General features: G+C 56.8%; 51 protein-coding genes (2 of these 51 only partly in view). 20 read left to right on the top strand and 31 right to left on the bottom strand.

Annotated features, from left to right (window positions below):
• The 3 genes from QRN85_RS03200 to QRN85_RS03190 form a co-directional block, all read right to left on the bottom strand.
• A protein-coding gene (locus QRN85_RS03200; protein WP_284757199.1) for an ABC transporter permease crosses the window boundary here: on the bottom strand, positions 1-685 show its 5' portion. The gene continues 329 nt to the left of window position 1, outside the view; only the first 685 of its 1,014 coding nucleotides appear in the window; its start codon is at positions 683-685; its stop codon lies off the left edge, out of view.
• A complete protein-coding gene (locus tag QRN85_RS03195) occupies positions 678-2,171 on the bottom strand; it encodes a sugar ABC transporter ATP-binding protein (protein WP_284757198.1) in 1,494 nt (497 codons plus the stop codon). Before QRN85_RS03195 ends, QRN85_RS03200 begins: the two co-directional genes overlap by 8 nt.
• A 104-nt stretch (positions 2,172-2,275) precedes the next feature.
• A complete protein-coding gene (locus QRN85_RS03190) occupies positions 2,276-3,253 on the bottom strand; it encodes a substrate-binding domain-containing protein (RefSeq protein ID WP_284757197.1) in 978 nt (325 codons plus the stop codon).
• A gap of 226 nt (positions 3,254-3,479) precedes the next feature.
• Here QRN85_RS03190 and QRN85_RS03185 point away from each other — a divergent pair, with 226 nt between their 5' ends.
• Positions 3,480-4,541, top strand: coding sequence for a LacI family DNA-binding transcriptional regulator (locus QRN85_RS03185; protein ID WP_502870749.1), 1,062 nt, complete (start codon positions 3,480-3,482; stop codon positions 4,539-4,541).
• A 51-nt stretch (positions 4,542-4,592) separates the two neighbouring features.
• Here QRN85_RS03185 and QRN85_RS03180 read toward each other — a convergent pair whose 3' ends face one another.
• The 8 genes from QRN85_RS03180 to QRN85_RS03145 form a co-directional block, all read right to left on the bottom strand.
• On the bottom strand, positions 4,593-4,961 hold the full coding sequence (locus tag QRN85_RS03180) for a DUF4112 domain-containing protein (RefSeq protein ID WP_284757253.1): 369 nt from the start codon (positions 4,959-4,961) through the stop codon (positions 4,593-4,595).
• A 230-nt stretch (positions 4,962-5,191) separates the two neighbouring features.
• A complete protein-coding gene (locus tag QRN85_RS03175) occupies positions 5,192-5,914 on the bottom strand; it encodes an outer membrane protein (RefSeq protein ID WP_113091736.1) in 723 nt (240 codons plus the stop codon).
• Positions 5,915-6,087: 173 nt separating this feature from the next.
• Positions 6,088-8,079: an alpha-glucosidase gene (locus tag QRN85_RS03170; protein WP_284757195.1), complete on the bottom strand. Its 1,992-nt coding sequence runs from the start codon at positions 8,077-8,079 to the stop codon at positions 6,088-6,090.
• A gap of 52 nt (positions 8,080-8,131) precedes the next feature.
• A complete protein-coding gene (locus QRN85_RS03165; RefSeq protein WP_062587849.1) occupies positions 8,132-8,986 on the bottom strand; it encodes a carbohydrate ABC transporter permease in 855 nt (284 codons plus the stop codon).
• Positions 8,987-8,991: 5 nt separating this feature from the next.
• On the bottom strand, positions 8,992-9,924 hold the full coding sequence (locus QRN85_RS03160; protein ID WP_284757194.1) for a carbohydrate ABC transporter permease: 933 nt from the start codon (positions 9,922-9,924) through the stop codon (positions 8,992-8,994).
• 125 nt (positions 9,925-10,049) lie between these two features.
• Entirely contained in the window at positions 10,050-11,285 is a 1,236-nt protein-coding gene (locus QRN85_RS03155) for an ABC transporter substrate-binding protein (protein WP_284757193.1), read from the bottom strand.
• A gap of 60 nt (positions 11,286-11,345) precedes the next feature.
• On the bottom strand, positions 11,346-12,419 hold the full coding sequence (locus QRN85_RS03150; protein WP_284757192.1) for an ABC transporter ATP-binding protein: 1,074 nt from the start codon (positions 12,417-12,419) through the stop codon (positions 11,346-11,348).
• A 209-nt stretch (positions 12,420-12,628) separates the two neighbouring features.
• Entirely contained in the window at positions 12,629-13,333 is a 705-nt protein-coding gene (locus QRN85_RS03145; RefSeq protein WP_284757191.1) for a GntR family transcriptional regulator, read from the bottom strand.
• Positions 13,334-13,434: 101 nt separating this feature from the next.
• On the opposite strand from QRN85_RS03145, the gene QRN85_RS03140 reads away from it, so the two are divergent.
• The 3 genes from QRN85_RS03140 to QRN85_RS03130 are packed head-to-tail and all read left to right on the top strand — an operon-like array spanning position 13,435 to position 16,009.
• Positions 13,435-14,592, top strand: coding sequence for an LLM class flavin-dependent oxidoreductase (locus tag QRN85_RS03140; RefSeq protein ID WP_284757190.1), 1,158 nt, complete (start codon positions 13,435-13,437; stop codon positions 14,590-14,592).
• Entirely contained in the window at positions 14,592-15,482 is an 891-nt protein-coding gene (locus QRN85_RS03135) for an aldo/keto reductase (protein ID WP_284757189.1), read from the top strand. The genes QRN85_RS03140 and QRN85_RS03135 overlap by 1 nt, the downstream gene beginning before the upstream one ends.
• Positions 15,482-16,009: a flavin reductase family protein gene (locus QRN85_RS03130; RefSeq protein ID WP_112962316.1), complete on the top strand. Its 528-nt coding sequence runs from the start codon at positions 15,482-15,484 to the stop codon at positions 16,007-16,009. Before QRN85_RS03135 ends, QRN85_RS03130 begins: the two co-directional genes overlap by 1 nt.
• A 63-nt stretch (positions 16,010-16,072) precedes the next feature.
• Here QRN85_RS03130 and QRN85_RS03125 read toward each other — a convergent pair whose 3' ends face one another.
• Complete coding sequence (locus QRN85_RS03125) at positions 16,073-17,089, bottom strand: YeiH family protein (protein WP_112962315.1); 1,017 nt, start codon at positions 17,087-17,089, stop codon at positions 16,073-16,075.
• 105 nt (positions 17,090-17,194) lie between these two features.
• Here QRN85_RS03125 and QRN85_RS03120 point away from each other — a divergent pair, with 105 nt between their 5' ends.
• The gene (locus QRN85_RS03120) at positions 17,195-18,082 is read left to right on the top strand and encodes a LysR family transcriptional regulator (RefSeq protein WP_113091747.1); all 888 of its coding nucleotides are present in this window, start codon (positions 17,195-17,197) and stop codon (positions 18,080-18,082) included.
• 7 nt (positions 18,083-18,089) lie between these two features.
• Here the strand turns inward: QRN85_RS03120 and QRN85_RS03115 are convergent, their stop codons facing one another.
• The gene (locus tag QRN85_RS03115; protein WP_113091748.1) at positions 18,090-18,449 is read right to left on the bottom strand and encodes a hypothetical protein; all 360 of its coding nucleotides are present in this window, start codon (positions 18,447-18,449) and stop codon (positions 18,090-18,092) included.
• Between the two features lie 231 nt (positions 18,450-18,680).
• On the opposite strand from QRN85_RS03115, the gene QRN85_RS03110 reads away from it, so the two are divergent.
• Positions 18,681-19,085, top strand: a complete 405-nt coding sequence (locus QRN85_RS03110) for a host attachment family protein (RefSeq protein WP_062587869.1) — start codon at positions 18,681-18,683, stop codon at positions 19,083-19,085.
• A gap of 58 nt (positions 19,086-19,143) precedes the next feature.
• Here QRN85_RS03110 and QRN85_RS03105 read toward each other — a convergent pair whose 3' ends face one another.
• From QRN85_RS03105 to QRN85_RS03085, 5 genes are all read right to left on the bottom strand, one after another.
• Positions 19,144-20,880, bottom strand: coding sequence for a M14 family metallopeptidase (locus tag QRN85_RS03105; RefSeq protein ID WP_284757188.1), 1,737 nt, complete (start codon positions 20,878-20,880; stop codon positions 19,144-19,146).
• A gap of 6 nt (positions 20,881-20,886) precedes the next feature.
• Positions 20,887-21,735, bottom strand: a complete 849-nt coding sequence (locus tag QRN85_RS03100) for an ABC transporter permease (protein ID WP_062587872.1) — start codon at positions 21,733-21,735, stop codon at positions 20,887-20,889.
• Between the two features lie 5 nt (positions 21,736-21,740).
• Positions 21,741-22,664, bottom strand: a complete 924-nt coding sequence (locus QRN85_RS03095) for an ABC transporter permease (protein WP_062587874.1) — start codon at positions 22,662-22,664, stop codon at positions 21,741-21,743.
• Between the two features lie 62 nt (positions 22,665-22,726).
• Entirely contained in the window at positions 22,727-24,259 is a 1,533-nt protein-coding gene (locus QRN85_RS03090) for an ABC transporter substrate-binding protein (protein ID WP_284757252.1), read from the bottom strand.
• A gap of 34 nt (positions 24,260-24,293) precedes the next feature.
• Positions 24,294-26,120 (bottom strand): ABC transporter ATP-binding protein, encoded by a 1,827-nt coding sequence (locus tag QRN85_RS03085; RefSeq protein WP_284757187.1) that lies wholly within the window; start codon positions 26,118-26,120, stop codon positions 24,294-24,296.
• A 439-nt stretch (positions 26,121-26,559) separates the two neighbouring features.
• Here QRN85_RS03085 and QRN85_RS03080 point away from each other — a divergent pair, with 439 nt between their 5' ends.
• The 7 genes from QRN85_RS03080 to QRN85_RS03050 all read left to right on the top strand — a co-directional run bounded on the left by QRN85_RS03080 (position 26,560) and on the right by QRN85_RS03050 (position 34,440).
• Entirely contained in the window at positions 26,560-27,171 is a 612-nt protein-coding gene (locus QRN85_RS03080; protein WP_062587878.1) for a J domain-containing protein, read from the top strand.
• Positions 27,172-27,289: 118 nt separating this feature from the next.
• Entirely contained in the window at positions 27,290-27,520 is a 231-nt protein-coding gene (locus QRN85_RS03075) for a hypothetical protein (protein ID WP_112962401.1), read from the top strand.
• A 503-nt stretch (positions 27,521-28,023) separates the two neighbouring features.
• Positions 28,024-29,286: an ABC transporter substrate-binding protein gene (locus QRN85_RS03070; RefSeq protein WP_284757186.1), complete on the top strand. Its 1,263-nt coding sequence runs from the start codon at positions 28,024-28,026 to the stop codon at positions 29,284-29,286.
• 63 nt (positions 29,287-29,349) lie between these two features.
• Entirely contained in the window at positions 29,350-30,231 is an 882-nt protein-coding gene (locus tag QRN85_RS03065) for a carbohydrate ABC transporter permease (RefSeq protein ID WP_284757185.1), read from the top strand.
• 4 nt (positions 30,232-30,235) lie between these two features.
• On the top strand, positions 30,236-31,087 hold the full coding sequence (locus QRN85_RS03060) for a carbohydrate ABC transporter permease (RefSeq protein ID WP_284757184.1): 852 nt from the start codon (positions 30,236-30,238) through the stop codon (positions 31,085-31,087).
• Between the two features lie 56 nt (positions 31,088-31,143).
• Complete coding sequence (locus QRN85_RS03055) at positions 31,144-32,286, top strand: ABC transporter ATP-binding protein (RefSeq protein WP_284757183.1); 1,143 nt, start codon at positions 31,144-31,146, stop codon at positions 32,284-32,286.
• A gap of 15 nt (positions 32,287-32,301) precedes the next feature.
• Positions 32,302-34,440: a beta-galactosidase gene (locus tag QRN85_RS03050; RefSeq protein ID WP_284757182.1), complete on the top strand. Its 2,139-nt coding sequence runs from the start codon at positions 32,302-32,304 to the stop codon at positions 34,438-34,440.
• An 82-nt stretch (positions 34,441-34,522) separates the two neighbouring features.
• On the opposite strand, the gene QRN85_RS03045 is transcribed toward QRN85_RS03050, so the two are convergent.
• Positions 34,523-35,668, bottom strand: coding sequence for an ROK family transcriptional regulator (locus tag QRN85_RS03045; protein ID WP_284757181.1), 1,146 nt, complete (start codon positions 35,666-35,668; stop codon positions 34,523-34,525).
• A gap of 174 nt (positions 35,669-35,842) precedes the next feature.
• A complete protein-coding gene (locus tag QRN85_RS03040; protein ID WP_113091755.1) occupies positions 35,843-36,859 on the bottom strand; it encodes a LacI family DNA-binding transcriptional regulator in 1,017 nt (338 codons plus the stop codon).
• Positions 36,860-36,992: 133 nt separating this feature from the next.
• On the opposite strand from QRN85_RS03040, the gene QRN85_RS03035 reads away from it, so the two are divergent.
• The 6 genes from QRN85_RS03035 (at position 36,993) to QRN85_RS03010 (ending at position 43,169) form a co-directional block, all read left to right on the top strand.
• The gene (locus tag QRN85_RS03035; protein ID WP_284757180.1) at positions 36,993-38,027 is read left to right on the top strand and encodes a Gfo/Idh/MocA family protein; all 1,035 of its coding nucleotides are present in this window, start codon (positions 36,993-36,995) and stop codon (positions 38,025-38,027) included.
• 50 nt (positions 38,028-38,077) lie between these two features.
• Positions 38,078-38,944, top strand: a complete 867-nt coding sequence (locus QRN85_RS03030; protein ID WP_284757251.1) for a sugar phosphate isomerase/epimerase family protein — start codon at positions 38,078-38,080, stop codon at positions 38,942-38,944.
• A 79-nt stretch (positions 38,945-39,023) separates the two neighbouring features.
• Positions 39,024-40,259 (top strand): ABC transporter substrate-binding protein, encoded by a 1,236-nt coding sequence (locus QRN85_RS03025; RefSeq protein ID WP_284757179.1) that lies wholly within the window; start codon positions 39,024-39,026, stop codon positions 40,257-40,259.
• A gap of 116 nt (positions 40,260-40,375) precedes the next feature.
• Positions 40,376-41,278 carry a carbohydrate ABC transporter permease gene (locus QRN85_RS03020; RefSeq protein ID WP_112962301.1) on the top strand — a complete coding sequence of 301 codons (903 nt, stop codon included), beginning with the start codon at positions 40,376-40,378 and terminating at the stop codon, positions 41,276-41,278.
• On the top strand, positions 41,275-42,102 hold the full coding sequence (locus tag QRN85_RS03015; RefSeq protein WP_062587898.1) for a carbohydrate ABC transporter permease: 828 nt from the start codon (positions 41,275-41,277) through the stop codon (positions 42,100-42,102). The genes QRN85_RS03020 and QRN85_RS03015 overlap by 4 nt, the downstream gene beginning before the upstream one ends.
• Complete coding sequence (locus QRN85_RS03010; RefSeq protein ID WP_284757178.1) at positions 42,099-43,169, top strand: ABC transporter ATP-binding protein; 1,071 nt, start codon at positions 42,099-42,101, stop codon at positions 43,167-43,169. The genes QRN85_RS03015 and QRN85_RS03010 overlap by 4 nt, the downstream gene beginning before the upstream one ends.
• Before the next feature lie 31 nt (positions 43,170-43,200).
• Here QRN85_RS03010 and QRN85_RS03005 read toward each other — a convergent pair whose 3' ends face one another.
• Positions 43,201-45,045 carry an ABC transporter ATP-binding protein gene (locus QRN85_RS03005; protein WP_284757177.1) on the bottom strand — a complete coding sequence of 615 codons (1,845 nt, stop codon included), beginning with the start codon at positions 45,043-45,045 and terminating at the stop codon, positions 43,201-43,203.
• Positions 45,046-45,122: 77 nt separating this feature from the next.
• The gene (locus QRN85_RS03000; protein ID WP_284757176.1) at positions 45,123-46,319 is read right to left on the bottom strand and encodes an aminotransferase class V-fold PLP-dependent enzyme; all 1,197 of its coding nucleotides are present in this window, start codon (positions 46,317-46,319) and stop codon (positions 45,123-45,125) included.
• Positions 46,320-46,423: 104 nt separating this feature from the next.
• On the opposite strand from QRN85_RS03000, the gene QRN85_RS02995 reads away from it, so the two are divergent.
• Positions 46,424-47,251 carry an IclR family transcriptional regulator gene (locus QRN85_RS02995; RefSeq protein WP_502870748.1) on the top strand — a complete coding sequence of 276 codons (828 nt, stop codon included), beginning with the start codon at positions 46,424-46,426 and terminating at the stop codon, positions 47,249-47,251.
• A 14-nt stretch (positions 47,252-47,265) separates the two neighbouring features.
• Here QRN85_RS02995 and QRN85_RS02990 read toward each other — a convergent pair whose 3' ends face one another.
• From QRN85_RS02990 to QRN85_RS02950, 9 genes are all read right to left on the bottom strand, one after another.
• Positions 47,266-47,784 (bottom strand): RidA family protein, encoded by a 519-nt coding sequence (locus QRN85_RS02990; protein ID WP_062587908.1) that lies wholly within the window; start codon positions 47,782-47,784, stop codon positions 47,266-47,268.
• A 29-nt stretch (positions 47,785-47,813) separates the two neighbouring features.
• Complete coding sequence (locus QRN85_RS02985; RefSeq protein WP_284757174.1) at positions 47,814-49,019, bottom strand: amidohydrolase/deacetylase family metallohydrolase; 1,206 nt, start codon at positions 49,017-49,019, stop codon at positions 47,814-47,816.
• A gap of 1 nt (position 49,020) precedes the next feature.
• Entirely contained in the window at positions 49,021-49,899 is an 879-nt protein-coding gene (locus QRN85_RS02980) for an ABC transporter permease (RefSeq protein ID WP_113091764.1), read from the bottom strand.
• A 14-nt stretch (positions 49,900-49,913) separates the two neighbouring features.
• Entirely contained in the window at positions 49,914-50,855 is a 942-nt protein-coding gene (locus QRN85_RS02975) for an ABC transporter permease (protein WP_162734731.1), read from the bottom strand.
• A gap of 84 nt (positions 50,856-50,939) precedes the next feature.
• A complete protein-coding gene (locus QRN85_RS02970) occupies positions 50,940-52,469 on the bottom strand; it encodes an ABC transporter substrate-binding protein (RefSeq protein ID WP_284757173.1) in 1,530 nt (509 codons plus the stop codon).
• Between the two features lie 382 nt (positions 52,470-52,851).
• Positions 52,852-54,108 (bottom strand): MFS transporter, encoded by a 1,257-nt coding sequence (locus QRN85_RS02965; protein ID WP_284757172.1) that lies wholly within the window; start codon positions 54,106-54,108, stop codon positions 52,852-52,854.
• Complete coding sequence (locus QRN85_RS02960; protein WP_284757171.1) at positions 54,108-56,492, bottom strand: TonB-dependent siderophore receptor; 2,385 nt, start codon at positions 56,490-56,492, stop codon at positions 54,108-54,110. The genes QRN85_RS02965 and QRN85_RS02960 overlap by 1 nt, the downstream gene beginning before the upstream one ends.
• Positions 56,493-56,601: 109 nt before the next feature.
• Positions 56,602-57,549, bottom strand: coding sequence for a FecR family protein (locus tag QRN85_RS02955; protein WP_284757170.1), 948 nt, complete (start codon positions 57,547-57,549; stop codon positions 56,602-56,604).
• A 76-nt stretch (positions 57,550-57,625) separates the two neighbouring features.
• Positions 57,626-57,671, bottom strand: the 3' portion of a protein-coding gene (locus tag QRN85_RS02950) for a sigma-70 family RNA polymerase sigma factor (protein ID WP_502870756.1). 464 nt of this gene lie beyond the right edge of the window; the window shows 46 of its 510 coding nt (coding positions 465-510); the start codon falls outside the window, past its right edge; it ends in the stop codon at positions 57,626-57,628.

The following is a 57,671-nucleotide window of genomic DNA, read 5'->3' as shown; positions in this document are numbered from 1 at the left end:
CCATGAGGCCCAACCAACCGAAGGAAATGTAGTGCATGGCGCCGATATTGATGCCGAAGCGACGCGCACCCTCGGGATTATCGCCGAAGGCATAGAGCTGGCGGCCGATCGTGGTGCGGGAAATCATGAACCAGGTGGCGATGCAGCAAAGGATCATCACGACGACGGGTAGCGTCAGTTCCAGCCAGGAGCCATCTGCCATCTCGCGTTCGTAGAAGACGACGCGTGTCGTGAGCCAGTCCGGCAGATTGTAGATGGAAACACCCTTGGTGAAGAACATCAACAGGCCGAAGAAGATGTTGAAGGTGGAAATCGTCGCGACGATGGAGATGATCCGCAGCTTGTAGACGAGCAGCGCATTGATGAGGCCCAGGCCAATGCCGACCGCACCTGCGATGATGAAGCCTTCCGCCCAGTTGCCGCCACCCAGCGCGCCGATGGCAAGAGCCGTGACATATTGCACGACGGACGCAGCGACCGCGAAGGATATGTCGATCCCGCCAGAGATCAGCACGACGAGAAGGCCGACGGCGAAAATGATGTTGACGGATGAGACATTGAGAATGTCGAAAGCGTTGGAGATCGTGAAAAAGCGGTCCGTCGCCAGGGACAGGGCCGCGGACAAAACGATCATCACGGCCAGAAGCGTGAACTCTGTCGTATGGCCCAGCATCAACCTACGCATAGACTGCTCCTTCCAGATCCGTCAGCGACATCTTTCGCGGATCATATGTCGCCTTGATCCGGCGCTCGGCCATATGGATGATGCGATCGGTATTGAAATAGACTTCTGGCGGCTCATCCGAAATCACAATGATCGAAAGACCATCGGCGGCGAGCTTGCGGACGATATCGAAGATGCCTGCCCGTGCACCGACATCAACGCCGACTGTGGGAGCATCGAGGATGAGAAGTTTCGGGCCGATGGCCAACCACTTCGCAATCGCCACGCGCTGCTGGTTGCCGCCAGACAGGGTCCGGATCGGATCTTCCGGCTCGCCGATCTTGACGCCAAGCGCGGAAATCCAGTTAGAAACGACACTCCGCTTCTTCTGAGGCGAGATGAGCCCGGCAGACAGGATGCGATCCAGCGACGCCATAACCAGATTGTCGGCAATGGATTGCGGCTGGTTGAGGCCGAGCGATAGCCGGTCTTCAGAGAGATAGGCTACCCCCGCACGGATCGCGTCGCGATTGGAGCCAAAGCTTACCTTTTCGCCGTTCAGGATGATTTCGCCGGAATGCGGCTTGTGCATTCCAAACAGCGTCAGCGCAAGTTCCGTGCGTCCGGCACCTAAAAGGCCTGTCACGCCCAGCGTTTCGCCGCGTCGCAAGTCAAAGGAAATATCCTCGAATTCATTATTTCGGGAAAGATTGCGCACTGACAGAACGACGGGCTGGTCATCGTGATCAGCAGCCACCACGGCGTTGTCGAAATTCCGTCCGGTCATCAATTCCGTGACACGAGACTGCGTCATGCCTTCTACCGGAAACACGCCGACGAGTTCGCCATCGCGCAACACGGTCATCCGGTCGGAAATCTCAAGGACTTCCGCGAGGCGGTGCGACACGAAGACAACCGCGACGCCTGACGCCGAGAGGTTGCGCACGATGTCGATGAGGTAATCCGTCTCCGATTGCGTCAAGGATGCCGTCGGCTCATCCATGAAGACCAGCCGCGCTTCACCAACCAATGCGCGGGCAATGGCGACGATCTGGCGCTGGGCAATAGGAAGTTCTTTCAGAGGCAGGTGAAGATCGAGCGAAACGCCGAGCCGGGCCAATGCCTTCTCTGCGGCCGCTTCCATGGCGCGCTTGTTCACAAGACCGTATTTGCCGCTGACGGCATATTGGAAGCCGATATTTTCGGCGACCGTCATTTCACCAAACAGCGCCAGATCCTGCCAGATCACCTGAATTCCGAGTGACTGCGCCAGACTTGGCGTCATGGCGGTAATGGGCTGCCCGTCGAAGAAGAACTCCACACCCTCTTCCGGCTTGTAGACGCCGGTGATGATCTTGATGAGCGTGCTTTTGCCGCAACCATTTTCACCGGCAAGGCAGTGCACTTCACCTGGGTTGACTTCGAAGGCAACGCTTTTCAAAGCGCGAACACCACCGAATGTCATCTTGACGTTTTTGAGGGACAGGAGCGGTCCGGCGCTCGTCATGGCAAATCTCTTCGCTCAGCCGCCTTTAAGCGGATGCTGTTGATCAGATGTTGAAAGGGGGCCGCGCCAAACACAGTTGACGCGGCCCAGGCCTTCGGGAGGAACTAGAGGCCCATGGAAACCAGCTTGTCGATGCTTTCCTTGTCGATCTTCAACAGCTGATCGACCACGATGGTGTTGCCTTCAGGCGCAATCTTGCCAAGGCCCGGAATGTCGTCACCCGCCTTCGGCTCCTGGCCCTTGGCGATACGGTCCGCAAGCGTGATGAACACTTCACCGGCCTGCTTCGGGTTCCACATGAAGCCGCCCGTCAAAGCGCCCGATTTGATGAGCTTTGCGCCCTGCCCCGGCGAGAACGGACCGATGACGAAGACCTTGCCATCCTTGCGACGCTCTTCCACAGCGCGACCTGCGCCAATCGGGCCCTGCGATCCAAAGGCAAGGAAGCCCTTGAGATCGGCATTTGCCGCCATCAGATCAAGCGCCGTGGAACGGCTCTTGTCGACGTCTTCGGCCACGCCGTAACGGTCGCCGATCAGCTTCATGTCGGGATAGTTGGCCTTGATATAGGCAATGGCGCCATCGGCCCAGGCATTGTGAAGCGGCACGGTCAGCGAGCCAACGAACACCGCGTATGAACCCTTGCCGCCCATCTTTTCGGCCAGCAACTTGCCGTGCGCTTCACCGAAACCCTTGGCGGAAGCGAGTTCGAAATCCCAGTTCGCGCCAACCTGCTTTGGCGATTCATGGGTGATGACCTTGATACCGGCATCCTGAGCTTTCTTCAGGACAGGCTCCAGCACCTTCGCGTCATTCGGCACAACGCCGATAACATCAACCTTCTGCGCAATCAGGTCTTCGATAGCGCGGACCTGAAGTGCTGGATCAGCGCTCGTTGGGCCGACCATGAAACCCTGTACGCCGAGCTTGGCGCTCTGTTCCTTGATGCCCGCTTCCATGGCGTTGAACCAGGCAATGCCACCAATCTTGACGACGACACCGACCTTTGGCCCATCGGCCAATGCGGTGGACGCGAGTAATGCAAGCGAAAGGCCGACTGCGGCCGCAATTATCTTTTTCATGGATGCTCCTCCTCCAAAAACATTCCAGCGAGCAAGGATAGGCGCTCCAACGCCTTAACCTCCAGCCTCGAAACCCGAGACACTGCTCTGCCACTCCCATAGCAACAACCATCTGCGCAATCGGTATTGCAAAGTTGCACAATCGATGGTGCATTGAACATAACACGGTTATACCTTTCGTCAAGAGGACGAATATCCTAACAATCGGAATCATTCGGAGGATGTGATGAACCAGAGCTCCAAGAAAGCCACTATTTACGACCTGTCGGTTTTATCAGGCGCATCGGCATCCACCGTCAGCGCCGTTTTGAACGGATCGTGGCGCAAGCGGCGTATTTCACAGGAGACTGCGGAAAAGATTCTATCGCTTGCCAAGGCCGAGCGTTATACCGCCAATCTTCAGGCCCGCGGCTTGAGAAGCTCCAAATCAGGCCTCGTCGGTTTGCTGGTACCCGTCTATGACAACCGCTTCTTCTCATCCATGGCGCAAACCTTCGAAGCTCAGGCGCGGTCGCGTGGTCTGTCGGCGATGGTCGTGTCAGGTAGACGCGATCCAGATGAGGAGCGGCGGACTGTCGAAACACTCATCGCGTACTCCATCGACGCGCTGTTTATCGCTGGTGTCAAGGATCCGGATGGTGTCCACCAGATCTGCGCCAGCGCGAAGCTGCCGCATGTCAACATCGACCTTCCTGGCAAATTCGCCTATTCGGTGATTTCGGACAACCGCAATGGCGCAGAAGCGCTGACCGATGCAATCCTTCGCCACGCATCCCGAAACGGCGACTTCAGCGCGGAAGAAGTCGTGCTGTTTGGTGGCCATGACGACCACGCGAGCCGCGAGCGAATTGCAGGCTTCCATGCAGCAAAGCGAGCGTTTTTCGGCACCGAAGGCAGCGGCGACATTGAGGTAACGGGCTATTCGCCCCGCATGACCGAGCTCGCTTTCGAACGCTTCTTTTTGCGCGAAGGCCATCTGCCACGGTGTCTGTTCATCAACTCGTCCATCAATTTCGAAGGGCTTCTACGTTTTCTCGGACGGTACGATGTGGAGATGTTCAAAGACATCGTCGTCGGATGCTTCGACTACGACCCATTTGCATCTTTTCTCCCCTTCCCCGTCTATATGGCGAAACCGAACATTGCAGAGATGCTGGAGCGGGGGTTTGAATTGCTTGAGGCGGCGCCCGATCATCCGGAGATTACCGTGATCATGCCGCAACTGGTCTCACCAAGAACAGCACTGACCGGGCCGCTCGATGAGATTAAAGACCCAACGCAAATGTAAGCATTGGGACACGGCAAAGCGACGATTATCAGTAACGAACCGGACAGGCGATCAAGGCCGACGTATGTCTTCCTGCATCACACCAAAATGGTCGAGAATCATCTGTACGTTTCTGCGGTGAGATTTGAAATACAGATCGAAGACGTCTCCGAGCAGAGGGACGCTGCCTACACAGGCATCCAGCGCAATGTTTCCCACCATCCGCGAAAGCTTCTCCTTGGGAACACCAAGACGACGCGCTTCATTGACGATGTAAAGACCGATCATCGCACCTGCGCCGTCACCGATCACAGGCACGAGTCCGAACACCGAGTCGGCGCCAAGACGAAGTTTCGTTCCGGGGATGCCGATGGCTGTATCCATCAGTCTCGCTATCCGCGCGAGGCGGCGGATGCGTTGCAGGCGTTGTTCACCGCCCAATGCGGTGTACGCTGCACCCTTGTCAAAATCGCTTGCGCTCCATGAACCTGCCAATCGCATAGCCTCCAAATCGGGACATTTCCCGTCATAAAGGAATGGGGAGTGCGAGAATTCGTTTCAAGGGCTTCAGTGTGACTTTCGCCACCGAGCCACATAGCGGCACATAGTGCCCGCTCAGGTAAAATGACGCCTGAAAAGGAAAGGGCCGCAATTTGCGGCCCTTTGAACGATCAGAACTGACGGCGGAAGCCGACTGTCAGAGCGTGGCTGCTGAAGTCTGTGCTTGAGGTGGTGCCGTCGACGGCTGTGAAATCGAAATCATCGGCAGCAGTGTAGCGGTAACCGATATCGAATGTGGTGTTGGTGAACAGGCTCACATCACGGAAGAAGGAAATGGAGCTGAGCTCGATGCCAACGCCTGCGTCAAGGTGGTAAGCAAACTTCGTGTCGTCATCATCAAGTACGACGCCGGTAGCGGAAACGCCCTGGCGACGAAGCTCGAGGTTCATGGCACCAACGCCGCCGCCGAAGTAAGGCGTGAAGGCCGTGCCAGTCGGGACGTCCATGTAAGCATTGACATAGCCCTGGATCGCACGGGCCGAGCCGAAGGAATCATTGCCTGCGCCAAAGCCGCCCACGAAATGCTCATCAACATCTGCGCGGCCATAGCCGACTTCAAGTTCGATACGTGGAGACACGAAGCCGTAGGAGCCGAAGCTGTAACCTGCACGCAATGCGCTGTAGGTGCCCATGTCGTATTCGCTTCTGATATCAAAGCCTGAAGCGGAGAAATCGAGGTCGTCCATGAATGTCAGGCTGCTGACAGAGCCAAGATAGAACCCACCTGGGTTTGCCACTGTCGCTGCAGGTTCGGTCTGAACGGCGAGATCTGCGGCAGAAGCAGACGAGCCGAGCAATGCCAAAAGGCCCGCGCACTTCAAGAGATATCTCATTTGAAAACCTTTCTGAATCAGCCCCCGCCGATGCGGCCAGATTGGTTGTTCCCGCGGTTGCTGTCCACTTCGACTTTCATTTTCTAATGTTATTGAAAACTAAAATCAGAGGCGCGTTGCAGCTTGGCAACGCATTTCCCTTGAAAGCCGCAACAACGCCCCTAGTCCAAAGCTCAGATTTCCTTCAAAGCCGCAAACAGGCTTTGGTGCGCGGACCCGGCTTTATAGAAGACGGCGGGACGACCGAGAGGGGTAGAAACTGACACCTCGATGCCGCCCGAAAACTCTTCACCACTCCACACATGAACCCAGGTTTCACCGTTAGGGAGATAGAGCACACGGTTTTCCTCACCCGCTTTCCATACGGGCGCGACAAGCAGGTCGGCGCCGTAGAGATAGCTGTCCTGAATCGTGTAGGTCTCGCGGTCATGCTGATAATGCAGGAAGAGTGGTCTTTGCACCGGCAGTCCACGCGCGACGGCCTCCGCGGACAGAGTTTTGAGATAAGGCGCAAGATGGTGATAAAGCCGCGTCATGCGGGCAAAATGCGAGAGGACAACAGGATCCTGATCCAGCTGCATGTTTTCGCGCGGGCGGTTTCCTTCGTGACTGCGCATGACCGGCGTAAATGCTGCCATCTCGGCCCAGCGCATCAACAGCTCCGGCGTGCGAACATTGCCGAAAAGGCTGGTGTATCCGCCGATATCCGAATGGTGGTAGGCATTGCCGAGCAGGCCGGACGACAGCGCTCCGCACATGACGGTTACAAGACCGTCGTGTCGTGAAAAATCGACCGATTGATCGCCGCCCCACAGAAGCGGGCAATGTTTCTGAACGCCGGTGAATCCGGCGCGCATGAAGAACAATGCCTCTCCGGTCTTGCCACGCGAGGCAACCGCTTTTGCATTCACCTCTGCCCACAATGTTGGCCAGGCATTGTGCATGAGCTTGGCATCGATGCCATTCGAAAGGTGCACGTCGATGGGCAGGTATTCGCCAAAATCGGCCATCCAGCCGGAGAGGCCAAAATCCAGCATGTTCTTGCCAATGATGTCCTCTGCAAACCAGTCGGCGGCCGCCTTGTTGGTAAAATCCACGACACCACAATCGAATTCACCGAAATCGACACGGGCCGTATCGCCGTTTCCATCGGTGGCAAAGTAGCCCTTGTCCTCTGCGACCTTGAAGAGCGGCCCGTCAACACAGAGATATGGATTGACGTAGCCCAGGAAGCGAATGCCGCTATCGTGCAGCTCCGCGATCTTATCTTTCAAGCCGGGATAGCGAGTATCGTTTGCCTGCCAGTCCCAGAACAGCCTCGCGCCGAAGCTCGTTTGGCGCAATCCCACCCAGTCTTCGCACCAGAGAGCAGATACCTGGACGCCAGCATTGAGCATGGTATCCAGCCGCGCAAAGGAGTTTTCGCCATCCTTCAGGCCGATGATGGCGCCATTATAGACCCAATCCGGCAAGGGCGGCTGGCGTCCGAAGCGCAGAGACAAGGCCTCGACCATTTCCACGAAGGAAGGAGCTGCGAAAAACTCAAGCCGTTCGGGAATGGCCCAGACTTCTATTTCGTGGAAGCCCTTCTGCCGGAAATCGAATACGGAATAGGCCTTCGTTTCGACATGCAGTGCATAGAGCGCCGATGACACATATGTCGGCTGGGGATAGTTTGTGTTGTAGTAGTCACCACCAGCCTTGTCCTTGACGTTGGCCTTGAAGGTGATTTCACTTGTGGGGTCGCGACCAACGCCAGGCTCTGACGTCCACAGGGGAAAGCGGCGACCGCGCATGTCGAAATAGGACATCTGCTCGCCACCGCCCCAGACATGCTCATCCTCATCAGCCTGAATGCGGATCCAAAAACGGTTGAGGCCGGGGTCGAGTGCTTCAAAACTGATGGCGTTATCGCCGATGGTAAGAGCAAGACGCGCTGGCTGGCCCGGAGCATCGGAAAAAGAAACCCGGTTGCCATCCAGCTCCGCGAAGGATAGCGGGCGTCGCTCGATGACGTAATCTTCGATGTCGAAGTTACCGCGATACATATCCATTCGCTCTTCGCCGCGACCGACGAAAATGGCTGGTGCGGTCTCGCTGTGGTCGAGGATCGTTCTGCCGTTGAGCGAAAGGGTGAATCCGGTCGCGGTGCGTTCGAGTTTCATTCCATTGTCTTTCAATAATTCCGAGCGGTCATGCATTATCCGCCTCAAGACGTCAGCCCTTGATGCCACCTGCAGTCAGCCCGGATACGACACGTTCCTGGAAAATGACGATGAGGATCGCCACGGGGACGATGCCAACCACCAACGCTGCGGAGATGACGGGCCAGGGGAAGGCGAACTCGCCCTGATAGAGCTGGATGCCGACCGGCAGTGTTCGCAAAGTGGGATTGGAGTTGAAGGAAAGCGCCAGCAGGAACTCGTCCCATGCGTTGACGAAAGCGAGAATGCCCGCAGTGAACACGCCCGGTGCGCAAAGCGGTACAACGACCTTGAACAAGGCGCCGAGGCGCGTGCAGCCATCGATCATGGCTGCATTTTCCAGATCACGCGGGATGCCTTCAAAGAAGGATACCAGCATCAGGGTGCAAACAGGCAGGCTTAGCACGGTGTAGGGCAAAACCAGTGCGGTCCAGCTGTTGAGCAGGTTGAGCGCGCGCATGATTTCAAACAACGGCACCAGCAGCGTGACGAGCGGGAATGTGGAGACGGCGATGATCAGGGAAAGGATCAAGCCGCGATAGGCCAGATTGAGACGCGCCAGTGCATAGGCAGCCAGCACCGAAACGAGCAAAGTCAGCGCTGTCGACAGAAGCGCGACCATGAAGCTGTTGAACAGGAAGATGTGCAGGGGCTGATCCGAAAAGGCCTGCATGTAGTTTTGCAGAGTCGGCGCGTGCGGCACCCATGTGATTGGCTTCGCCGTCAATTCGGCTTCTGTCTTCAGGGACGTGAACAGGATCCACAGGGCGGGGAACATGCCGTTGATCAACAGAATGCCAGCGGCGATGAAGCGAAGAGGCATACCCGACAGAAAGGACATGCGGCCATGCGATGTATGTGTGCTCATGGCAACTACTCCTTTGTCCGGATCATGCGCAGATAGACGGCTGTTACGCACATCGACAACACGAACATCATGACCGCAAGCGCAGAACCATAGCCGAGATCAAGGAAGGAGACCGTGTTCTGATGGATGTACATCGCAAGCGTTGCCGTGGATGTGCCTGGCCCGCCGCCTGTCATCATGTATGGAATATCAAAGGTTTGCAGCGCAGTGATCGTTCGAAAGATGAGCGCGACGACAATGGACGGCTTGAGCAGCGGCAGAGTGATTTCGAAAAACTGGCGCAACCGTCCGGCACCATCCACATCCGCAGCTTCATAGAGCGAGCGGGGAATTGTTTGCAGACCCGCCAGAATGATCAACGCCATGAATGACGAGGTCTTCCAGATGATGGTGAGGCAGATTGCAGCAAAGGCCCAGTTGGGCGAATTGAACCAAATAATTCCCTCAAAGCCGAAGCGATTGAGCACATCGTTCACGACGCCGTATTCAGAGTGAAAGAACCACGCGAAGATAAGACCTGCGAAGGACAGTGGCAGCGCCCAGGGAATGAGCAGGGACAGGCGGACGGGCCACTGCATGGCGAAAGGTAGATTGGCCATCAGCGCAAGGCCGAGCCCCATCAGCAAGGCACCCGGCACGGTGATGAGGGTGATAAGGACCGTGTTCCAGGTCGTTTCCCAGAAAACCGGATCTTCAAACATCAACTGATAGTTTTCCAGCCCGACAAACTCTGCTGGCAGTCCCGATGTCAGGGACAGGCTGAAGAAGCTTGTGTAGATCAGCCTGCACACCGGGTAGACGATGATCAGTGCCAACAGGATCGCCGCTGGCGCGAGAAGCAGGACGGCCAGAGACCGGTCGCTCAGGTCAAGCCAGCGCGTCCAGTTCGGAGACGGTGCCGCAGGTCTCTCGTCTGCTTTCGATAATGTCGTTGCCATGGTTCTGTTCCGAGCATTGGATGATCAGGGGGCGACGGACCACGTCGCCCCCAGTGGCAGGGCCACATCTTGTGAAGGTTCCAGCCCACCGCACAAATACTGCGGCGAGCACCTCAGGCATTATCCTAGCGCAGGATGCGCTTCAGGCGGGCCTCGATCTGATCGGCGCCCTGCTCCGGTGTCGAGACACCTGCCAGGACGGAGTTGACCGTGGTGCGGATGACTTCACTCACCTCATTGTAGCGTGGCGTGACAGGACGCGGCTTTGCGGTTTCGACAACCTGAAGGGCGTCGGCAAACCATGGCGCGCTTTTCAGGACATCGGCGTCCTTGTAAAGCCCGGCATAGGTAGGCAACAGCGAACCGTTGATGGCCATGAACTTGGAAACATCCTGCGAGGAGAGATATTCCACCAGCTTCTTTGCTTCATCCTGATGCTTGGAATAGGCGGAAACACCCCACTCCCAACCGCCGAGGCAGGTGGCCTGTTCTCCACCCGTGATCGCAGGCAGACGTGCCACGCCGACCTTATCGACGACAGCCGATTCCTTGCCCTGCGCCTGTGCCCAGGCATAGGACCAGTTCACCGCAAAGATCGCATTGCCAGCCTGGAATTCCTTGCGGGTGTCGTCGGTGCCGACTTCGGCAATATTCTTCTTGGAAACACCCTCATCAACGAAGCTCTTCCACAGGCTCAGCGACTTGATCGCCGCATCACGGTCAAATGTCAGGCGGCCATTCTCCGTAAGGTTTTTGCCTTGGCTCCAATAAGGCAACAGGAAGGTGCAGACTGCGCCTTCGATTGCCTTGCCCTGGAATGACAGACCCTGAAGATTGGCGTTGCCCTCCCCTTCCGAGATTTTCTTGGCGGCAACCTTCAATTCGTCCCAGGTCTTTGGAGGCTGAAGTCCGTATTTCTCAAGCAGATCCTTGCGATAATAAAGGAACTGCGAGTCTGCAAAGGCCGGAAGAGCGATGACCTTGCCATCGACGGTATTGGCGCCAGAATAAGCGGGCAGATAGGCCGACATGTCCTTGTTGGCAAAGTCGCTTGTCCAGCCAGCAGCGGCAAACTGGGCTGGGCGGATGACGTCGAGGATCAACACGTCAAGCGAGCTGTCCTTTGCCGACATGACCGTATTGAGATACTGCGCCTGCGCTTCGGAGGTGTTGCCGCCGGTTTCAATCTTGACCTTTACCTCAGGATTGGCGGCCTCATACTTGTCCAACGCCTGACGCCAGACATTTGGCTGGTGTTGGCTGGAGATATAGATGCTGAGCGTTGTCTCAGCTGCTGCCGGCATCGCAAAGGCCAGCATGGTGCCGCAAAAGAATGCACCGGTTAATTTCGTAAAGTTCATTGCTTCCTCCCGTTGTTATCTCTTGTGCGGTCAGCGACCTCCCAGCACCAGAACGCGATGCTAGATTGCACGCTCTGTCTGCGCGTCGAACAAATGGATCTTTGTTGGATCCACCGCGATCTTCAAAGTCTCCCCTGCCAGGATGCGCGTTTCCGGCGGCATTCTGGCGGTCAGAGTTTCGCTGCCAATGGCGAAATGGATCAAGGTATCCGAGCCCAACGGCTCAACGACCTGAACGTCGCAGGTCAGGGAAACGCTGGACGTGCCGATGGCGAAATGCTCCGGCCGGATCCCGACAATAACGTTCCGGCCTTCCGTCGCACCCGACTGACAATTCTCCCGCAGCGTGGATACGGGAATGCGATCACCGTTGGCGAAGACAAGATCTCCGCCTCTGACCGAAGCCTTCGCAAAATTCATGGCCGGAGAGCCGACGAAACCGCCAACGAAAACACTTGCAGGCTTGTTATAGACCTCGTCAGGCGTGCCCACCTGTTCGATCTCGCCGCCCTTCAGGATGACGATCCGGTCCGCCAGGGTCATGGCCTCGACCTGATCGTGGGTCACGTAGATGATGGTCGTGCCGATGGCCTGATGCAGTTTCTTGATCTCTGTGCGGACCTGACCACGCAGCTTGGCGTCGAGGTTCGACAGTGGCTCATCGAACAAAAACACCTGCGGGCGGCGAACGATTGCCCGCCCCATCGCAACACGCTGGCGCTGACCACCCGACAACTGACCGGGCCGGCGGTCCAGCAAGTGAGAAATGCCAAGCATGTTCGCCGCCTCGTCCACGCGCGCCGCGGCCTCACCTGCCGCTATGCCGCGGACCTTGAGGCTGAAGCCCATGTTTTCCCTGACGGTTTTGTGCGGGTAGAGCGCATAATCCTGAAACACCATGGCGATGTCCCGCTCGCGCGGCGCCAACCGGTTGACGACGCGGTCCCCGATTTTCACCTCGCCGCCGGTAATCGTTTCGAGACCCGCGACCATGCGAAGCGTCGTCGATTTGCCGCAGCCCGATGGTCCGACGAAAACGACGAACTCGCCATCGCTTATCTCAAGGTCGATGCCTTTGACGATGCGAAGCGCGCCATAACTCTTCTCAAGCTTTGAAAGCTTAACTGATGCCATTGATAATCACCCAACCCTCGGCCACGATGCTCCGGGCTCCTCTGACAAAGAGCATACGTTAGGAACGAATGAAAACAATAGTGTATCAATTTAATTTATTCCGTTTGAAATTTAATTCCAAGCGTTGTTTGAAAAAGGAAATTTCCGTTTTTTTTAAATTCTTCCATGTGGCAACTTGATTTCGGTCAAGATCAAAACCGCCCTGAGGCCTACCTCAAACGGTTGACGTAACGCGCTACGCTTTGATCATACCACGTGTGCGAAATCTCCGCCGTAGCCCCATCATGAGAGTAGCTGATGCGCAGCACGTGAGGCACGGCGTCTCCGCATCTCGGCCCAAATGCATCTGGCGACCAATCCGGCACGTGGCCTAGGTCGATATGGTCTTCGGCCTTCGCGATCCATAATCCTAGCCGCGTACGATAATAGAGATACAAGGATTCCGACAGTTCCTCCGCAGCGACCTGCTCGATATAGGAACCGTCAAGCCAGATTTCCTCGATTGCAGCAGCCTTGCCGCCGATGCGTCGAAGACGTCTAATGCGATGCCCCTCCTCAGATGAACCGAAGGACGGGATGTCATGCGGCTTCGTCTGACGGCTGACGCTTAAGACGTCTGCTGTTGGAAATCCACCGCCGGTGATGAGTTCCAGCCGGAACATGGAATAGACGCTCTTGGGATCAGTAATCGCGCAGATGTAGTTGCCAGAACCCTGAATGCGTTTCAGCAGGCCGCGATTGTGAAGTTCCGCCAATGTCTTTCGCAACGTTCCAACTGCTATTCCAAGCGTTGAGGCCATCTCGCGCTCAGGCGGAAGCTTCTCGCCATCGATCAGCCGACCGGCGGTGATGTCTCTGACAAGCGTCTCGGCGATCTGGAGATACACCGGCAGACTTCCCTTGGAGCTTCTCATTTTCAACGGTTTTTGACCTTCGTCAGAAAAAATTGATACATTATTGATTTACAAAATACGCGATGTTACTAAATTGGCAACCGTCCTGTGAGGAGGATTTCATGACGATTGTGCCAGTAACGTCCGCGGACCTTGACGCCAGCGAGGTCTCGTGGTTCTCAGCGCTGTGTTCCGACGACTACGCCTATCTCGGCGTTCCCGACGGCGCGTTGCGCTCCAGCTGGGAGCATTGCTCTTCCATCGTCCGAAAGTCTGAAGATCTCGGTTTCCGCAATATTTTGTGCCCCTCTTCCTACCAGGTGGGACAGGACACGCTGAGCTTTGTGGCCGGTTGCGCACCCATTACCGAGAAGATCAACTTCCTCGCGGCAATCCGCTGCGGCGAGATGCAGCCGATCATGCTGGCGCGGACGGTGGCGACGCTGGATCACATGCTGAAGGGTCGTCTTACACTCAACGTCATCAGCTCCGACTTCCCCGGTGAAGTTGCCGACAGCGCCTATCGCTACAGACGCAGCCACGAAGTGGTGGAAATCCTGCGGCAGGCGTGGACACGCGACACGATCGACCATGATGGGGAGATCTATCAGTTCAAGGGTGTTTCGACAGAGCCGGCCCGCCCCTATCAGCAGAATGGGGGACCGCTTCTCTATTTCGGAGGATATTCGCCGGACGCTCTGGAACTCTGCGGTGCCCAGTGCGATGTCTATCTGATGTGGCCGGAAACCAAGGAACAGCTTGCAGAGCGTATGCGTGCGGTGCATGCACGCGCCGAAGCGCACGGACGAACACTCGATTACGGTCTGCGCGTGCATATGATCGTCCGCGATACGGAGGCGGAGGCGAAAGAATATGCGGAACACCTTGTATCGAAGCTCGACGACGAATACGGCCAGCTTATCCGCAACCGCGCCCACGACAGCATTTCCTTAGGAGTCGCCCATCAGGCAAAAGCCCGTGAACTCGCGGACAAATTTGGCTACGTTGAACCGCATCTATGGACAGGCGTCGGACGCGCCCGTTCCGGATGTGGTGCAGCACTGGTCGGATCTACTGATCAGGTCCTGAGCGCATTGGAAGATTATCGTAAAATGGGAATTCGAGCCTTCATCTTCTCTGGCTATCCCCATCTAGAAGAGGCAGAGAATTTTGGTCGCAAAGTCTTGCCGCAAATGAAGACGTGTTCGCTACCCCACGCCCATGGGCGTGTACCGGCGCAGACGCCTTCAACACCCCTTGGAAACGGAGAGCGCCACTGATGGACCGCATCGAACTCACCCCTGACCTCTCATTCAGCCGCATCGTTTATGGCATGTGGCGCATCGGGGACGACAAGGACACCTCGCAGGGCCATGTACAAGCCAAGATCGAAGCTTGCCTGGAACAGGGCATAACAACGCTGGATCAGGCAGACATCTACGGCGGCTATACGGCGGAAGCGATCTTGGGACAAAGCTTCAAGGCGACGCCGTCGCTGCGAGACAAGGTCGAGATCGTGACCAAATGCGGCATCGTCGCGCCGGTCGGTCGCCACTCGTCTGCCCGCGTGAAGCATTATGATACATCGGCAGAACACATCAACGCGTCTGTCGAAGCGGCCTTGCGCGATATGGCTACAGACCGCATCGACCTTCTTCTCATTCACCGGCCCGACCCGATGATGGACCCGGATGAGACAGGTGCAGCACTTGATGAACTCGTGGCTTCCGGCAAGGTCCGAAGCGTCGGCGTATCCAATTTCCGCCCCTGGGACTTTTCCCTGTTGCAGACCCATATGGAAAACGAGCTGGTAACAAACCAGATCGAGCTCAGCCTCAGCGAGATTTCGCCGCTTACCAATGGCGATCTGGCCTATCTTCAGGAAAGAAATCTCCCTGTCATGGCCTGGTCTCCTCTGGGTGGCGGATCGCTTATGACCGCTGGCGGCCCGCTGGCCGATGCAATGGCGAAGATTGCGGGTGATCAGGGCGTGGACAATGCCGCAGTCGCGATCGCCTGGTTGCTGCGCCATCCGGCGAGAATACTGCCCGTGCTCGGCACGAACAACCTTGAGCGCATCAAGGCTATTTCTCAGGCCGAAAAAGTGGTCATGGACCGCCAGACGTGGTTTGAGCTCTACACACTTGCAGCAGGCCGTGAGGTGCCGTGATGACATCACCGATCAACGTGCAGGACCACGGCGAGCACAGGTTTGTTCCGGACGCTGCGAATACGCGCAGCTTCCGTACCGCGCTTGGAACATTTCCGACCGGCATAACGGTTGTGACCGCGCAAAGCCCGGCTGGACCGATCGGCATGACCGTAAACAGCTTTTCGTCCGTTTCGCTTGATCCGCCGTTGATCCTGTGGTCGCCGGCAAAGACGTCATCCCGGCATGATCTCTTTGCCAACGCAACTCATTTCGCCATTCACGTTCTTGCCGCAGAGCAAGGCGATCTCAGCAGCCGTTTTACCCGCGGCGGCCTTGGCTTCGACGAGTTCTCCTGGGATGAAAATCCGGAAGGTGTTCCAATCATAGCGGGAACGCTCAGCCGTTTCGAATGCGAGCGTGCCTCGGTCTATGATGGCGGTGACCACTCGATATTGCTGGGCCGTGTACTGCGCGCAGCACACCGGGAAGGTGAACCCCTTTGCTTTGCACGGGGTGCGCTGGGTCGGTTCGCTCTCGTTTCCTGACGATCGGCCCCTGAAGCCGCGGCGTTTCGTGGACCTTTATACGCCGCTGCAACTTCGCCTGCCTTATGGCTGGAGCGCCGATATGACCACGAAGTAGCTGACGGTTACGAGCAGCAACAGCGAAATCGATGAAGCAACAATCACCCGGCCACCGGCACTGGCAACGGTGCGAATATCGACTGACAGCCCAAGACCCGCCATAGCAATGACGGTAAGCGCGCTTGAGATTGTCAGCAGGATGGTTACGATTTCAAGCGGGATCAGGCCCAACGATCGCAGCACCACCACCGCCATGAAGCCGATGATAAACCACGGAACAAGGTTGCGACGGGAGGTTGCGCGGCCTTCACGCCGGGCGGCCTTTCCCTGAAGGATGCCAAGCGTGAAGATGACGGGACCAAGCATGAGGACACGCAGCAATTTGATGACCGTTCCCGTCTGGACGGCAAGGAGACCAGCGGGCGTCGCCGCCGCCAGAACCTGCGGAACGGCGTAGACAGTCAACCCTGTCAGAGCCCCGTATTGGAGAGCGCCCATTCCTGCATAGACATAAAGGAGCGGCAGAAGCAGGACCGAGGCGACGCCGAGAACAGCGGTGAAAGCGAGAGCGGAAGCCACCTCATCGGAATTGGCTTCAATAACCGGAGCGACTGCGACAATTGCAGAGTTGCCGCAAATGGAATTCCCGCAGGCGATTAGCATCGACAGGCGCGGAGACAGACCGAGCAGGCGGGCAACCGCGAAGCTTACATAGATGGACATGGTAACGATGGCAGCAACGGCAATGATGAGCGTCAGCCCGGCACTTCGGATTGTGGCAAAACTGATGGAGGCACCGAGAAGGACAATGGCGATCTCGAGCAATGTCTTGGAACTGAAGCTTATGCCCGGTTGCCATGATTTCTGCTGTGAGAAGATGGTCCTGATCGCAATTCCGATGATGATCGCAAACACCAAGGCCTCAAGAAACCCAGCGCCCAGCAACGCGTGCTGAATGCGGGCGAGAACATAGGCTGCACCGGCGACAAGGACGCACATGACCAAGCCGGGGACGATTTGACGGAGTTGCGAGGACTGCATGATGAACTGACTCGATTGATACCAGTCGCAGTTTTTTCATCTAATTTAATTTACTTCCATCGAATATAATTCTACGTTTCATTCGGAAAAACAGAACGATTTCCTATGACCTTCGAACAACTCTCAATCTTTGTTGCCGTAGCCGAGCGCGAGCACCTGACGAAGGCAGCGGCCGCCATTCATCTGACGCCATCGGCCGTCAGCTCGGCCATCCGCAATCTCGAACAGCATTATGGCGTCGAGCTTTTCCATCGCATCGGACGTCGCATCGAGCTGACGGCAGCGGGACGCATCTTTCTTGATGAAGCACGGATGCTGCTCGCACGGTCTCGTTCCGTGGAACTGATCCTGAGCGAGTTGGGCGGGATGCAACGCGGCTCGCTGAATGTTTTCGCCAGCCAGACGATCGCAAGCTATTGGCTGCCGCCACGTCTCATGGCCTTTCACAATGACTTTCCCGGCATAGAGCTGGAACTGACAATAGGAAACACGCGCACCGTTGCAGACGCTGTCATTAGTGGCGAGGCCGATATCGGCTTTGTCGAGGGTGAACTGGATGAGCCGGCGCTTGCGGGCTCTATTGTCGCCAAGGATGAACTTGTGGTCGTTGTTGGTCCGTCTCACCCATGGGCAGGCAAAAAGGCGCTTTGCGCGGAGGACCTGAAAGATGGTCGCTGGGTGATGCGCGAAGTGGGATCGGGAACGCGGTCTGCCTTTGAGGAAGCCTTGATCGATCTCGGCATCAAGGCCGGTTCCCTCAATACCGTGCTGGTCCTCCCGTCCAACGAGTCTATTCTCTGCGCCTTGCTTTCCGGTACGGGAGCAGCCGCGGTGTCGCGGCTTGCCGCACAGCTGTATATTGAGAGCGGCAGATTATGCGAAGTCGATTTTCGCGCCCCTGCCCGCGAATTCCGGATTTTGCGACACAAGGAGCGTCACGCGAGCAAAGCCGCGCTGACGCTCTTCGATATCTGTCATCGCAAGGACGGCTAAAGGCCTCCTATGCCTCCACGGTCTCGCGCACTTCATCCAGAAGGAAGTGGACGATAACGAATTTCGTTTCGTGCACCCGCCCGCTGGGCAGCGTCACCTGCTCGATACCACCATCAGCCGGATGCCAGGCCTGGTAGTGAGGATTGCTGGTGATCAGTGTAACGGCAGAACCCGCACGGTCACCTTGAAGCCTGTAACGCATTTCCGCGAGCGGCCAGATTTTCTCGTAATTCTCCTGGGAAATGCGAACCTTTAAGGCTTTGCGCGTGATCTTGGGATGATGGCTTTCCGCTCCCGACAGGGTGAGTGTCACCTCTTCTGCACCGTTTAGAAAGTCTCTGAACTCGTCAGGCCAATTCCGTCTCATGAAACGCTCCTCCCAAAGCTTGTTTCCAGCACCGGGGCAGTTTCGCAGCCGAGCGTGTCAAGTCAACAGAAATTCTGAAAAGCGTGAGCGTTCCGTACGAAACGGCGAGCTGCCCAAGGTGCTGGAACGCACGAGAGCGGATTCGAAACGGAACGGAACTGCACGGGATTGGTTGTTCCATGCGTGTAAACGCTCGACAAGAATTCTATCTCTTCACATGGGAGACTAAAAATGGACATTCCACAGAACACGGTAATCGCAGTCGCGGACGGCGAAAAGCTCAGCCTCTTCAAGAATGAAGGTGACGCGCAAAATGTGAAGCTGACAGCCATGCCCGCAGCGACGGTGGATGACAGCAAGATACCATCCGGCTCCCGTCACTCTTCCAGTGCCGCCAACCCGGATGACAGCCAGCAGGACGAAGACGGCTTTTCCGCAGGTGTCGCGCAAATGCTGAACAACCAGGTTCTGAACGGCAAGATCAAAAGCCTTGTCGTCATCGCAGCACCCCGCACTCTGGGTGAGATGCGCAAGAGCTACCACAAATCCCTATCGGATGTGTTGGTAGGCGAACTCGACAAGGACCTGACCGGTCACAGCGTGCAGGACATCGAAAAAGCGCTCGCCGCTGCCTGATATTTCTGATGTGAGCGGGCCGGTGTGTTCCGGCCCCTCAAGGCTCTCGTCACAAGGTTCAGGAAATCTGGACCGCCGACAGAATGTCCTGCCACGCGCGATAGGACGCAATCACGGTTTCCATCTGTGCGGTGTGGCCTTCAACGAAGTCAACGCCATAGATGGTTTCGTCAGGATATTCCGTAATCAACGTCATCGGAACGGTGTGTCTGTCATCGATGGATGAGAGGCACGGAAATCCGTTGATGACACGGAAGCCCGTTTCGCCAGCGTGAATCTCGTAAAGCGCAATCTGCCTGTCATTATATTCCAGAAGCCCCGGAATTAGTCCCAGATGTCGGGTAACATTGTCCAGCAGGGCTTCGGCTTGTTCCGTCCATCCGGCATGGTGACGCATGACGAGGAAGAAGCCCTTCGGCAGTGTCCACATGGCGAAGTTGCGCGGAACATAGCCGGAAAGTGGCCTCGTCCACTCATGCGACGGATAGCCATGCAGGTTGACGTGCAGCTTGGCGTCACTCAATTCCTGCGCCTTGAACCGTATTTCCTTCTCGTTCAGGTATTCGCCGGAGTTCTCTTCCGTGCGGTATTCCAGATCGTCGCCCAGCGCCGTGTATCGTGCTGCGTGGTGCATATGCAGCGGGTTATCAACCCGCAGCCGCTGGTGAACGGAATAGCCATCGGGATTTTCGAGTGGAGATATGGTGAAATGTGCGCCGGGGTTTCCCCGCAGCACGCGCGCTGCACGTAGAGCCCCCACGATGCCGGTTGTCTCATTCGGATGCTGACCGCCGCTGATCATGACAGCAGCATCGCTCCCTTTGACGTAGTGGGCCTTCACCTGCCTTCCCGAGCGGGCGGGCGCGAAAAACGCTTCGCCGCCTATATTGGCTAGCAGCGTGTCTATCTGTCGGGCGGAAAGCGGTTCCTTTGCGGTATCGAGCGACTGGTCTGCGCAATCCAGAAATCCCGTACCGAGCGGTCTGTTCTCGATGACCACCGAGATTTCCGCTTCGCTTTCAATGATTTCAGGGACGATCTGTCCGGGTTTCAAACCACGATCGCCAAGCGGACGACCTGATTTCTTCTGGAAGAACTCGAGCAGCGAAAAATACAGATCCTCGTGCAGCGCTTCGCGCAGGCTTATCACCTCATGACCAAAGCCAAGCGGTTCATCCCGCGCCGGCAGAAGAACACGAATGTTCAACTCGTCGAAATAGGGCTCATCCTGCCCCCAATCATAGGCCGCGATGGCTTTGATCGCGCTTTCGAACAGACGCTCATAGTCTGTCTCCAGCCGCGCTCCGGTGTCACCGTCGCCACGCTGGATCCAGCCGGTTGGTGACACATTGGTTTCTCCGACGGCATCCACATGGACGCGGTTGGGCGCAAGAACCTTCAGCGTCTCGACAACCTCACCCCTTGTCAGGGCAACATCGTAAAAGAATTCGCCATCCGGGCGCGGACGAAACGCAATTTTGGCGTCACCCACCAAGGCCGCCAAGGGATACGCCTCAAGCCGGAAGCGGTTTTCCGGTGCTGCCGGATGGACGGGATATCCGATCTGAATGCTCGTGACGCCGGTAAGATCGATGTCTTCGAGAAAGGCGTGCAGCAGCGGCTTGTACGCGCTGCGGATGCGCGCCGTCAGACCTTTTTCGGTCAGGCGCCGCTCGGCATCGCGGCGGCTTGGAGCGTCATCGAAAGTCCACGCTTCAATGCGCTGACCTGCCTTGGCGTCGCCGATAATCTGCTCAAGCGTCCGCTCGAAACCTTGTCGAAATATCTCTGTCATCGTCTGTTACCTCGCGGTTCTGCCGGTGGGGTCGAGGCTATCGCGCAACCAGTCACCCAGGAGATTGAGACCCAGCACGGTCAGAAGGATTGCAAGGCCGGGAAATACGCTCACCCACCAGGCAATCTGAAGATATGTCCGGCCATCAGCCAGCATACCGCCCCAGCTGGGAATGGTGGGATCGACCCCCATGCCGAGGAAGGTCAGGCTGCTTTCCAGAAGAATGTTGTTGGCGACGTTCAGCGTCATCAGAACGATGACCGGGCCGACCAGATTGGGCAGGAGATGCTGAAAGATGATCCGCCAGTCCTTCACGCCGATTGCGCGGGCCGACAGAATGAATTCGCGCTCGCGCAGCGTCAGCACAGAGCCGCGCACCAGACGCGCATATTGCACCCATTGGGAAACGATCAGCAGTATGATGGTGTTGGTGAGGCTGCCGCCGACGATGGCGATGAAGGTGATGGCTAGGAGAATGAATGGCATTGCCAGCTGAATATCGGCAAAGCGCATGACGACCATGTCCCAGAAACCGCGGTAATAACCGGCAATAAGGCCCATGAGAACACCAAAGACGACGGCACCGATGACCGATGTAAAGCCGACCAGAAGCGAAATCTTGCCGCCTGCGACCACGCGCGCCAGCACATCGCGCCCCAGCGGATCCGTTCCGAAAGGATGGGCAGCACTTGCGAAGGGCTTGGCCAACCGTGCCATCAGATCGATCTTGTCGGCGCCACCCGGAAAGAGCACATCCGACAACAGCACGGCCGCGCAAATCACAACTGTCAGGGTTGCGCCAAGAATGAACTCAAGGCTGTAAAAACGCGAAAGGCGGGAAGTGTTTGCAGCCATGTCAGTTACTCCGTGCGGATACGGGGATCGACCAGCCCGTAAGCAATATCGACAAGAAGATTGATGCCGACGATCATCAGCGACAGCACGGTAATGACCGCCTGCAGCACCGGATAATCGCGCGCGCCAACCGCATCGAATGCGAGTGAACCCATACCGGGCCAGTTGAAGACCCGCTCGATCACCACGATACCGCCCAGAAGCCCGCCAAACTGAAGGCCGAAATAGGTGATGAGCGGAATGGCGCAGTTGCGCAGCGCGTGCTTGTAAAGAACCTTGCTCTCGCTCAACCCCTTCGCGCGGGCGACCATGATATATTGCGACTGCAGCGTATCGAGCATTGCCGTTCTAACGAGCCGGACATTGGTGGCTGTGAGAATAACACCCATGGTCACGGCGGGCATGACATAGCTTGCTGCACCACCCATGCCGCTCGGCGGCAGCCATCCCAGCGTGATGGAAAAGAGTAGAACCAGCATGAGTGCCAGCCAGAAATTCGGAAAGGAAAGGCCGAGCAGCGAGAAAATGCGAATGGCCTGATCGAGGCCCTTGCCCTTCGAGGTCGCGGCCTTGATGCCGAGCGGGATGGAAAGCGCTATCGATACGACCATCGATATGAGGGCCAGCAAAAGAGTTGCAGGCAAGGCATCGCCAATCAGCCGGGATACGGGCGTGCCACCGACGAAGCTTTTTCCGAAATCGAGCGTCACGAGCCCTTTCAGAAAATTCAGATACTGAACAAAGAAGGGCTGATCTGTTCCCAGCGCCACCCGAATACGCGCCAGATCCTCCTCCGTCATGCTGCCACCACCCTGAAACATCGTGACGGCGGGATCACCCGTCAGACGGATGGCAAATGAGACTAGCAGGGTGATTGCGATGACGACAAAAAATGCCTGCAGCAATCGCTTGATGAGGAAACCAACCACGTTCTTTTCCTTGCAAAGATGATTTTTGACGCCGCTTGCCGTGAAGCGGCGTCAAACAAAGACTACTCGACGGTAACGTCGGTCAGCTTGAGACGGTTATCGGGTGCTGCGACAAAGCCCTTGACCTTCTTGCTCACACCATAGATCGCGTTGGTGTTGTAGAGCGGCAGTTCAAGCGCCTTCTCGGCCGTGTATTTGCCGATTTCCTTCAGGATACGCTCGCGCTCGGCCCGGTCTGTCAGAGGCCGCTGTGATTCCAGCAGCTTGTCCAGCGCCTCATCCTTTTCGTAAGGATTCCACTTTTCACCGGAGTGGTACATGGAATAGGCGGTGTTGTCGTAATCGAACGTCCAGCCGCCCCACTTCTGCTGGAACATCGCGCCGGTCTTGCCCTGCGGGATGATGTCGTTCAACAGAACATTGGTTTCGTATGGCTTGATGGTTGCGGTGATGCCGACCATCTGCAGATAGCTGGCGATGACCTGCGTGACTTCGTTCATCGTCGCGTCATTGCCGCGAATATCGATCTGCACCGTCGAGCCCGGCTTTACGCCAGCTTCAGCAAGAAGCTTCTTTGCGCCTTCAGGATCATAAGGCAGCGACTTCAGTTCCGGGTCGAAGCCGAATGAAAGCTCGCCCTGGAAGCTTGCAATTTCCGAACCCTGACCTGCGAGGATGGACTTGACGATGGTGGCGCGATCCACCGCCATAATGATGGCCTTGCGAACCTTCGGGTCCTTGGTGATGCCGTCGCGCGTGTTGAAGCGCAGCGCATCCACCGTCGGGCCGGGAACGCTGACGATTTCCAGATTGGAATCGCCCTGAATGACCGGCAACATGCCAATCGGAATGGTTGGCGGTATCACGAGATCGACGCGGCCAGCCTGAAGCTCGGCAACGGCTGTTGCAGGCTCGGAGATGAAGCGATAGTCGAGCTCGGAGAGCTTCGGCGCGCCGCCCCAGTAATCCGGGTTGGCTTCGAGCTTGATATTCACCTTAGGCGCATAGGACACGAATTTGAAGGCGCCGGTGCCGACGGGATTGGTGTTGAAGTTGTCCTCACCTTTTTCCGTGATGTATTTCGGCGGAACGATCATCGCGCCGTAACCGGCAAGCTTCGTCAGCAGAACAGGATCTGGAGCTTTCAGCTTCATATCCACGGTGTTTTCGTCGATGATCTCCACGCTCTCGATGGCCGTATAATTGGAGCGCTGCGGGCCTTTTGCCCCCTGCTCGCCCAGAAGACGGTCGAACGTGAACTTGACGGCTTCAGCGTTGAAGGGCTCGCCATTGTGGAACTTGACGTTCTGGCGAAGCTTGAAGCGGATGCGCTTGCCTTCGTCCAGTTCTTCCCACGTTTCAGCCAAACCGGGCACCAGCTTCAAATCCGGGCCGCGATAGGTCAGGCCATCGAACATATTAGTGGCGACAGCGGCCCATTGCACCAGAAATGTATCGATAGGGTCCCAGCTACCGGGATCCTGCGGGCTGGAAATCGTCAATTTTCCTGCAGCAGAGGCTGGCGCGACGGAGAGCGCCACGCCCGATAGCGCGAGCGCCACAATTGCTGTCATTCCCCTGTTTTTTATTGTCATCATGGATCTGTTCCTCTCAGAGTGATGCGGATTATCAGGCCGTTCTTGCGACGAAGTGGCCCGGTTCTATTTCCTCGTGAACGAGAATTGCTGGCTCGTCGCCGACGCGACGGACCGGATTGGGGATTTCACCCTCTATCATTGCCGTTTGTCTGATAGCGCCGGGATCTGCGATTGGGACGGCCGACAAAAGGCGGCGGGTGTAATCATGCATGGGCGTCTCGAAGACCTGTCTTCGGCTGCCCAGCTCCATGATCTGGCCAAGATAAAGAACCGCAACGCGGTGGCTTATCTTCTCGACGACAGCCATATCGTGGCTGATGAAAAGATAGGCGAGCCCGCGCTCCGCCTGCAGGTCCATGAACAGGTTGATGATCTGCGCCTGGATCGACACGTCGAGCGCCGACAGCGCTTCGTCTGCGATGATGAGTTTCGGATCGGATGCCAAGGCGCGCGCGATGCAGACGCGCTGCCGCTGGCCGCCCGAAAACTCGTGCGGGTAACGGTTGGCGACCGACGCACTCAGCCCAACCCGTTCGAGCAACTCATCCACCCGACGCTGGACAGCCCTTGAGCCGGACAGCAGACCATGGGTGTTGATAGGCTCGGCAATGGAAAAGCCGATCGTCTTGCGTGGATCGAGCGAGGCGAAGGGATCCTGAAAGATATACTGGACTTCCTGGCGCATCCGGAACCGCTCAGCGGCGGACATGGATGAGTAGGTGCGCCCGGCAAAGGAAATTTCGCCGCCCATCGACGTTTGAAGCTGCTGGATTGTCCGTCCTATCGTGGACTTGCCCGAACCGGACTCACCCACCAGCGCCAGCGTTTCGCCCGGATGAATATCGAAGCTGACATTCTGGACGGCGCTGAGGCGATGCGTTGCCTTGCCGAACAGATTTTTACGCACGTCAAACCGGACAAGCAGATCCTTCACCGACAGGATCGGCTTTTCGTCATATCTTGCCGTATCCTGGACCCGCTCCTCGCCGATGATCTTTGGCTTCCCGTCTTCAAGGACAGTGAGCGGTGTGCGCTTGGGATGATTTTCTCCCGTCATGCTGCCCAGGCGCGGTACCGCTGCAAGAAGCATACGGGTGTAGGGATGTTGCGGATTGGCAAAAATCTGGCCGACAGGGCCTTCCTCGACCTTCTTGCCTTTCCACATGACAACGACGTCGTCGGCCATTTCCGCGACGACACCCATGTCATGGGTAATGAAAACCATGCCCATGCCGAGATCTTTCTGCAGATCGCGCATGATGTTGAGGATCTGTGCCTGGATCGTGACATCCAGCGCGGTCGTCGGCTCATCGGCAATCAGCAGCTTTGGACGGCAGGCGAGCGCCATGGCAATCATGACGCGCTGGCGCATCCCGCCGGATAATTGGTGAGGATAACGATCGAGAAGTGCCTCGGCATCCGGCAGGCGTACCATTTGCAGCAGTCTGCGCGCTTCTTCTCTTGCCGCAGCCTTGCTGATCTTTTCGTGAAGAACCAGCACCTCGCAAATCTGATCGCCTATGGTGAAAACCGGATTGAGTGAGGTCATCGGCTCCTGAAAAATCATGGCGATGTCCTTGCCACGAATGGAGCGCATCTCCTTTTGCGAGACGGTGAGAAGATTCTTTCCGGCAAAGACGATACGTCCGGCGGGAAATTTCGCTCCCATCATGTCCGCCAGGCGCATGGTGGAAAGCGACGTGATGGATTTTCCAGAACCGGACTCGCCAACGATGGCCACGGTCTTTCCGGGCGAAACTGAAAAGGACAGATCATCGACAACACGACTGGAGCCGAACTCGACGCTCAGTCCCTCTATGGAAAGGAGCGGCTTAAGTTGATCCATTGCGTCTGTCATGTCTGTCTCTCCGGCATTGGCATGGTCCGCTCATGTCTCGCGGCGCATATCGGGAAGCAATCCGGGACGAATCCTGTCCACTGCATTGCCCATCGCGGCCATAAAACAGGAGCTGACGTTGCTAATGTAGACGCTAGCAAAGTAGGACAATCATGTCTATACTGTTGAACAATAATCCACCATTGCCTAACAAATATGCATTTGAGTTCTATTTGAGCCATTCGGTCTGACATCAAGTCGCGTGAGAAAATGGGGACAGGGCAAACCTCCGAAACCTTTTCGTGGTTTTGAAGACACGGTCACTTCTGTCTTTGGTCTTCACAGTTGCGATAGATGCCGACAAGACGCTTGCATAATCGCTCCAATCGACACAATTAACGCCCCTGTTCCGGCGCAGACATTCTTGCCGGGAATGTGCAAGAGGTTCATACAGACGGTCATGACTGCTGATTCGAAAATTTTTGTCGGCCTGAAGCCCACGCGCAAGAAAAACGCGGTTTCAAAGGCTGAACCCGTAGGCCCCAAATGCCACTGGGATGGCTGCGACAAAGCTGGCACGCACCGTGCGCCCGTGGGTCCGAAGGCGGAAGGCCTTTATCTATTGTTCTGTCTCGAGCATGTGCGCGAGTACAACAAGGGCTATAGCTTCACGACGGCACCTTCCAGCCCAGAGGTTGCGCGCTACCAGAAGGAAGCCGCAATCGGCAGCCGCAAGACGATCGGCAAACGGATCGATCAGGAAACGAAGCCACCGCTGCCTTCGACAATGCGGTCCGGTTCGGCAAAAGCAATCAATGCCCGCAAGACCGCAGCACAACGCGAAGCGCAGAAGGCAGAGATGCAGAAGCGCAAGCTGAAGGTTCTCGAAGCCAAGGCCTTCGAAACGCTCGGCCTTTCACACGATGCTACGCCCGAGGAAATCAGGGCTCAGTACAAGCTTCGGCTCAAGATGCACCATCCCGACGTCAATCAGGGCAATCGAAACTCTGAGGATGAACTGCGCGCGGCGATTGAGGCATACAAAATCCTCAAGCTGAACGAATTCTGCTGATCTCCGAAGCTTTCCGGCGCGGGAAGACAGTTGAAGGCCTCACATCGAAGATGTGGGGTAGGACAGATGCGCGATTGGTGATATCGGGTCCTCAAAAGAGTGAGAAGGAATAGTGACCGTGAGCGAACTGACCGTTGCCGAAGCAACCGACAAAATCTATGAATCGCTTCAGGCAGACAATGCCGAAATCGACAAACACATAGCGGGCCTGAAGGCTGCCATGGCGCGCGACGGCGTGAAAGAAGCGGTTTTCGATTCGACCAGGCTGCCACAGAACAACCGGTCCGGCCGCAAGATGATGCAGGCCTATTTTCGCCAGCGCGGCGTGACCGTCAAATTCGCCGAGTAACTACCGCCGCTTTGGGCGTGATCGCAATATGTTCGGTCACGCTACGCTTTGCGTTCCAGGTCTGAATCAAATTCAGACAGGAACAAGCGGCTGGTAGCGGTTCACTTGCATCTCCCCTTTTGAAAATAACCAGTCCCGATACGGAAAGGCTCTGGCCTTACCTTAAAGGGTCGGACTGTCGGCCTGCGGCTGTCTCAGGTAGCAAGGCATGAAGCGTGGGACCTCTGCCCTTTGGGATGATGCCGTGACCTGCGCCGAAGAACATGCGCCTGCTGTCTCCGCCGGAGCGCCTTGAGGTTTTGTCGCCCACCGCATCACCTCATGTTTCGCCCAACCTATCGCAAACTGTCTACCGGCAACGCGCACAACTTAAGGTCCATAACACCGACGACACACGGCTTTCAGGTTTGTTTATTTATTAAATTAATTATTGACGAGACATTTCGTTTTTGATTTCTATGCGCACGTCAGGTCTTGGAGACCCTGACTGGAGGAGATCACCGATGAATTTCAATTCGCAATTTCTGCCCACGTCTCGCCGCCGCTTTCTTCAGGGTACGGGCGTTGCCATTGCATCCGCGGCTTTATCAACGCCCGCTCTTGCGCAGGCCAAGCAGCTTACAATCATTTCAAATCGCGGCAACGCCGAGCAACGCAAAGTGCTCGAGACTATCGCCAAGGCATTTGGCGATGCGTCCGGTGTCACGGTGACCGTCAACAATATGGATCATGAGGCGCACAAAACCGCCATCCGCAATTATCTCGTGGCCAGTCCGCCGGATATTTGCTTCTGGTTCTCCGGTAGCCGTATGCGCAGCTTTGTCGACAAGGGGCTTTTTGAAGACATTTCAGATCTGGTCCAGCGGGAAAAATATGCCGATGTTCTCGGTACGACACTCAGCTCCGTAACCGTCGATGGAAAGCAGTATGGCCTCCCCACGGGCGGAATTCTATGGGGCCTCTTCTACCGTCAGGATGCGTTCGACCAATTCGGACTGACCGTTCCCAAGACATTTGATGATTTCTTCACACTGGCCGAACAGTCCAAGAAGGCTGGCATCATCCCGATGAGCATGGGCACCAAGGATCAATGGCCTTGCGGGGGATGGTTCGACCACATGAATCTGCGCATCAATGGTCTCCAGCACCACATGGATCTGATGGCAGGAAAGGTGAAGTACACCGATCCATCGCTCACTGAAGTGTTCGACAAGTGGGAACAACTGATCAAGGCCGATTTCTTCACGCCGAACGGCACTTCGTTTGCCTGGGATCCGGCTGCGGCTTCGCTGGTCCAGAAGAAGGCCGCAATGATGGATCTCGGCAATTTTATCAAATATGTTTTCCCGCCGGAAGACCTCAAACATGTGCGCTTTGCGCCCTTCCCGACCATCAAGGCGGGCGTCGAGCAATTCGAGGATTTCTCGGTGGATTCGATCCACATGCCATCAGGCTCGAAGAACAAGGAACTGGCGCGAGAATTCCTCGCCTTCTTCTACAAGCCGGAAAATCTGAGCGCTTACCTGTCTCCGGAAGGCAATGTGCCCGCTCGTAGCGATTGCACCATCAATGACGATCCGATCCTGAAAATGGCCGTCGAGGAAATGAAGAAGGTCAAGGGCACGGCGCAATATTACGACCGTGACAGCGACCCGGACCTTGCACTGGCCGGCCTCAAGGGCTTCCAGGAATTCATGTTCAAGCCGGATCGCCGCGAGCAAATCCTCACGCAGATCGAGCGCACGCGTCAGCGCATCCACGGCTAAGCTCTGCCTGAACACCAAATGGGAGGCGTTGTTGCCTCCCCTCCTCATCGACAGGATGGTCTCATGTCTATCTGGTGGCGCCGCCATCGCAACTGGCTGACGCCTGCGCTTCTTCTTGCGCCGGGTCTTATCCTTTTTCTGGTCGTCATCATCGCATCATCGATCGAGACGTTCTGGATTTCCTTTCACGAATGGGATGGCATGGGCGCCAAAACATGGGTCGGCCTGGCGAACTATGCCGAACTGATCGATGATCCGCAGTTCTATATCTCCCTGAAAAACAATGCGATCTGGCTCGTGATGTTCCTGCTGGCGCCACCCATGGGGCTGGCGATTGCGCTTCTGGTCAACCAGAAGATGGCCGGAATGCGCATCGTCAAATCGCTCTTCTTCATGCCACTGGTGCTGGCAGCGGTCACGGTGGGCGTCATCTTCGGCTGGTTCTACGACCCAACTTTCGGCTTGCTGGCCATCATCTATCAGGCCTTTGGGGCCACGGCACCGGCACTGCTCTCGGACGAAAACCTTGTCACCTTCGCCGTCGTCATCGCAGCACTTTGGCCGCAGGTGGCCTTCTGCATGGTGCTGTTCCTGGCTGGCCTCAACAATCTCGATGAGGAGATGATCGGGGCTGGCCGTGTGGATGGCGCACGCGGCTGGCCGATGTTGCGGCATATCGTTCTGCCGCAGTTGACGCAGGTCGCATTCATTGCAGTCGCCATTACCGTGGTCGGCGCACTACGCTCCTTCGATGCGATTTCGGTCATGACTGCCGGTGGTCCATTCGGCTCCTCCACCGTGCTTGCCTACCAGATGTACGAACAGTCGATCTTCTCCTACCGCTTTGGCTATGGCGCGGCGATTGCGACCGTTCTGTTCCTCATCATGTCCATCTTCATCGCCTGGTATCTGCGCGGCCTCGTCAAGGCCGAGAAGGGAGCGTGATCTGATGTATCCACGTCCTATCCCCGAAAACAAAACCGCGACCCGCATTGCCTATATGACGATGGTCTGCGTCATTCTTGCGCTGTGGCTTCTACCACTCTTTGCCGTCATCATGACGTCCTTCCGGTCATTCGATGATGTGATGGCAGGCAATTACTGGGGCTGGCCGACCAAGTTCAGTCTGACAGACAATTATGTGGCCGTGTTCCAGCAGACCAAGATGCTGCGCTACTTCGCCAACAGCATGATTATTACGATCCCCTCGGTGATCATGGTCCTGATCTTCTCGACGCTGACCGGATACGTGCTGTCACGCTACCGTTTCCGCGGCTCGATGGTGCTGTTCACGCTGTTCGTCGGCGGCAACTTTCTACCGCAACAGGTGATGATGATCCCGATCCGGGATCTGATGGTGTGGGCCGGGCTTTACGACACCTATTGGGCCCTGATGATATTCCACATCGCCTTCCAGACCGGCTTTGCGACACTCTTCATGCGCAATTTCATCGCCGCCCTTCCCGATGAGCTGTTTCAGGCGGCTCGCGCCGAAGGTGCGTCGCCCTGGCAAACGCTGATCCACATCGTCGTGCCCTTGGTGCGGCCTGCACTGGCGGCACTCGCCATCCTGACCTTCACCTTCATCTGGAACGATTATTTCTGGGCGCTGGTGCTGACGCAAAGCGACGCGATAAAGCCCGTGACCGCTGGCCTCTCCAACCTCAAGGGCGAATGGGTCTCTGCCTGGAACATCGTGTCGGCCGCAACGATCTTCGTCGCCGTGCCTCCTGTCGTGATGTTCTTCCTGATGCAGAAGCACTTCGTTTCCGGCCTGACCATGGGAGCCGTCAAAGGATGACCGCTTCCGCCAGCCGCACAACCCAACTCTCACCGATCAGCAAGGATACGACTGACATGAGCAGCGTCGAAATCCTCAACGTCCAGAAGCATTACACCAGCTTCCACGCCTTGAAGAACATCAATCTGACGATCGAAAAAGGCGAGTTCATCGTCATGGTAGGCCCGTCGGGCTGTGGCAAATCTACCCTGCTGAAGACCATTGCCGGTCTGGAGACGATCTCCTCCGGTAAACTGATAATCAATGGCCGGGATGTGACGAAGGAAGAACCGGGCGACCGTGGCATCGCCATGGTGTTCCAGTCCTATGCCCTCTACCCGCACATGACCGTTGCCGAAAATATGGGCTTTGGGCTGCGCATGGCCAAGCGCCCGAAAGCCGAGATCGATGCTGCGGTCAAACGCGCCGCCGCAATCCTGCGGATTGATGAGCAACTGGACAAGCTGCCAAAGCAATTGTCTGGCGGCCAGCGCCAGCGTGTGGCCATCGGCCGGGCGATCACCCGTTCGCCAGAGGTTTTCCTGTTCGATGAACCGCTCTCAAATCTGGACGCTGCCCTGCGCACCCAGATGCGCGTCGAACTATCGACCCTTCACGCCGAACTCGGCTCGACAATGATCTATGTGACCCACGATCAGGTTGAAGCCATGACCATGGCGAGCCGCATCGTCGTTCTCAACAAGGGCGAGATCGAGCAGGTTGGCTCTCCGCTGGAGCTCTATGCAAACCCGAAGAACCATTTCGTCGCGGGCTTCCTCGGCGCGCCGCGCATGAACTTCTTTGAAGGCAAGGTCATCAGAACAGAACAAGGCACTGCTGTCGTTTCCTTTGCTGGACTTGAAGACCTCCGCGTTCCGCTGACTGCCGACGCCTCGGTGAAGACGGGCGAGACGGTAACGCTGGGCGTCCGGCCAGAGCGTTTGCAAACACAGGATGTCGACCCCTCGCTGATGACGTTCGACGCGAAGGTACGCCTTGTCGAGCATCTGGGCCGGGAAACCATTGTCCATGCGGATGCCTCGCCGCTGATGGCTGTCGGCTCCGACACCGGCACGCACAATGTCACGATCCAGCTTGGAAAGGTTGTGCCCTTCGATGTCGGCTCATCCATCCGCGTCGGCTTCGCCCTTGATGACTGCTACCTGTTTGGCCCCGATGGCAAAACGCTCACACCTCCCAAGCCTGTGACCCAAAAGTAAACTGGAGTTTCCACGATGAAACGGACGAAACCTGCGCCGCTGTCGGCCTGGCGCACCCTTAACCTTGACGATTTTTTGCTTGGCGTGCCGCATTATCCTGAACATGTGGACGAAAGCTACTGGCAGCGCGATGCTGACCGGATGAAGGAAGCGGGCTTCAATGCCGTGCGCATGGGCGAATTTGCCTGGCACATCTGGGAGCCCTATGAAGGCAAATTCGATTTTGATCTGTTCGACCGCGCCATCGAAGGCCTTGGTAAAACCGGCATCAACACCATTCTCTGCACACCCACGGCAACGCCGCCGCGCTGGCTGAGTATGAACTACCCTGAAATCCTCCGTGTCGACCGCAAGGGCCGTCGCGCCAGCCACGGCTCGCGCCAGCATGGCGACACCACGAGCCCAGTGCTGCGCCATCACAGCCGCCGCATCACCAAGGCGATGGCTGAGCATTACAAGGACAATCCTTATGTCATCGGCTGGCAAACGGACAATGAGCTGAACACGACGGTGTCGGAGTCCTTTTCAGATTCCGCAACGCTCGCCTTCCGCAACTTCCTGCGCCACAAATACGACAGCATTGACGCATTGAATTTTGCATGGGGCGGCCATTTCTGGGCGACCTCCTATGACAATTTCGATCAGGTCGTGCTGCCCTACCCGATGGCGCCGTCCTATCTGAGCCCCGGCCACGTGCAGGATTATCACCGTTTCCTGGCCACGGCGACTGCCGCGTTCCAGCGCGATCAGGTGGAAATCCTGCGGGCGACGAACCCCGACTGGTTCATCTTCCACAATCTCGGCAATCTGACCGATATCGATTTTCGAGGTGACTTTGGAAAAGACCTCGACTTCATCGGTTTCGACATCTACCCGATGCTCTATGACGAGTTCCGACGCAACGGCGGGCATGGTGCCACACAGGCGCTGAAGCTCGATCTCTGCCGCAGCTATACCGGCAACTTCATCGTGCCGGAACAGGCCTCAGGCCTGGGCAGCCAGCCGGCCTTTACCACCATGACACCGGAACCGGGCGAAATGCGGCGCATGGCGCTGTCATCCGTTTCGCGTGGGGCCGATGGCCTGATGTTCTTCCGCTGGCGGCCTGCGCATTTCGGTGCGGAAATCTACTGGATGGGCCTGATCGATCATGATGATGTCGGGCGTCGCCGTTTCGACGAAGCAAAGCAGTTTGCGCGCGATATAGCGAAGATCAAGGACAAGCTGCTCGGAACCTCGGTCCATATGGATATCGGCATCGCCGGTGCTGATTTCGACAATCAGGAAGCCCACAAGACCTATCCGATCGGTCTGCCCTCTCCGCAGGACGATGCAACACTGCTACATCGCCATTGCTATGAGCGCGGGATTTCATGCGGCTTCATTCATCCTGAAGACGATCTTTCCCGTTTGAAGGCGCTCTACATCCCCCATTGGGTCATGTGGAACCAGGAATGGACAGCCAATGTCGAAGCCTTCGTTGAGGCTGGCGGCACGCTGATCATCGGCGCAATGACTGGTACGCGCGACATCAACAACCATATCATCCGGGAACTGGCCCCAGGCGGGGCGCTTGCAAAACTCTGCGGTGTTCGCGTCGAAGAATTCGGTCGTATCACGGCAAAGGATGGCGACGGCCTCTTCCAGAGGGGTGGCGTGGAGGATGGTCACTACGTGCCACCGCATATTCTTCCATCCTCCTCTGCCTTCCGCAAATACACGATCGACATCGGCGGACGCACGCTCGAGGCAGAGCATCTCTATGAGTTGCTGACGCTCGATGATGACGTGGAGACCATCGCCACTTGGTCTAACCGCTTTGCCAAGGGTCGGGCAGCAGCCACGCGGCGCAAGGTCGGCAAGGGACAGGTGATCTATCTCGCAACCTATCTCACCGATGATCTGGTGGATGTATTGGATGACGTCGTCCTCGCAAAAGCTGGTATCGAACCGCTGATTGCGGATTTGCCCGCAGGTGTGGAAGTCGTGATGCGTACAGCGCAGGATCGTAAGCTATTGTTCGTTCTCAACACCCTTGAGACTGAGCAAAAGATCGAGAACCTCCCGTCTGGGAAGGACCTGCTGACAGGACGCGATGTGTCAGGCGAAAACACGATCGAGGGCTATGGCTGCCTCGTCATAGAACTTGGCTGATCACGCCAGTACGGTTCTCCCAGAGGGGTACAAGTCCCCGAAGCAACCGGCGAAGGTCATAGATCGACCTTCGCCGGTCGTGTCAGATCGTCATGGCGGGCGTTGTCATTTCGAAATTAAACAGCCCCTGCGTTGCCAGGGCCGCAGCACCGCTACTCCAGAAGTTGTCACGTTCATCCGGAACCAGAGCGGGTGGCTGTGTAAAGCAATAGAGGTCCAGCGCCTTTCGCATCGGATCGAAGAGAAGGTCACCGAATGTCACGGCCTCGCCGCCAACGATGATAATCTCTGGATCGACAATATCGACCATACGCGCCAAGTGAATCCCTATCGCCGTACCCGCCTCCTGCAAGATCCTGACGGCGGCCTGATCGCCCTGCAGCGCCGCTTCCTTCATCGCATAGCGGTCGACACTCCCATTCTTTTCCGCTGCCCTTGTCTGTTGCCAGCGCGCCACGATGGCCGGCTCGGAGTAAAACGCCTGCAAGCAGCCGGAGCGTCCGCATTCACATATCGGTCCACCCTGTTGATGCAAGGAATGTCCGATTTTGCCGGCATGACCATGTGCGCCGCGCTGCACCTTCCCATCAACGACTGTCGCGCACCCTATACCCACACCAATCGCCACCGCAGTGAACACCCGATGTTGCCTGCCAAGGCCAAAGAGATGCTGCGCCAGTGCAAATGCCAAGGTATCGTCTTCCATCCAGACCGGCACGTTGACGCGCTCCTGCAACATGCTGGCGAAAGGCACATTTTCCCACAGGAAACGGTGGCTCTTCACACATACGCCCCTCTCCGCATCGATTGTGCCCGGCATTGAAAATCCCACGCCAGTCAATAGCCCCGCGCCCTCCGGGGCGAGCCTCTGCAAACGTGAGACGGCTGTTTCGGCTGCATTCAGAACAGAGTTCGGAGACGTATCCTTGAACTCGACGGTCAAAGAGGAAAGCGTTGCGGTCGACAAATCTGTCAGCACGCATTCCAGACTACCGACGTTCATCTTGATGCCGATGGCGAGATGACCGGCATAATTGATTTCCAGCGGTATAGGTCGGCGCCCTCCTCCCCCCGGGATCGTCTTGCCTTCGACAAGATAGCCTTCGGAAATCAAATCGCTGACCACGAAGGTCACCGCCGCCGGACTAAGACCGGTTGCAGCGGCAATATCGGCGCGGCTGAGCTGTTCTTCGCGCCTGATCAGGTTAAGGATCAGACGGCGGTTCATAGCCCTTGTCGTTTGTTGATCGATCTTCACAAGCAAATATACCTATTACATCGCCCGGTGGGTACACGAAGCCGCACTTTGCAAGAAGAACATTCTCGCGGCTAGATCAAAGATGGATGGTGCCACGATAATGTTGCACCACGTTTCCGCCGGACCGGAAAGCACGCCGAAACATCAGCCGCTATGGCCTTCGATCAACTCCATCGGCCACACCCTGCGCCTGATGGCATCCGGGTAATGAGCCTGATATTCCGGCATGATGGAAAGCAGGCTTTCGGCCAGACTGATGCCGAGATCTCGAAGAGATAGACTGAAACAGGTCAGGCTTGGTTGGAGGAATTGCGCCTGCGAGCTCTGCCGTCCGATGATCGCAACGTCCTTGCCGGGCTTCAGCCCAACCTCTTCGAGGCCGCGATATAGTCCGGTGACGAGCGTTTCATTGACAAGCACGACAGCTGTGGGCCGGGTTTCGCAGGCCATGATCTGGCGCGCGACACCATAGCCGCCTGTCTCACTGGGTGTTGCTCGGAAGATATGGTCTTCCGCCAGCGACAGCCCATGCCGGGCAAGCACCTCGCGAGATCGCTGGATGAAGATGTGGCCGAGGTTCAGATCGCCATGGGGCCAGATCAGACCGATGTGTCGATGACCGTTCTGCACCAGTCTTTCAATTGCCACCTCTGCCATGCCTTCGAAATCAAGATCGATCCACGGCTGACCCACATCCGTCTGGCTTCGTCCGAGCGTGATGAAGGGAATGTTGTGGCGGGCGAGCAGTTCAAAGCGGGCATCGTGAAGACGGGTGGCCGAGAGGATGATCGCATCCGCAAAACCGCGCGCCACGACGCGCTGCAGATAGGCATCCGGATCTTCATCCGAAGAGCAAAGCAAAGCGACAAGGTCAAGCTTGTGGCGCGCAAAGACGGTCTGGACGCCATCGAACACACTCATGAAGAACGTATCGCCCTGTCCCGTAATCTCCGGCCCGGTCTGCATCATGAAGCCGATGACACCGGTCGATCCCTTCCGCAACGAGCGCCCGGACTGATTTGCCACGTAGCCGAGGCGGCTGGCTGCTTCAAGCACCCGGCGGCGTGTATCCTCGTTGACATCGGCTTTTCCATTCAGCGCACGCGACACGGTGCCGATTGAAATATCCAGATGCTCTGCCAGTTGGCGTATTCCCTTCATCAAGGTCTCTTTCTGCGGCGTCGAAAACGTTTTCGGAAACAGTATTGACAAAAATAGTCCTCTGTCCATAGTATCGTAAACGTTTACGGAAAACCGCATGAGGAGTGACGGTGACCGTTGGAGGAGATTTTCAGTGACATATAATGCCGTTTTGTGTGGATGCGGAGCTATGGCTAAAGGCTGGCTACGCGCCTTGCAGGAAACACCTGATATGCGGGACGCGGTCACGATCGTTGGTCTGGTCGATCTCGACCCCACGACAGCCCGCTCACTTGCCGCCGAATTTAACCTGAGCAACGTCGTTGTTGGCACCGATCTCAATGCGGTGCTGGCGGAAACAAAACCCGATATTCTCTTTGATGTGGTTATTCCTGCGGCCCGCCATTCCGTCGTCAAAACCGCGCTGTCCCACGGCTGCCATGTTCTGAGCGAAAAGCCTATGGCCACATCCATGGAAGAAGCGGAAGATTTGCGCCGTGCTGCAAGCGAAGCAGGCCGCATCCACGCCATCGTGCAAAACAGGCGTTTCATCTCCGGCATCCGCCGGATGCGTCGGCTGGTGGAGAGCGGCGCAATCGGCACGGTTACCGGCATTCACTGTGATTTTTTCCTCGGCCCCCATTTCGGTGGCTTCCGTGAGAAGATGGACAATGTCCTGCTTCTTGATATGGCGATCCACACTTTCGATGCAGCGCGCTTCGTTTCGGCCAAGTCGCCGCTGTCCGTCTATTGCCTGGAAACAAACCCGGCAGGGTCGTGGTACGACCATGGCGCGGCGGCCAATGCCATCTTCCGGCTTTCGGACGACGTCGTGTTCACATATCGCGGCTCCTGGTGCGCCGAGGGTGAGCGCACCAGCTGGGAAAGTGCGTGGCGCATTGTCGGCTCCAAGGGGATGCTGACATGGGATGGCGAAGAAAGTTTCAAGGCGGCAATCGCTGGCACCGAACAAGGGCTCCTGCACGGCTTCACACCCATCAATGTACCGATGCCTGAACATGAGGCCGAAACGCACGGCCATGCCAGCGTGATCGCTGGTTTTCTCAATGCCATCCGCACCGGTCGCGAGCCGGAAACCGTCAGTCACGACAACATCAAAAGCCTGGCCATGGTGCTTGCCGCGATTGAAAGCGCAAGGTCTGGCCAGCCCGTCGACATAGCAGCATAGGGACGAGAACAGTGAATAACCAGCAAGGACAATCCATTCGTATCGGCACCATGGTCAGCGCCACAAAGGGCCAGGCAGCAGAACGGATCGGACAAATCGCCGATATGGGCTTTGAAAGCTTTGAACCATTTTTCTGGCAGACGACAAATGGCCAGGACATTGCAGAGCTCGGCAAACGCTGCCGTGAAGCTATCGGGGACCGAGATATCACGATCTCAACGATCGGCATGTTCGGCAATCCGTTGGAAGAAACGGACATGGACCTGCAGACGCTGCAGGGCTGGAAGGATTGCATCGACAATGCCCACCATTTCGGCGCAACTTGCGTTGCAGGCTTTACCGGCCGCGTCCGTAACAAGCCGCTGCCCGAAAGCCTGCCGCGCTACAAGCAGGTCTGGAGCGAGCTTGCCAAGCGCGCCGCCGACAAGGGTGTGAAGATTGCCTTTGAAAACTGCGCCATGGACGGCAACTGGGCAACCGGCGACTGGAACATTGCCCACAATCCGGACGCCTGGGAACTGATCTTCAACGAGACACCAGATGATAATATCGGCCTTGAATGGGAACCCTGCCACCAGATGGTCTATCTGATCGACCCGCTGCCGCAGATCCGCAAATGGGCCTCGAAAATCTTTCACGTTCACGGCAAGGATGCGACCATCCGCTGGGACGTCATTCGCGAACACGGCATTTTTGGAAAGCATCCTTTCGTGTTCATGCGCACGCCCGGTTTCGGCGACAGCAACTGGACGGACATCATTTCGGAACTGAGGCTGGCGGGATGGTCTGGCTCCATCGATATCGAAGGTTGGCATGACCCGGTCTATCGCGATGCATTGGAGATGACCGGACAGGTCCATGGCCTCAACCATCTCAAGCAGGCACGCGGCGGCAGCTTCGTCATCGACCCGGTGTAATTGGTTCAATGCAAGCGCGGCAAGGAGGAGGCCGCGCAGCCATTCACGGACATTCTGGATAACCACAAAGGAGGAAACTATGGGTATCCGCAAATATACGATTGCCATTGCAACGGCGCTTGCAACAAGCGCTTCGCTCTTTGCAATCAGTGCACAGGCAGAAGACGTGAAGCTGACGCTTTGGTCGCTTGACCGCGATATTCAGCCCGCCCCAAATCTGATCAAGGAATTCAACGCGCAGAAGAACGGCATCCAGATCGAGTATCGGCAGATACAATTCGATGACGTCGTGAGCGAAGCGATGCGCGCCTATTCAACCGGCAATGCGCCTGACATCATAACCATCGACAATCCAAATCATGCGATGTTTGCCTCGCGCAAAGCCTTTCTCGATCTGACCGACATGATCGCAAAATCCACGGTCATCAAACCGGAAAACTACTTCCCCGGCCCGCTGGCCTCCGCCACATGGGGCGGCAAATATTACGGCGTGCCGAAAGCCACCAACACGATTGCGCTTTACTACAACAAGGACCTGTTCAAGGCCGCAGGGCTTGACCCGGAAAAGCCGCCGCAGACATGGGACGAATTGCTGGAGACCGCGAAGAAACTCACCGATCCTTCCAAGAACGTCTACGGCATCACTTTTTCAGCAAAAGCCAACGAGGAAGGCACGTTCCAGTTCCTGCCATGGGCACAGATGGGCGGTGCCACCTACAAGTCCATCAACAGCGAAGGTGCGGTGCGGGCACTGACCATCTGGAAGCAAATGCTGGACGGCAAGATGACGTCTCCCGATACCTTGACGCGCAGCCAGTGGGACGCAACAGCGACCTTTAACGCGGGCAACGCCGCCATGGCGATTTCCGGACCATGGGAAATTGACCGTATGCTGGCGGAAGCGAAGTTCGACTGGGGCACGGCCCTGCTCCCCGTTCCCAAGGAAGGTGCGGAGCGCTCCTCCGCCATGGGTGACTATAACTGGGCGATCTTCTCCAACACCAAACATCCGGAAGAAGCATTCAAGGCGCTCGAGTTCTTCGCCTCGAAGGACAAGACCATGTACAAGGATTTCGGCCAGATCCCGGCCCGCTCCGATCTTCCGATTCCGTCAACCGGAAATGCGCTGAAGGATGCGGCCCTGAAGACCTTCGTGGAACAGCTAAAATATGCAAAGCCACGTGGTCCTTCGCCCGAATGGCCGAAGATTTCCAAGGCAATTCAGGACGCGATACAGGCAGCGCTGACGGGCCAGATGGAACCGAAAGCCGCACTCGATCAGGCCGCTGAAAAGATCAAGCTTATCGAAGGCTGAGGCTTGAGCCTCTTCACGAAACCGATGGCATCGCTGCCATCCACCTTTCCTCCCGGAAGAACTGCTCGGCGTCTCAGGCGTCGGGCGGTTCTCCACCGGCGTCAATGAGGGTTTCCATGAAAAGGATCGTTTCGAGCATCACGGACGGACGCGGGTTTGACATTGGCCTTGTTGGCGTACCCTTCGCGTTTCTGTTCGTTCTGGCCGGATTGCCGCTGCTCTACAATATTCTGATGAGTTTTCAGGAGGTTGATATGTTCAGCCTTGGCAGCATCGTCAGGCCGTTCGTCGGCTTCAAGAATTACATAGACCTTTTCCGGCAACCCGAAACCCTGCCCATTCTCTACAATACCGTGATCTTCGTTGTGGGCTCCATCGCTGGCCAGTTTGTAGTCGGCTTTGGCCTTGCCCTGTTCTTCTGGACAAGCTTTCCGGGCTCCTCCTGGCTGCGCGGCCTGTTCCTCGTGTCCTGGGTCATGCCGGGACTGGTCGTCGGCGCCATCTGGAACTGGATCCTGTCCGGCGATTTCGGCGTGTTGAACTTCTTTCTGCGGGAAAGCGGCATCATCGACAGCAACATTTTCTGGCGCTCGGACCCGAACTTCTCTCTCTGGGCGGTCATTCTCGCCAATATCTGGCTCGGTACCTCCTTCAATATGATCCTTTTGTCCGTGGGGCTGTCAGCCATTCCGGACGATCTCTACGAGGCGGCAGAACTGGACGGTGCCAATGCCTGGCAACGTTTCTGGACGATTACCCTGCCGATGATGCGCTCAACCATCGGCGCGATTATCTCGCTCGGCTTGATTTTCACCCTGCAGCAGTTCGATCTCTTCGCCGCCATTACCGATGGCGGGCCAAACAATTCTTCCAATGTCGCGCAATACTGGGCCTGGGACCTCTCCTTCCGTCAATATGACTTCGGCAAGGGAGCAACGATCTCTGTCATCATGACTGTGTTCGTGATGTTCGCGGCCATTGTCTATGTGCGCTCGACACGTCATGAGGTGCGCGGATGAGTGACACAAGCCGCAATCGTTTCATGCTCGCCATCGCCATCATCATGGCGGCGATCTACCTCTTTCCGCTCTACTGGATGTACATCACCGCGCTGAAAACCGGCTCGGAAATGTTCGCGACGCCGCCCAGCTTCTGGCCTTCAACGGCACAATGGAACACTTTCGCCTATGTTTGGGAAAGCCGGAACATGGGGCGTTATCTCTGGAACTCCACCCTTATCGCCTTCGGCTCCGTCGCACTGATCGCGGTTCTCGGCACCGGATGCGCCTATGTTCTTGCCCGCTACCGCAACGGCTGGGTCGATATCGGACTGTTCCTTATCCTGATGCTGCAGGTCTTGCCGGCATCCCTGATGATCACGCCGATCTTTGTGGGCTTTTCGCAGGTCGGGCTGCTGGATTATCCGCGCTTTGCCGTCATTCTGGCGATTGCAGCGAAGAGTATGCCCTTCTTCGTGGTGCTTGTTCGGGCAACCTTCATGGCCGTGCCCATGGAGCTTGAAGAGGCGGCGCTGGTGGACGGCAATTCCCGTATCGGCGCTTTCTTCAACATCGTGCTGCCGCTTGCCCGCAACGGTATTCTCGTCAGCGCCATCCTCATTTTCATGCAGGCATTCGGGGAGTTCGTCTATTCGAAGTCGATGATCCAAAACGTCGAATTGCAGCCCGCAAGCGTCGGCCTCAACTCATTCATGGGTCCCAACACCAGCGAATGGAACAACATCATGGCCTATGCCACCATGTATGTAACCCCGATCCTTGCCATCTTCGTCCTATTGCAGCGCCGCATCGTTTCCGGCCTCACATCGGGAGCTCTCAAATGACCAACCAGATCGAATTGTCAGGCGTAAACAAATATTACGGTGCCTATCACGCGCTCAAAGACATAGACCTCACCATTGCAAAGGGTGCATTCGTGGCGCTTGTCGGGCCGTCGGGATGCGGGAAGTCCACACTATTGCGCTCGCTGGCTGGCCTTGAATCGATTTCAGGCGGCGATCTTGTGATCGCCGGCGAGCGAATGAACAATGTTCCACCGCGCAAGCGCGATCTGGCGATGGTGTTCCAGTCTTACGCACTTTACCCGCACATGACGGTCGAGGAAAATCTGACCTACAGCCTGCGCATTCGCGGCACCAAGAAGGCGGATGCAAGAAAGGCGGCGGAAGACGTGGCCGCCGTGACCGGCCTGTCTGACTTGCTGCATCGCTATCCGCGCGAACTTTCCGGCGGACAGCGCCAGCGCGTTGCGATGAGCCGGGCCATCATCCGCAACCCCAAGGCCTTCCTCTTCGATGAGCCCCTATCCAATCTCGATGCTGCGCTGCGCGTTCATATGCGCAAGGAAATCCGCGCACTCCATGACCGGCTTGGTGCAACCTCGGTTTATGTGACCCATGACCAGATCGAAGCCATGACGATGGCAGACCATGTTGTCGTCATGCGCCAGGGGGTCATCGAGCAGCAGGGACGGCCGCTCGATCTTTACGACAGGCCGGTCAACCGCTTCGTTGCGGGCTTTATCGGCTCACCGGCCATGAATTTCATACCCGCAACGGCTGGACCGGACGGTAAAAGCCTTGTTCTTGCACTGGGCCAACCGCAAACCATCAGACTTGACCGGCCAATACCGCCGAACAGGCAGCTGGTCGTAGGGCTGAGGCCCGAGCACCTTGTCATAGCCGCCAATGGAACGGGCGCCCTCACCGCGCCGGTGGCGTTGGTGGAATCGACGGGATCAACGAGCTACCTTACCACCGCCACGACACCGGAAATGGTGGTCGTCATAAACGGGCGCGTTCCCGTGCGGAATGGCGAGACGATCGGCCTCGATTTCGAGCAGGAACACCTTCACCTGTTCGATGCCGATACCGGTATGCGGATCGAGTGACGCCAGAGGAACACCTGACGTCCCAAGGACGTCAGGCTTGTGCCACCAGATGCCCCGGCGATACTTCACGGTATCTCGCCGGGCTCACGACGTAGTCCACCGGGCGTATCGGGCTTTTCAGTTCCTCTGCCACCGAACCGCTTTTGATCCGCCGTCTGTCAGGATCCGGCACCGGCACTGCTGACATCAGCCGCTTGGTGTAGGCATGTTGCGGGTTGCCGAAGACTGCTGCGCGTGGACCGATCTCAACGATTTCCCCCAGATACATGACTGCAACCCGGTGGCTGACGCGTTCGACCACCGCCATGTCATGCGAAATGAACAAAAACGCCAGATCGAGACTCTGCTGCAAATCCAGCATGAGATTGATGACCTGAGCCTTGATTGAGACATCGAGCGCCGAAACGCTTTCGTCGGCGACGATGACTTTTGGCTGAAGCGCCAGCGCGCGGGCGATGCAGACACGCTGACGTTGCCCGCCTGAAAATTCATGAGGATAGCGCTTGGCCATGTCAGGCGTCAGACCGACCTTGACCAACATATCGGCCACCACGTCCCTCGCCTGTTTTTTGTCGCCCATCTTGTGCTCGAGATAGGGCTCTGCGATGGCGGCGCCGACGGTCATGCGTGGATTGAGCGAGGCGAAGGGGTCCTGAAAGATCATCTGCACAGTCTTGCGCATCTCGCGCATTTCCTGTTTGTCGAGCGTAAGAATTTCGCGTCCATCGACCAGCACGGAACCGCTACCCGGCTCTATAAGCCGCATGATGGCACGGCCGGTGGTGGATTTTCCGCAGCCGGATTCCCCGACAAGCGCAAGGGTTTCTCCTGCGCTGAGATCAAACGACACGTTTTCCACCGCGTGAACCCGGCCTGAGAGTTTTCCAAACAGCCCTGAATGGATATCGAAACGCTTGGTCAGGTCTCGCACCTGAAGAACGGGCTGACCTTTCGCCACCGTATCGCTGACCTCCACGGGAATATCGGACTCGCCGGTCGCGACATTGACGACGGGGAAGCGGCGCGGACGATTGAACTCCTGCATCGAACCGAGAACCGGCACGGCCGATAACAGGGCGCGCGTATATGGGTGCTGGCCGCGGTGGAAGATATCGGCGGTGTCGCCAGTTTCCACCTGCTCTCCCTGATACATGACGACCGTGCGATCAGCGATTTCCGCGACAACACCCATGTCATGCGTAATGAAGAGTACGGATGTGCCTTCTTCATCCTGCAATGTCTTGATGAGATCAAGGATCTGCCCCTGGATGGTCACATCGAGCGCAGTCGTCGGCTCATCGGCAATCAACAACTTCGGCCTTGTCGCCAAGGCCATTGCGATCATCACGCGCTGGCGCATACCGCCGGAAAAACGGTGCGGATATTCATCGAAGCGCGAGGCGGCAGAGGGGATACGGACCTTTTCCAGAATGCGGATGGTTTCCGCGCGCGCTTCCTGCTTGCTCATTGGTGCATGGCACAGTAGCGCCTCGGAAATCTGGTCGCCGATGGTATAAAGCGGGTTGAGACTGGTCATCGGCTCCTGAAAGATCATGGCAACATCATTGCCACGCACCTTGCGCATCTCATGTTCAGGCAGTGCCAGCAGGTTGCGACCGCCGAGCATGACCTTGCCTTCGATACGGCTCGTATCCGGCTGAAGAAGACGCATGATCGAGAGCGACGTAACAGACTTGCCTGAACCGCTTTCACCCACGATTGCCACCGTTTCACCCGGAGCAACGGTAAATGAAATGTCGCGAACGACGGGCTTCCAGATGCCATCGACCAGAAACGATGTCCGCAGCTTTTCCACCGACAGAACAGGATTGGCCGATGTTTCAGCGGGGGTCATGGTCTCGGCAAGGTTGGTCATGATCTTTCCTCTTGTTCTTTCTGCCTCAGCACCATCGGGGCGGTCCGCTTTGAGGAGGACCGCCGGGACGGCGTGGCTCAGTCCGGCCAGCGCAACGCGCCGTCGAACCGATGACGGGATAGATCCTCGAACGGAGTGACGATGATCTCGTTGGACGCCCGGGCCTTGTCCAACTCTTCCGCCAACCGCGATGCCACGACCTTTTCCTGGCCCGGGTGTAGGTTGCAGGGGTCGAGATAGAAATAGTGGTGCTCGACTTCGTGATCCCGCACGATGATTGGCTGCTCTCCCTTACGCAGGGCGGCGGCCAGATCCCAGGCGGTGATGTGGGCTTCCTCGGGTGAAATGATGACGCGCATCCGGTCGAGCGGGTTGTTCGTGGGATCTGGCTCGATCAAGGCCGTTACGCCGGGACGATCGGCAAGCGTCTGCTTCCAAAGTGCGAGATAACCAGTCTCTCGTTCGCGGATACCGGCATGATCGCGCTTTTCCCAGGCTTCAAGCGCCGCCATGACGCCATAGATGCTTTCCTTGCCAACCTTCATGCCGCGGCCAATTCCCATATTTTGCAGGAAGGCGTTGCGCACGAGTTCTTTCTTGCCCGCAACGATGCCGGAGGTGGGGCCACCGAGAAACTTGTGGCCGGAATAAAGGACGATATCAGCACCCTGTGCCAGAAACAGTTTCAGATCATATTCGGAAGCCGCGTCCACGATGACGGGAACACCCTTGGCATGAGCGATTTCCACAAATTCCTTGAGGTTCAAGAGACCGTAATCGACAACGTGATGCGAGACGACATACACCGCTGCAGCCGTTTTATCGGTGATCGCATTTTCCATATGGTAACGGTGAGTAGAGGTAGCCTGACCGATCATCACGACCTTCCCGCCAGCAAGCCGGATCGACTGGTCAACCGGCGCGCCGTAGCTGACCACATGCCCCATCTGCAAAAGAACTTCGTTCTTGTCCGTCGATGTCTCAGGAAGACGCTCGATTGCCAGCAGGTCCGGCCCGGTTATGGTCGCCGCCACCGCAAGGCTGATGCCCGAAGAACAGGATGCGGTGACAAAACCGGCTTCCCCACCTGTGAGACGCGCAATGATGGCACTTGCCTTGCGCTGCAGATCGTTGATCTCCACGAACTGCGGCAGGATTGCCGCCATGGCAGCCACGGCTTCCGGAACGACAATGGAGGCGCCAAGGCTCGTCATCGTGCCGGATACATTGATGACCGGGCGCAGACCGAGTTTCGTGCGTATATCGTCAGACATTCTCATTCTCCGTTCGTTGAGCCATGAGGGCTCGAATTTCTGTTGCCCGGCCTTCAACTATGCCATAGTAATGCAATAGGTTCTTTTAGATGCGGGAGTGCGCTGTGGATTTGAAGAGGTCATCGGATGAACTTTCCGACGAGACATCTGCGGTTGAGTCCGAGGGCAAGGCCCGGCGTTCCCGCGTGAGCGGCATCGACAGGGCATTGCAGGTTATTGATTATCTGTACGAAACCGGCGCGCCCGCCGGTGCCTATGCCATTGCGAAAGCCGTCAAGGCGCCGCTGTCCACCGTCTATGTGATCATAGACGACCTCGTGGAGAAGAACCTTCTTGCTCGTAACGCCGACGGCATGATCTGGCTTGGTGCGCGGCTCTATCACTACGGCCTGGCTTATGCCCGGTCTCTGGACTTCATGAGCGTCGCCATGCACGAAATGCACGACCTTTGCCGAGAGGCGGGAGAAACCGTTCAAGTCTGCGGCCGCGATGCCGAACATATGCTTGTTCTGGCGATGGCGGATGGTCCAAGCCATTTTCAGGTTGCCTCGCGCGTCGGCACGCGCGTTCCTCTGAACTGGACGGCTTCGGGACGGCTTCTGGTCGGGCATCTGCCGGAGGCGGAGCGTATCGAACTGTTCAAGCGCGGCGCCCGTATTTCTCCGACTGGACGCGCGAAGATCGATGCCGCCACGCTCTCCGATGCGGCGAAAAGGGCCTTCGAAGACAGGTTGTCCATCCAAGCAGGCGAATCCGACTATTCGGTCGCCTGTATTGCCTCGCCCATCGTCGACGGCAAAGGAGATTGCGTTGCGACGATCTCCATCGTGCTTCCCGAGCAGAAGGTGCTTGCCGACAAGACCGGCTACGCCGATCGGGTCAAGGCATCTGCGGCCCGGATTGAGAAGCTGATGGGTTGGCGCAATCACTGAAAGCTCCTCTTGCCTTAGCCGTGCAATGCTACGATTGCTTCGATCTCGACGGTGATGTTGCCCGGTAGCGAACCGAACCCGACGGCCGAGCGGGCGTGTTGTCCCGCCTCGCCGAACACAGCGTTGAACAGGTCAGAGCATCCATTGATGACTTGCGGATGGTCGAGAAAATCCGGGGCCGCATTGACCATGCCAAGCAGCTTCACCACGCGACGCACGCGGGAAAGGTCACCCAGCGCGTCTTGCATGACAGCCAGCAGATTGATGCCCGTCAGACGCGCATCGGCATATGCCTTCTCGACAGAAACATCCGTTCCGACTTTTCCGGTGTGCAGGAAACCATCGGCTTCGCGAGGCCCCTGACCGGAGAGGTAAAGCATATTGCCTTCAATGACATGCGTCACGAAATTGGCAATCGGCGGTGCGGCGGGCGGCAGCTTGATGCCGAGTGCCGCAAGCCGGTCGTAAGGCGTATCGGCCCTGGCTTCAGGCTTGGTCGGGGACTGGGTCACGCAAACTCCTGTGTCATCCATGCGGATATCTGTTTTCATCTCTGGCGCATTCAACGGTAGGAATAACCGTGGCTATGGCGAACAAGCTTGCGCGCCCGGGGAATGTAACGGCTGGCGGCGACAGCTTCCGCGCCGATCACTGCATAACGCGGCTCAAAGAGTTGCTTAAGTTGCGAAACGTCGCCGTTTGAATCGGTGGCTTCGAGGTCGGAATCGACAACATCGAAAATCGTGAAATCCGCCCGTGCACCCACCGATAACCGGTTGTTCATGTCGAGCTTGATGACTTCGGCAGGCGCGTGCGTAACCGCGTTGACGACCTTATCGAACGGCATTCCCACAGACATGAGCTTCGACATCGTCGTTGCGAGATCCCAGACGGGGAAGTTCATGGAATGACCATGTAGGTCGGTCGAGATGGAATGCGGCAGCAGGCCACGCGCGATTGCCGCTTCCGCGACCTTGAACGAGAAAGACGCACCGCCATGGCCGATATCCAGCCTCACCCCTTCAGACGCGCAGCGTTCTGCCAGATTGAAGAGGTCCTCGTCTTCCATGATCGATGAACCCGCCTTGCCGTTGAAGCAGTGGGTGACCACATCGCCGGGACCGAGAATTTCCAGCACCTCGTCATAGAGCGCCGGTGGCTCTCCGACATGCACCATCATAGGAATCTTCAGGATTTTGGCGATCTTTTTGCCAAGCTTGACGGGGGTAACACCCCAGGAACCGGTAATCACATGGCTGGCGCGCACCTTCAGCCCGACGATGTGCTCGCTGTTTTCCGCGTAGCATTCAAGAATGCGATCAAGATCGATGTCCCTGATATCCCGCAGTTCCGCCACCCGGTTACAGGCCACAAGACCGATGGAGCCCAGGTTGAGGAACGCCTTGATGCGCTCTCTCGACGGCTCGATGATATATTCGCGGAAACCGTGGAAGTTGGCTTCGCCCGCAGATCCTGCATCCACAAGTGTCGTGACGCCGCGTTCTGCGCCGCATTCGGATGGGCGGATGGAAATATCGGTACCGCCATGCCAGATATGAACATGCAGATCGACCCAGCCAGGTGAAATCCAGGCACCCTTGCCATCGATACAGGTGGCATCCGCCGGGGCGTCAATGGATTGGCCGACGGCGGCGATCTTCCCGTCGGCGCCGACCAGAATATCGGTCGTGCCAGTCTGTGTCGTTTCGCCGAAAGCCATTGGCTTGACGTTGGTAAGGAGGAGCGGCTTTGCGTTTTCCCCTGTCATATTACAAATCCCTTCGCAGTCTTGGATCGAGCATGTCCCGCAAGCCATCGCCGACCATTTGCAGCGACAGCACGGAAAGAATGATGGCAAAGCCCGGGAAATAGGTCATCCAGTCGGCCTGTCCGATATATTGGCGGCCGCTGGCGATCATGGTTCCCCAGGTTGGAATTTCAGGGCTGACGCCGAGCCCGAGAAAGGAAAGGCCAGCTTCGGCCAGCATGGCGCTGGCAAATAGGAAGGTCGCCTGCACCAGGATCGGCGAGAGCAGATTTCGCAGCACATGCCGTGTCATGATGTGGAAGGTGGAGATGCCAAGTGCCTGCGCCGCCTCCACGTAAGGTAGCTCGCGGATAACCAAGGTGGAAGCGCGGACGATACGGGCAAGGCGTGGCGAATAGACGATCGACAGCGCAATGATGACGGTCGTGAGCGAGGGGCCGAGTGCTGCCACCAGCGCAATGGCCAGAAGGATGTCCGGAAACGCCATCATTGCATCGATCAGCCGGGCAATTGGCGTATCGAGCTTCTGGAAGAATCCGGCCAGAAGCCCAAGTGTCACGCCGATGGCTGCCGACAGGACGACCACCGACGCGCCGATCAACAGGGAAAGTCTGGCGGAGTAGATGGTGCGTGAAAAGACATCCCGGCCGAACTCATCGGTGCCGAACCAGAACATTTCACCCGGCGGCTTCAATCGGTTGACGATGGACAGCTTGGACGGAGAATAGGGGGCGATCCATGGAGCAAGCGCAGCCAGCAGCACAAACACGACCAAGATGAGCAGCCCGACCGCGACTGTCTTGCGCTTGAGGAACCGCCGAAGAAACTTCGATCCTTCGCTTGCCTCAGGCTTTGCGATATTTGCGGATATATCGACCATCTGTGGCGCTCCTTTTAGTAACGCACACGCGGATCGATCGCCAGGTACAGCATATCGATTGCGAAGTTGATGAGGACATAGAGCGCGGCGATGACCAGCAGCGCACCCTGAATGACCGGGTAATCCCGCCGCAAAACCGCTGAGACGACAAGACTTCCGACGCCGGGCAAGCCGAAGACCGTTTCGGTAACGACAGCTCCTGAAATCAGCACGGCGGCGGTAAGGCCGATGACGGTGAGGATGGGTATCAGCGCATTCTTCAGGGCGTGCTTGAGAATGACGCGTCTTTCCACCAGACCCTTGGCGCGAGCGGTGCGGATATAGTCGTCACCCAAAACGTCCAGCATGGAGGCGCGCGTGAAGCGCAGGATTAGGGCCGAGGACACCATGCCAAGCGCGAAGGCTGGCAACGTCAGATGATACATTCGCTCCAAGAAACTCGAATCCGGCCCACCATAGCCGGAGACGGGAAAGATGTTCAGCCGCACGGCAAAGGTCTGCATGAGGATGAGGCCGAGCCAGAAGCTGGGGATGCTAGCGGCGAGCATTGCCACTGTTGTCGCGGCTTGATCGACGAACGAGCCGCGGCGATAGGCGGCGTAGATACCGATGGGCAACGCAATGACACTGGCGATCAGAAGCGAGAACAGCGTGAGGAAGAATGTTGGCTCGGCGCGGGCCATCAAGGCGGACGTCACCGGCATGTTCAGGAAGATTGATTGGCCGAGATCGCCTTTCAGCATCTGCCCTATATAAATGAAGTATTGCACGAGTAGCGTCTGGTCGAGCCCGAGCCGACTGCGCAGATCCGCGATATCCTGAGCTGAGGCATCCGGCCCCAGCATCACCGCTGCCGGATCTCCAGGTGTAACGCGCACAATGACGAAGACGATGGTCACGACGAGAAACATCACGACGATCATGCCGAAAAGGCGCTGGAGAATATAGCGGATCATATAGTTCTCTCTTCATGCTCCGGATGAAAAACGTTCTCGAGCCCGACACCGCTCACAGGCGGCATCGGGCCGATCGGAGAGGCGTTACTTCTTGATCGAAGCATTCCAGAAATAGGGCCAGGGAGCGGGATCAACGCCCTCGACCTTTTTCGCCTTGGCCGTCAAGCCATTGAAATCACCGATTTTCATGTAGGGAATTTCCGCATACATGGCCTTCTGGACATCTGCCCAGAGCGCCAGGCGTTTCTCCGGATCAGCCTCGGCGGAGAAGGCTTCAACCGTCTGTTTGCGCAATGGCGTATCCCACCAACCCGGAGAGGTCGGAGCGAGAGACCCGATGAGTGCAGGCTCAGGAAGGAACGGGCTGTGGGTGATATAGATGTCCCACAGCGCCTTGTCGGCCCGGCGCTGCGTCAACGTCGCCCAGTCCACGACCTGCATATCCACCTTGAAACCGGCAAGTTTCAGATATTCCGCGGCCACCTGCGCCATCTTGTAATGGAATTCATACTGGCGGCTGGTCAGGATACGGATGGGCTTTTCGCCGTCATAACCTGCAGCTTTTGCCGCTTCTGCCGCGCCTTCAGGGTCCGCAAGGTTGTAGCTACCCTCAACACCGGCATCGGTATTCCATACGAAATTCTTCGGATAGATATCGCCGTCGAGCGCATAGAAATCCGTGCTGCCGAAGGCTGCCGCCATCATGTCTTCCATGCTCAATGCCTGGCGGATGGCCTTACGCATGGCCACATCCTTGGCCAATCCTTCCGCCGTATTGAAAACGAAGACGGGGTAGCCGAACGGCTTGAGCACGACAGGCTCCGTCGCCGTCGATGACTTGATTTTGTCGAAGGACTCAACCGGCAGGCTGTCTATATAGTCATACTGCCCGGAAACGGCGGCCTCGACACGCGTATTGGCATCGGGCACCGGAACGAAGCGAATCTCGTCGAGATACTGGTGACGCGCGCCGCCATAGCCATTGCTCTCGCCGGAGCGCGATGTGTAACCATCAAACCGAACGAGCTGGATGTACTGGTCGGCCTTGCGCTCCTTGAGCATGTAAGGCCCGGTACCGATAAACTCCTTCATCGGCTCGTCCTGCTTTTCCGCAGGCAAAATGATTGCCGCCGAGTTGTTGAAGGCCAGCAGGGAAACGAGCGGCGCATATGGTTGCTTGAGGGAGATGGTGACAGTCGAAGGATCGGTAGCCTCGACCTTGTCGATAAAGGAAGCGGCCTGCTTTCCGCGTGAGGCGACCTTTATCCAACGATTCAATGATGCGACCACATCGTCCGAAGCCATGTCCGAACCATCGTGGAACTTGATACCCGACCGGAGCTTGATCGTGTAGACTTTACCATCTGCGCTGATTTCCGGCAGGCTGTCGGCCAGCAAAGGCGTCGCCTTCCACTCCTTGTCGAACGTGTAAAGCGTCTCGAACATATGCTGCGTCACGATGCCGACGAGATCGGCCGTCGAAGCCATCGGATCAAGCGTTGGCGGCTCGCCAATCGTGGCGACGTTCATCACCCCGCCCTTTTCCTGGGCTGAGAGAAGCGAAGGTGCGGCAACAAGTGCTGTGGCAACAAGAAATGCTAGCTTGAGTCTCATGCGAAGCTCCCGGTTTTTAGATGTTCCATTATTATGTTATATAGGCTTTAATAAAAGAATATCCGAAAGTCCGGGACTGTCAATCACGTTCCCGCAGGCTGTCCACATTTTATGAGAGGACGCTTATTTTAGTAGCGGCGACACGCCGGGCTGAGGCGGCATCGGTTTACGGGCAGACGAGCCCGCTGGAGCGCGGCCATAAACAGGCGGCGCTAGGCGGTTTTTATCGGTGCGGAAAACGATTTCTTGATCCGTCAGCTTCAGATCAGTCAGGCGGGCCGGAAACAGAAGTTGCTCGTCTGAGCGCCGCCCTGACGAAATTTCCCAGCCGTAGACCTAGCTGACTTTGAGGATCGACCCAGTGCAGACAAAAGCGTCAAAACTACTGTGTCTGACTGTATTTCACCGCTTTCGCTAAAGCATCACTTCGCTTCAGAAGTAGCGTTAGAATCGGAGCGACGAGGGCAGAGATGCCTGCGGCAATCAGGAACGATGTCTGGTAACCGAAGCGCTCGGCTATTGTGCCTGCGCCTATTCCGCCCGCCATGCTGACAATGCCGTCCATGCATTGGAATAGTGTAAAGTCCACTCCTGCCTGGCGAGGATCCGACCAGCCCATGAAGCATGCATAAAGGGCGACAAAGCCGATAGACATGACTCCGGAAGAACTGGTGATGGCGAGTGTCATGACAATCCAGTGTGCCGTCTCGCGGTGAAGGGCAAGGAGCGCAAAGGCGCACAGTAAAAGCGACTGCGCAATGATCGATAAGAGAAGTACGCGTCTAGACCCGTAGAGGCGGACCAACATTCCGCCTAAGAGCGCTCCGGCAAACCCGACGATCATACTTCCTGCACCGTTGAGAAGTCCCAGCGATGCGAGACTGAACCCGTAATCGATAAGGAAAGGACCAAGCATTGCCAGCCCCCATTTTTGGGCTGCGACATAGAGAGCCGCGATGACGAGGCCATTTCTGATCTCTTGTCGGTTCAGTGCGCGCCGCATGGAGGGAGTTTGGTTACGCGTCTCTACCCTGGCTATGGCCGATGGCCCGCACATGAAAGGCAACATGAGCAGGACAACGAGGGCCGCCATAACCAGGGTCGCGGTCGTCCAACCGTAAAGGTCGACAAGAACAAGGAACAATCCTGCCCCGATGGCGGAGCCTAGATAGGCACCCCCCACCTGTGCCGCATTTGCCCAACCATGTTGTTCTTTCGACAGCGCCTCAACTGCGTAGCCATCGCACGCAATATCAACAGTTGCAGTCACGACAGCGATAAAGAACAGGATCGCAATGGCGACGATGACTGGCGATGGTCCGGCGAATGCGAGAATGACAAGACCGAATGCGCAGGTTCCCACTCCCGCGCCTACGATGATCCTTGACCTGTTTTTGCCAACGCGGGGAAGTCTGAAACGTTCGATGAATGGCGCCCAAAGAAATTTGAGCGCCCATGGCAGCACGATCAGGTAAAGCAGGCCGATCTTATCAAGCGGAAGTCCTGCCGTTCTTAAAACAGCAGGAAGCCCGAGGAAGGTGAAGCCGCCAATGACGCTTTGCCCGACATAAAGACCACCGACCGCAGCGAAAACGATTGCGGGCGACGGCTGCACGCCTCTTGCATCTGGCGTCGTCATCAGAAGTTGTATTTGACGCTGGCGACGAGTTTTCTACCTTCATCAAAGAGGCAGTAGCCAGTCGTGCAGACTTGATTGACTTCATCGAGCAAGTTGGTGGCATTGACCTGCAGCTTGACGCCTTCCATCGCGTCGTTCAGCTTGCCCAAATCATAGCGCAAGGCCGCGTCTACGAATGTACGCGCGCCATTGTTGATGACCCTCGTATGGGCATCATCACCAAAACTGGACCCGACATAGCGGACACCAGCGCCAACACCCAGCCCTTCCAGTGGTCCACTCTGGACCTCGTAATCTGCCCAGAGCGAGAACATGTGGTACGGTGAAGAGTTGAGCTGATTGCCGACCGTAGCCGGAGTCTGCTTGGTTATTTCAACGTCGTTGTAGGAGTAGCCGCCGGTAAAACTCAAACCATTGTCGAGTGACGCCGTGACTTCAAATTCAATCCCGCGGGAGTGAAGGTCGAGTTGACGCAGTGACATGGTGTTGGTGTCATAGAGAGATGCGTCCTTCTGCCTGATATCGAAATAGGCGGCGGAAAGAAGAATGTTCTGATCTGGTATCTCATACTTGACGCCGATCTCGTACTGTTTGCCACGAGTTGGGTTTGCCTGACTTTGCGTACCCGCCAGGATCACCCCCGTATTGGCGAAGTAGGACGTACCATAACTGATGTAGGGCATGACATTCCAGGACGTCACATATCCAATCGAGGCCCGTCCGGTTGTTACGCTGTCATTTCTGGAACCGCCGGTGCCAGCGCTGGTATAGTCGCTGTCGTGCCAATCATGCCGCAGGCCAAGTCCGATCCGCCATGCATCAAGTTCAATCTGGTCCTGAACATAAAGACCAATCGAACTCTGCTTTTGCGTTTCGACATAATTGATAGCGGGAACGTAGGTGGAGGTGGGAGTAAAGCGGTTCGGTCCGTCTCCCTGGCGCGACGTATACTCCATGAAGCTGTAATCAATGCCGCCGATCAATTTGTGTTGGGCGGCCCCAGTTTGAAACTCAGCTTCGAGATAAGTGTCCGTCGCCAAGCCCTTATTGTCTTCGTAGACAATGCCGGGATAACTGCTGTCCACCCACTCTTGCCTGGTCGAAAGATCGGAATAGCGCAGCTTGTGGTGTAGCGTCAGTGTGTCGTTTATTTCGTGTTCGAGCTCGTAGCCTATGCGCCACTGCTTCTGGTCGAAGTCATTGAAACGAGCATCTCCACTGTAAACAGGCGTTGCGCCAGTCGACACATAGTTGCTGTTATAAGTGTTGACGTAACCCCACGTTCCGCCTGTGGTTGAGTCCATGTACTCGCCGAGCACCGTGAACTTCGTACCTTCATCCGGTTTCCACGTCACAGCAGGAGCGATCATGACGCGATCGTCCTTGATGGCTTTCACCTCATTACGCGCATCGCGGGCAACGCCTGTCAGACGATAAAGGACAGATCCATCATCCGTCACTGGACCGGAGAGATCGAAGGCACCCTGGACACGTCCGTAGGAACCGTACTGGAGTTCAACCTCCCGCACACGCTCTTCCGTCGGCCGCTTAGAAACGATGTCGACAATCCCGCCGGAACTGCTTGCACCATAGATCGACGCTGCGGGGCCGCGCAGAACCGTTGCCGCTTCCATGCCGTAGGGCTCAAGCCTGAACAGACCGTTGGGGCTGCTGATCTGACGAAGACCATCTCGGAATACACCTGTATATGTCAGGTCTATTCCGCGTAGCTTGAACGTGTCAAAGCGTGGCTCAGTACCGTAGGCACCGCTACGTGCGCCTGGGGTGTAATCGATTGCTTCCTTGAGGTTCTGTGGTTGCCTGTCATCCAGTTGTTTTCGGCTGACAACCGATACCGATTGTGCAGTTTCGGCTACATTCATATTCGTTTTCGTCGCACTCCGACCGGATTTCGCCACGTATCCTTTCGACTCGACGATACCCGCTACACCCTCATTGCCGGAGCCCTGGACAACGACTGTCTCAAGGACCGTAGAGCCACCATTTCCGTTGGCTTCCTGCTGCGTGGTAGCAGGATCGAAAATACGGACCGTATTGGACTCCGTGATGGTGAAACTCAGACCGGAGCCAGCGAGCAGCTGCGTTACTGCCGCTGAAACGCTGAGCGGTCCCCGAACGCCGGCGGTCGTCTTTCCTTTGGTAATTGCCGAAGGATAGAGCATGCGCAGATTGGCTTGGCGTCCCAGCGTCAGAATAGCATTTTCGAGGGGACCGGCAGGAACGGATAACGTCGCGACAGCAGGGGCAGCCGCTGCGGTCTGAGCACGCGCAATCGTGGGTCCTGCGGCAGTTGCTATCGACAGTCCAATCATAGTGGTTGTCGCCAGCCCCATTCTCATGTGCACGTATTTTGACGAAATCATTCAGTACCCCTTCACGCCTGGTCATTGACGCACCGCGCAAACGCGCGTTGCTTCCTGCAGACCTAGAGTAAAAAGGACCCAGACATCCTGACGTGCTTTTTCAAAAAAATTATCGTGAGCGGACGACCACAACCATGCTGGTCAGCTTCGTCACTGTGACCGGGAGATTGGTTTCGAGAATTCGAAGCGCCTGATCGGTGTCGCGAAGATCGAAAATGCCTGAAACACTTAAACGAGCGGCGGTTTCATCGAGAATGATAATTCGGCCGTGACGATATTGCGCCAATATATTGAGCGCTTGTCGAAGCGACTGACCAGAAAAAACGAGTTTTCCTTCGCGCCAGGCTGTATTGGTGGCCACATCCTGCCGGGAGACGATGGCCGCTCCATGAGCGTCCAGTGTAACCACGTCTCCGGCACCGAGTCTTGTAATGCCTGAACTCGTTTCGACCTGGACCTCGCCTTCTTCAACTTGAACCTCTTGTGGCAGCGTTCCATTGCGGGAGCGCACTGCATATTGAGTTCCAATTGCCTTGGCTGTCAGACCGTTATTATCAACAATGAAGGGGCGTTGCGGATTTTTCGCCACATCGAAAAACGCTTCACCGCGCAGCAGAACGACACGCCGTTCTTGCTCGGCATATCGTGTTTCCACAGCTGTATCGGAGTTCAGACTGACCTGAGTTCCGTCCTCCAGAGTCAACACACGTGTTTCTCCGACCGCTGTATAATAATCGGCATGAAGGCGGTCGATCAAACCCGTTCGCTGAGACAGGAAAACGGACAATCCACCCAGACACAGAATGCAGATTATTGCCAGTGCTGTGCGTTTGGACCCTGATCGCCGATGACGAGGCGCCAGAGGGACATTACGCAAGTCGCCCCAAAGTGCAGCCATTTCCTGATAGGCGTCGTTGTGCGCTGGATTTGCCGCCAGCCAGTCCTCGAATGCCTGTCGGTCGGATGCCGATGCGTCAGCCGATTGCATGCGCGCCACCCACAGCGCCGCCTGTTCGGCCAGACCATCATCTGTCGCCTCGCTTTGTTGGTCACGCATGGGTGTTTGCCATTCTCAATTGATTCCAGTCAGCATATCTATATGTCGAGCAAAGAACATGCGAGCGCGTGTAGCTCTATCGGCTGTTCAATTTCGCTCTGGCATCACGGCAATGAAGCAAC

This window comes from Agrobacterium sp. fls2-241-TYG-188a, assembly GCF_030209845.1.
The sequence above is the reverse complement of the archived record's forward strand: the minus strand, read 5'-3'. Positions and strand labels throughout refer to the sequence as shown.

Bases quoted from the DNA above. Each gene is read 5' to 3' on its own strand.
- QRN85_RS03195 (WP_284757198.1), bottom strand. From the start codon at position 2,171: ATGACGAGCGCCGGACCGCTCCTGTCCCTCAAAAACGTCAAGATGACA.
- QRN85_RS03190 (WP_284757197.1), bottom strand. From the start codon at position 3,253: ATGAAAAAGATAATTGCGGCCGCAGTCGGCCTTTCGCTTGCATTACTC.
- QRN85_RS03185 (WP_502870749.1), top strand. From the start codon at position 3,480: ATGAACCAGAGCTCCAAGAAAGCCACTATTTACGACCTGTCGGTTTTA.
- QRN85_RS03175 (WP_113091736.1), bottom strand. From the start codon at position 5,914: ATGAGATATCTCTTGAAGTGCGCGGGCCTTTTGGCATTGCTCGGCTCG.
- QRN85_RS03170 (WP_284757195.1), bottom strand. From the start codon at position 8,079: ATGAAACTCGAACGCACCGCGACCGGATTCACCCTTTCGCTCAACGGC.
- QRN85_RS03165 (WP_062587849.1), bottom strand. From the start codon at position 8,986: ATGAGCACACATACATCGCATGGCCGCATGTCCTTTCTGTCGGGTATG.
- QRN85_RS03160 (WP_284757194.1), bottom strand. From the start codon at position 9,924: ATGGCAACGACATTATCGAAAGCAGACGAGAGACCTGCGGCACCGTCT.
- QRN85_RS03155 (WP_284757193.1), bottom strand. From the start codon at position 11,285: ATGAACTTTACGAAATTAACCGGTGCATTCTTTTGCGGCACCATGCTG.
- QRN85_RS03150 (WP_284757192.1), bottom strand. From the start codon at position 12,419: ATGGCATCAGTTAAGCTTTCAAAGCTTGAGAAGAGTTATGGCGCGCTT.
- QRN85_RS03145 (WP_284757191.1), bottom strand. From the start codon at position 13,333: ATGAGAAGCTCCAAGGGAAGTCTGCCGGTGTATCTCCAGATCGCCGAG.
- QRN85_RS03140 (WP_284757190.1), top strand. From the start codon at position 13,435: ATGACGATTGTGCCAGTAACGTCCGCGGACCTTGACGCCAGCGAGGTC.
- QRN85_RS03135 (WP_284757189.1), top strand. From the start codon at position 14,592: ATGGACCGCATCGAACTCACCCCTGACCTCTCATTCAGCCGCATCGTT.
- QRN85_RS03130 (WP_112962316.1), top strand. From the start codon at position 15,482: ATGACATCACCGATCAACGTGCAGGACCACGGCGAGCACAGGTTTGTT.
- QRN85_RS03125 (WP_112962315.1), bottom strand. From the start codon at position 17,089: ATGCAGTCCTCGCAACTCCGTCAAATCGTCCCCGGCTTGGTCATGTGC.
- QRN85_RS03120 (WP_113091747.1), top strand. From the start codon at position 17,195: ATGACCTTCGAACAACTCTCAATCTTTGTTGCCGTAGCCGAGCGCGAG.
- QRN85_RS03115 (WP_113091748.1), bottom strand. From the start codon at position 18,449: ATGAGACGGAATTGGCCTGACGAGTTCAGAGACTTTCTAAACGGTGCA.
- QRN85_RS03110 (WP_062587869.1), top strand. From the start codon at position 18,681: ATGGACATTCCACAGAACACGGTAATCGCAGTCGCGGACGGCGAAAAG.
- QRN85_RS03105 (WP_284757188.1), bottom strand. From the start codon at position 20,880: ATGACAGAGATATTTCGACAAGGTTTCGAGCGGACGCTTGAGCAGATT.
- QRN85_RS03100 (WP_062587872.1), bottom strand. From the start codon at position 21,735: ATGGCTGCAAACACTTCCCGCCTTTCGCGTTTTTACAGCCTTGAGTTC.
- QRN85_RS03090 (WP_284757252.1), bottom strand. From the start codon at position 24,259: ATGACAATAAAAAACAGGGGAATGACAGCAATTGTGGCGCTCGCGCTA.
- QRN85_RS03085 (WP_284757187.1), bottom strand. From the start codon at position 26,120: ATGACAGACGCAATGGATCAACTTAAGCCGCTCCTTTCCATAGAGGGA.
- QRN85_RS03080 (WP_062587878.1), top strand. From the start codon at position 26,560: ATGACTGCTGATTCGAAAATTTTTGTCGGCCTGAAGCCCACGCGCAAG.
- QRN85_RS03070 (WP_284757186.1), top strand. From the start codon at position 28,024: ATGAATTTCAATTCGCAATTTCTGCCCACGTCTCGCCGCCGCTTTCTT.
- QRN85_RS03065 (WP_284757185.1), top strand. From the start codon at position 29,350: ATGTCTATCTGGTGGCGCCGCCATCGCAACTGGCTGACGCCTGCGCTT.
- QRN85_RS03060 (WP_284757184.1), top strand. From the start codon at position 30,236: ATGTATCCACGTCCTATCCCCGAAAACAAAACCGCGACCCGCATTGCC.
- QRN85_RS03055 (WP_284757183.1), top strand. From the start codon at position 31,144: ATGAGCAGCGTCGAAATCCTCAACGTCCAGAAGCATTACACCAGCTTC.
- QRN85_RS03050 (WP_284757182.1), top strand. From the start codon at position 32,302: ATGAAACGGACGAAACCTGCGCCGCTGTCGGCCTGGCGCACCCTTAAC.
- QRN85_RS03045 (WP_284757181.1), bottom strand. From the start codon at position 35,668: ATGAACCGCCGTCTGATCCTTAACCTGATCAGGCGCGAAGAACAGCTC.
- QRN85_RS03040 (WP_113091755.1), bottom strand. From the start codon at position 36,859: ATGAAGGGAATACGCCAACTGGCAGAGCATCTGGATATTTCAATCGGC.
- QRN85_RS03030 (WP_284757251.1), top strand. From the start codon at position 38,078: ATGGTCAGCGCCACAAAGGGCCAGGCAGCAGAACGGATCGGACAAATC.
- QRN85_RS03025 (WP_284757179.1), top strand. From the start codon at position 39,024: ATGGGTATCCGCAAATATACGATTGCCATTGCAACGGCGCTTGCAACA.
- QRN85_RS03020 (WP_112962301.1), top strand. From the start codon at position 40,376: ATGAAAAGGATCGTTTCGAGCATCACGGACGGACGCGGGTTTGACATT.
- QRN85_RS03015 (WP_062587898.1), top strand. From the start codon at position 41,275: ATGAGTGACACAAGCCGCAATCGTTTCATGCTCGCCATCGCCATCATC.
- QRN85_RS03010 (WP_284757178.1), top strand. From the start codon at position 42,099: ATGACCAACCAGATCGAATTGTCAGGCGTAAACAAATATTACGGTGCC.
- QRN85_RS03005 (WP_284757177.1), bottom strand. From the start codon at position 45,045: ATGACCAACCTTGCCGAGACCATGACCCCCGCTGAAACATCGGCCAAT.
- QRN85_RS03000 (WP_284757176.1), bottom strand. From the start codon at position 46,319: ATGTCTGACGATATACGCACGAAACTCGGTCTGCGCCCGGTCATCAAT.
- QRN85_RS02990 (WP_062587908.1), bottom strand. From the start codon at position 47,784: ATGGATGACACAGGAGTTTGCGTGACCCAGTCCCCGACCAAGCCTGAA.
- QRN85_RS02985 (WP_284757174.1), bottom strand. From the start codon at position 49,019: ATGACAGGGGAAAACGCAAAGCCGCTCCTCCTTACCAACGTCAAGCCA.
- QRN85_RS02980 (WP_113091764.1), bottom strand. From the start codon at position 49,899: ATGGTCGATATATCCGCAAATATCGCAAAGCCTGAGGCAAGCGAAGGA.
- QRN85_RS02975 (WP_162734731.1), bottom strand. From the start codon at position 50,855: ATGATCCGCTATATTCTCCAGCGCCTTTTCGGCATGATCGTCGTGATG.
- QRN85_RS02970 (WP_284757173.1), bottom strand. From the start codon at position 52,469: ATGAGACTCAAGCTAGCATTTCTTGTTGCCACAGCACTTGTTGCCGCA.
- QRN85_RS02965 (WP_284757172.1), bottom strand. From the start codon at position 54,108: ATGACGACGCCAGATGCAAGAGGCGTGCAGCCGTCGCCCGCAATCGTT.
- QRN85_RS02960 (WP_284757171.1), bottom strand. From the start codon at position 56,492: ATGATTTCGTCAAAATACGTGCACATGAGAATGGGGCTGGCGACAACC.
- QRN85_RS02955 (WP_284757170.1), bottom strand. From the start codon at position 57,549: ATGCGTGACCAACAAAGCGAGGCGACAGATGATGGTCTGGCCGAACAG.